Below are 57,671 nucleotides of genomic sequence, written 5' to 3' on the forward strand. Positions count from 1 at the left end.
CCGCGCGGGCGGCGCTGGATCTCACCGGCGCCACACAACTCAAACCAAGCCCCATGATGGCAATCCGATAAGCGTCCATTGCACCACCCTCTCCCCTCTGCCACAATCGCGAATAATTATCGTTAGTTAATGCATTCGTTCCGGGGGGACGCTGCTTGTCTTCTGCACAGAGCCCACACGCCGATCTGGTCGGTGCGCTGTACCGCGACCACCGCGGCTGGCTGCTCGCCTGGCTGCAACGCAGCATGGCCTGCCGCCAACGTGCTGAAGACCTGAGCCAGGACACCTTCGTGCGCCTGCTCGGTCGTGAGCAACTGGACACACCCCGCGAACCCCGCGCGTTTCTGGCCGCCGTGGCCAAAGGGCTGATGTTCGACCACTTCCGCCGCGCCGCGCTGGAACAAGCCTACCTGGCCGAGCTGGCATTGATCCCTGAAGCCGAACAGCCCTCGCCAGAAATGCAGCACCTGATCCTTGAAGACCTCAAAGCCATCGACCGCCTGCTCGGCAAGCTGTCGAGCAAGGCTCGCGCGGCGTTTCTGCACAGCCGTCTGGACGGCATGGGCCATGCCGAGATTGCCGAGCGCCTTGGCGTTTCGGTATCACGGGTGCGCCAGTACATCGCCCAAGGCATGCGCCAGTGCTACGTAGCCCTGTACGGGGAGCCGACGTGAGCAACGTCCCGGTTTCGTCTCGGGTTCTGGAAGCCGCGATTGCCTGGAAACTCAGCCTCGGCGACAGCAGCGGCACGCCTGATGAACGCAATGAATTCATGCGCTGGCATGCCGCCAGCGAAGAGCACGCGCGTGCCTGGCGCCAGCTCGGCGCCATGGAACAGCGCGTTAGCGCGGCGGCTGGCCCGGCACGCCAGGCGCTGCTGCAATCGCGCGCCAGCCTGCGGCGGCGCATTGGCAAGGTTGGCGGCGGGCTGGCCGGCACGTTTCTGCTCGGGGCGCTGCTGGCATGGGTCGGCGCGCCGTCGCTGGCACCCAGCTACTGGCTGGCCGACCAGCGCACCGCCACGGGTGAATTGCGTACCTTGCGCCTGGAAGACGGCACACTGCTCAGCCTGAACACCCACACCGCCGTGGACATCGACTATGCCGGCGCACAACGGGTGATCGTGCTGCACCAGGGCGAAATCTCGGTCGAAACCGGCCACCAGGACCCACGCCCGCTGCTGGTCCGCACTGAAGACGGTCGCTTGCGGCCACTGGGCACGCGCTTCCTGGTGCGCCGCGAAGTCGGCGGTACGCGCCTGGAAGTGCTGCAAGCCTCGGTCGCCGCCATGCCGCATGACAGCGGCGACGAACAGGTGCTGCACGAAGGCCAGCAAGTGTTGATGAACGCCAACGGCCTCGGCCAGGTTGGCACGGTGCCCGCCGGTGCCGGTGCCTGGACCCGCGGCATGCTGGTGGTCGACAACGTACGCCTGGCCGACCTGCTCGCCACATTGGGCCAGTACCGCAGCGGCTACCTCGGGGTGGATGCCAAGGTCGCCGACCTGCGCGTCACCGGTAGCTTCCCGCTGACCAACACCGACCTGGCGCTCGCCTCGCTGGTGCCGGCGTTGCCGGTGAAGATTGAGCGGCATACCCAGTGGTGGGTGAACGTCACTTCCAAATAAGCCGGGCCTGCTGGCCAATCTCCACCAGCCGTTCACCGCTGCCGCCGCCACCGTATTCGCGGGTAAACCCGCTCCTGCGCGGTGGTGGACACACATCGGGGTGGTCGTAGGAGCGGGTTCACCCGCGAAGTGGGCGGTGCTGGCAAAAGCTCTTTTAAATAATTCTCAATATTTTTCAGATTCACCCTGTCACTTTTCAGATCTCGCTCGGCAAGGAAGCAGCAAGCACTTACCCGTCGAGGAACCGCCGCATGTCCCGTGCCGTTGATCATATCCTGCGCCCCAGCCTGGTGGCCCTGGCCATCGGCCTGGCTGCCCCGCTGACCAGCCCTGCCTTGTTCGCCGCCGAGCAATCCACGTCGCGCGCCTACAATCTGCCAAGCGCGCCACTGGCCACCACTCTCAACCAGATCGCCAGCCAGGCCAGCATTGCCTTGGCCATCGACCCGGCACTGGTCAGCGGCCGTACCTCGGCCCCGGTCAGCGGCCAATACGACGGCCTGGGCGCCCTGCAAGCCGCCCTGAGCGGTACCGGCCTGCAGTTGCAGCAAAGCAGTGCGGGCAGCTACAGCCTGGTGGCCGTGCCGGATGGCACCCTGGCCTTGCCGGAAACCACAGTCAATGCCACCAGCGCCAGCGAAAGCGCCTGGGGCCCGGTTGAAGGCTACGTGGCTTCACGCACCGCTGCTGGCACCAAGACTGACACGGCACTTGTGGAAGTCCCCCGCTCCATCTCTGTCGCCACCCGCGAGCAAATGAAAGACCGCGGTGTACACAGCCTGGATGATGCAGTGCGTTACATGCCAGGTATCGTCTCCGCCAGCTTCGGCAGCGATACGCGCTATGACTGGATGCGCGTGCGCGGCTTCGAGCCAACGCAGTTCCTGGATGGGCTGCCGCTGCCACGCGGCGTGTATGCCAACCCGAAAGCCGAAACCTGGAACCTCGACCGCCTCGCCCTGCTGCGCGGCCCGGCCTCTTCGATCTACGGCCAGACCCCACCTGGTGGCCTGCTGGACATGGTCAGCCGCCGTCCGCAAGCCGAAAGCGCTCACGAAATCGAGCTTCAATACGGCAGCGACAACCATCGCCAGATAAACTTCGCCAGCACCGGCAAGATCGACGATGAAGGTCGCTTTCTCTATGGCGTCAGCGGCGTTATCCGTGACAGTGGCACCCAGATTGACCACATCGACAACAAGCGCTACAACATCGCCCCAAGCCTGACCTGGAACATTGACGAAGACACGACGCTGACCTTCCTCACCCAGTTCACCCGTGACGATACCGGTGCCACCAGCCAGTTCCGGCCCATCCAGGGCACCAAGATCGACATGCCATTCGGCAAGATCTCACACCACAAGAACCTGGGTGACCCGGATTACGAGTTCTACGACCGCACGTACTACGCGCTGGGTTACGCCTTCGAACACCGCATCAATGACGTCTGGCAGTTCCGCCAGAACCTGCGCTACACCAAGTCGGACCTGTCGTTCCAGACCATCACCCCTGGCAGTTACAACAAGAGCTCGCCGCCGGTGCAGGACGATGGCACTGTCAGCCGCATGTCCACCAACACTGATGAAGACATCAGCCAGTTTGCGGTGGACAACAACTTCCAGGCGGACTTCGCTACCGGGGACATCGACCACACGCTGTTGATCGGCCTGGACCACCAGCGCATCAACACCAACTACCTGTCGATCTTCGACTTCAACGTGCCGGACAGCAACGTCAACAACCCGGTCTACGGACTGCCGATCACTCGCCCGGATCGCTCGACCGCGTTTTATGACTACAACCAGAAAACCCGTCAGACCGGCCTGTACGTGCAGGACCAGATGGCGCTTGGTAACTGGCGCCTGACCCTGGGCGGTCGTGAAGACTGGGTGCATACCGGCACCAAGTTCTTCAACCAGGGCGATGCCACCAATACCCAGCGGGACAAAAAGTTCAGCGGCAACGCAGCCATCAGCTACGTGTTCGACTCGGGCTTCGTGCCGTACCTGTCCTATGCCGAGTCTTTCCAGCCGTCCAGCAATGCCAGTGTGTCAGCCTCGGACTCGTTCAAGCCCACCGAAGGCAAACAGTGGGAGCTGGGCGTGAAGTATCAGCCGCCGGGGTCCAACACCCTGTTGTCGGCAGCCGTGTACAACCTGACTCAGAAAAACGTCTCGGTCACCAACACGGTCGGTGGTGTGACCATCACCAGCCAGACCGGTGAAGTGAAAGTTCGCGGCCTTGAGCTGGAAGCGGTTTCCGATGTGACCGACAACCTGAAGGTGATTGCCGCCTACACCCTGGCCAAGTCCGAGGTGCAGGATGGCGATTTCAAAGGTAACCGCCTGCAACTGATGCCTAACCAGCAAGCGTCCATCTGGGGCGACTATACCTGGCACTCGGGCGTGCTCGACGGCTTCGGCATCGGCCTGGGCGCGCGTTATACCGGCAATACCTACGGCGACCAAGGCAATACCTACCTGGGCAAGGCCAAGGCCTACACCGTCTTCGACGGGTCGGTGCATTACGACCTCGGTCGCCTGAACGGCAACCTGAAGGGCGCGTCGGTAGCGGTCACCGCCACCAACCTGCTGAACAAGGATTACCTCTCTACTTGTGACGCGTACTACTGCTACTACGGCGATGAGCGCAGCGTTGTCGCCAGCGCCACTTACAAGTTCTGAGTGAGCTGGGGCCGCCTTGCGGCCCCGGGTTCCAACCGACAACAATCGGTACCGTGATGAAAAGCCCCACCATCCGCCGCTGGTCCTTGATCCACACCTGGAGCAGCCTGGTCTGTACCCTGTTCCTGCTGTTGCTGGCAGTCACCGGCCTGCCGCTGATCTTCCACCACGAACTCGAACACCTGCTAGGTGACGCCCCCGAACTGCGTGAAATGCCGGCAGGCACCCCGCACCTCGACCTGCAGCAACTGGTGCTCAAGGCCGAACAACATCGCCCCGGCGAGGTCATGCAGTACGTCGGCTACGATGAAGACGAGCCCAACGGCGTGGTCGCCATTACCGCCGCCACCGCCGGCACCGACCCCAACCTGTCGCACACCTTCATGCTCGATGCTCGCACCGGCGAGGCGGTGGCCATGCCGGCCGCCAACGGCGGTTTCATGATGATGATGCTGCGCCTGCATGTGGACATGTTCGCAGGACTGCCGGGCAAGCTGCTGCTGGCCTTAATGGGCGTATTGTTCATTGTCGCCATCGTTTCCGGCACCGTGCTCTATGCGCCATTCATGCGCCGCCTGGAGTTCGGCACCGTACGCCACAAAAAATCCCGCCGCCTGCGCTGGCTCGACCTGCACAACCTGATCGGCGTGGTCACCCTGGCCTGGGCATTGACGGTGAGCGTGACCGGGGTAATCAGCGCCCTGTCCGACCTGGTCATCGCGGCCTGGCGCAACGACAGCCTGGCTGCGATGGTTGCCCCCTACCGCGACGCCCCGCCGCTCGTCGAGCGCGCCCCAGCCACTCGCCTGCTGGACATTTCCGAACAGGCCGCGCCGGGCATGCGCCCGGACTTCATCGCGTTTCCTGGCACGCGTTTCTCCAGCGAGCACCACTATGCGGTGTTCATGAACGGTGCCACCCACCTGAGTTCGCACCTGTTCACGCCGGTACTGATCGATGCTCGCACCCTTGCAGTGACTGCGGTAGGCGACCGTCCCTGGTACATGGATGCCATGGGCCTGTCGCAGCCACTGCATTTCGGCGATTACGGCGGGCGACCGATGCAGATCCTCTGGGCGTTACTGGACGTGCTGACAATCATCGTGCTCGGTAGCGGCCTCTACCTGTGGTGGGGCAAGCTGCGCAAACCCAGGGAGGCGCGCGCATGAGCCACAGGTCGCAAGCCACTGCACGCCTCTTCGCCTGGCCAGGGTTGATTGCCCTGCTTGGCTTCCTGGGCCTGTTCGCTGCGCTGCTCGGCGACGGAGGCTGGGACGTTCTGGCATGGGCCGGCCTGGGCCTGCCGGCCCTGCTGAGCCTGCGCGGGCTGCTCTGGCGTCGGGGGCGCTAGCCCGCTACCACCACGCAACCGCAGCTATTGCCAAGCATGGGGTTTCCTCAACCAAGGATCCGCCCCATGCGCCCCCTCGAACAACTGGAACAGATCGACCGACAGATCGGTGACCTGCTCGACGGCCTCCCGACCCTCGACCTTCAACACCCCATCAACCCCGACACGCGCACCTGGCTGCACGGCGAACTGGCCAGCTTCTGGACCACGGCCGATGAGCAAGGCGAAACCCCCAGACAAAAACTGCTGGCACTGCGCAAGGCGCTGATGCTGGCCGAGGTTGAGTTGCGCCTGGGCGACCAGACCTTGGCCAACGGGTCGGCCGAGCTACTGCGGGCCTGCCTGGAACAACCGCTACCCTCGCAGCGCAGGCATCTTCCACTGGCCAGCAGGCCACAGGTGTATCGCGTGCTGCTGGAAGGCATAAGGCCCAACTGGCGCAGCTACCTGCCAGGCACACTGATCATCGTTGCCGGTACCACCGAAGGCCCTATGCTCACGCCTCAGGATGCCGCAGGCGCTGCCTTGCTGTGCAGCCTGTCACAAGGCATCGAGGCCTTCGACTCCCTTGCCGCACTGCACCTGGAGCTTTGCGAGCGTCTGGAAGACCCACTCCAGAGCAGACCGCTGCTGCATCTGTACACTGACACGCAGGCGGTCCGCGCTCGCCGGTCGCAGCGCCTGCGCTATGACTGGTACGCCGACAGCCTGCTGGAGGCCCAGATCGACAGCGTGATAGAAGCCCAACGCCAACGCCTGAGTGACACCGGCTTGTGGAGCAACGACTCACCCGACCAGCACACCCGAATACATAAAGCCCTGGCGCTATGGCACGAAGTCGGCGCCAAACCCACCCTGCAAACACGCTACTCCCAATTGCTTGAGAAGAACCTGCCCAACTGGCTGCGCAATACACCTGCGCAAGGCCTGAGCCATATGATGCAGGCAATGCAAACGCTGGTAGCAATCGCCGAGCAGGCTGCTGCCCCGGGAGTGCTGAGCCTTAACGACTTCAAACAACGCAATAGCCTGCTGGCCTGGGCCAACGCACGCCTTCGCGAGCGCCTGAGCCATGACCTGGGGTACGACACAGATCCTCGCGAGATCAAAATCATCATCGTGCGCGCCCGCCGCACGGGCGCCATCATGCATCCCTTCGCCCTCTCGTCCTATGTCACCTATGTAGGCATGCGACGCGTGGGCCACGAGATGGTGGAAATGGTCGAGGAAATCAACACCCTCGAAGAGATCGCCCTCAAGAACTTGCCGTGGTTCGACACCGACTACTGGCTGACTGCCCGGGTGATCCACGCCCACGGTAAAGCCATGCCCGCCGGGCTCACGCCGCAGTATGTCAAGCACATGGTCCGGGAACTGAACGTGGGTGACAGCTACGCAAAATACCTGCACACCCAACTGATCAGTTCCAGAGCGGGCAAATGGCGCCTGACTGCGCACAGCAAGGTCAACCGTGCACGCATGCACGCTGAAGCAGTCAAGGCGCGCTACGCCGGACACTTTGGCGAAGACCCTTTCGAACATGGTTACAACTGGGTGCGCGCAGTGCTGGACCAACCACACAATGCCTTGCGTGCGCCGGTAGCAGGCTACCCGGTCACTGTTCGGCAGTTGAACATCATGGGTCATACCTTGCAGGGCGTGCTGCTGCTCAACAGCCTCCCCTACAAGTCTCCGGCATGCGTGCTGTACACCCCGGATGCCCCGGACCGCAGGGCCTGGCGCCGGTTTCGCACGACCCGCGAACTGCTTCGCACATTGCGCCAGCAGCCCAAGTTGAAAGCATACGTGGCCCAACGCCTGCCATTGCTGCCTGCTGCTACGGTGCAGCGGCTACTGGACAAGGGACGCATGAGCACACATCTGAAAACGCCCGAGGTCAAAGACGACCTTTTCTTCGTCTACTACATGGCCGAGGTTCGGGCGCTGATCGCCCAGGCCGATGCCGACAGCATGACAACCAAGGAGGTGAACGCGGAATCGGTGATGGCGTTGAGCTGGCGCTTGCTGGACTTCATCAGCCTGCTGCTGCCCAACCGCGCGCTGCTGGTGCTGTCGATCAGCCGCATGGCAATCGATATCTGGGACGGCGCCGAGGCCTTCAAGCAAGAGGATGTCGAAGGGGTGATGCGGCATGCCTATCAGGCGCTTAGCCACCTCAACGATGCGGGTACCAGTTTTCTGGGTTCCAGAGTGCTACGCCGATCCCTGCGCGGGATCCCCAAACCACCGCCACTGCCGCTGCCCGCACGCCTCCAGGTACAACCGGGCAGCAGCAGCCTGCGCTATCGCATTGACGGTATCTACGGTGAAGGTGTCTACGAGCAAAGCTCGGCATTTGGTGGGCAATCGCTGTACTTCGTCAAGGACAACGACAACCGCTATTACCGGGTCAGCTTCGACGGCTACCGCTGGCGGGCCATCGACCCTGACCAGCCAGATGCCTATCTGCAGCAACCGCTCAGGCGCAAAGCCGACGGGCAGTGGGTGATCGACTCACCGGTGCTCTGGTACGACGGGTTGCCCGACCTGAAGCAATTACTGCAGGACTGCTATCTACAACCGCCTGCAGCCGGCCTACCGGTAAACATTGAACAAGGGCTTTTTCAGGCTGACGATGAGCTGTACCTGGCGCTCAAGGACGGGCAGTTGCCTGTGCGCCGCCACTTGCTGCCGGATCATTACCACTTGCAGATTGCCGTTGCCAGCAACGCCGGCGTGGTGCCGTGGGCGGTGCTGCGCCACGAAAACGGCCAGTGGCTGATACGCGTTCGCCAGGCAGGGCGCAGCAGTGACTGGCTGACATTGCCAGATCAACCACCGCCGGCCCACTGACAGCGGAGCCGGCGGCCTCAGTCGACCAGTTTTGGCAACAGCCGGTCCAGCCGCTGATGCAAGGCACTGCCATTGGGCCAGTTGCGCAGCAGCCGTGCCCGGTCACGGGCATAGGCCGGGGCGAAGCTAAGCTGGGTGGCGTGCTGGCACATGGCATCAAGGTCAATCAGCGACCACTGGCCGTTGTGCCAGAACAGGTTATGGCCTTTGAAGTCGCCGTGGCTGATGCGCTCGCGAATCAGCTGCTGCATCACGTGCACCAAAGCATCCACCTGCTCCTCGGGCGCATCGCCGCTTTCGACGTAGGGCGCGAAGCATGCCGTCAGGTCCGGGCCGTCGACATACTCGGTGACCAGGTAGGCACGGCTGCGCAGGCCCAGCACCCGCTGTTCCAGCACCGCGAGGGGGCGTGGCGTGGCGATGTCGAGGAACTCCAGGCGGTGGCCTTCAATCCAGGAATGCCAGGCCCGGCTCGGGCGCCAGAAGCGCTTGAACCAATGCGCGGTGTTCTTGATGTTGTAGCGCTTGATCACCAGCTGGCGACCATTGACCCCGATGCGCGCCACGCTGGCAGCGCCACCGGTCTTGTACAAATGGCCCTTGTCGATCAGCGCATCGGCCTGCTCCAGTACAGGCTGCATGGCCTGGACCTCACTGCGGCGGATCGCCTGCAAGCCCGAGAGGGTGCGCTGGACGCTGAACAGGCTGCACTCGCGGCCAGCCTTGTCCAGATAGTCCTTCTGCCGCCAGTTGCGCACCTTGTCCACCTGTTTCTGCAGCGCTTCCAGCGGCAACGCATGCTCGGCATTGGCCAACAGGTAATGCACCAGCAGCTCTTCGATGAACGGCTCCAGGCGCTTGGGCAACTGGGCGAAGAATACCCCGAGGTTTTCCAGCACGCGTGGACGCGACAACTGCTGACCGGGTGTTTCCGCCCTTATGCCCGCACCATCGATCAGATACAGCTTGCCGGCATGGCGCAGCAGGTTGTCCAGGTGCAGGTCTTCCTGCCAAAGGCCTTGGGCGTGCATGTGCGCCACAGCCGTGAGCGCTTCGCCCAGTACCAGGTGCTGCTCGTCCGCCAACACTGGCAGGTTTTCCACTGCGGCCCAGGCATCGGCCAGGCTTTGGGCACCGTCAAGGAACTCGAACAGCAGCCAGCCGCCCTCGCCTTCCTTGAGGCCGTCGGCCAGTAGCTTCGGCGTGGTCAGGCCTTGTTCGGCCAGCAATTTCACACCCTGCAGTTCGCGCTGGAAATGCCGTGCGGCGTTACCACCGACCAGCAACTTCGCCAGCACCGGTGTACCACGCCAGACACCAGCGCCCACATAACGCTGGCCCGGCAACACGCGCAGCAGGCTGAGCAATTGCAAGTCGGCGCTGCCGGCGGCATCAACCAACGTGATGCTCAGGGGCAGCGATGGGCTGCGCCCGGCATCCTTCAATTCAGACAAACGCATCAGCGGGCCTCTTTTTCACGACGGCGTTGCGTCAACCGTTGCAGCCAGGTATCGACCAGCGCGCCGTCGGCGGGCTGCCCCAGGTAGGTAGCCAGCAAAGTACGTACATCCTGCACGCTCCACGCCTGGGCGCGGCGCAGCAGTGGCTCCAGGTCCTTGAGACGGTCACGCATGCCGAGCAACAGGGGACGGGTCTTTTCCAGGTCGATCAGTTGCGCATCCCAGCCGTCGCGCCGTTGGCGCAAGAAAATGTGCTTGGGGTAGAAGCAGCCATGCACCTGCCCGGCACTGTGCAGGGTACGCGCCAGCTGGCCGCAGGCCTGCAGGATGCCGGTGCGCTCGGCCTCACCCAACCGCGACCATTGCGCCAGCAGGCTTTCGAGGTCGGCCCATTCGTCCAGAGCGCGGGTCATCAGGATGGCCCGGTGCTTGCCACCCTGCTTGCGCTCGCCGTAGAACACCGCCTGCAATGCCGGAATGCGCAGCTTCTGGTAGCGACTGATGTTGCGGAATTCGCGGGCGAAGGTGGGCTCGCCGAACGGCCGGTGCAAGGTCCGGGTCAGGTAGTCGCTCTGGCGCTTGAGGTAGTAGCCCTTGCCTTCGAGTTCCAGACGGAAGACGCTGCTCCAGCCACCGCGACCGGTGTTGGGTTCGTCCACTGCATCAAGTTGCAGCGCCCACAGCGCCTCGAAATCGTCCAGGCCATGGCGCTTGAGCAGCGCGAGGTCCGCGCTGGCCAGGTAATCGGTCATTCCCTTCCCTCGAAAAAGCCCAGTACCCGACGAATGCGCTTCTTGTCACGCACATTCAGCCGGTCACGGCCACGGTATTGCAGGTAGAAGCGCAGGCGCTGGGTAGCTGACAGGTGGTATTTGGCCACTTTGTCCAGGCATGCCAGGTCTTTGATCATCCGGTGGCGCCACATGAATCCGCGCCAGAAGTCACCGGTGGGGCAGTCGATGAAGAATAGCGTGCCCTGGTCATCGACCAGCAGGTTGCGCCACTTCAAATCGTTATGGGCGAAGCGGTGCTCGTGCATGACCCGGGTATGGCGCGCCAGTTGACGGCTGATATGGTCGACCCAGGTGCGGTCGGCCAAGCGCGGATCGTTTTGTTCGGCCAGGGCCGACAGGTCTTCGGTGCGCGGCAGTTCACGGGTGATCATCGCGCCACGGCCAAAGGCCAGGCCGTTGCGCTCCAGGCCCCAGGCCACGACTTCGGCGGTGGGGATACCCCATTTGGCGAACTGCTTGAGGTTTTGCCATTCGGCCTTGATGCGTGGCCGCCCCAGATACCGTCGCATGTGCTTGCCGGCCCCGGTGTAGCGCTTGACGTAGTAGTTGATCCCGTCACGTTCGATGCGTACCACCTCACTGAGCGGGTCGCGGGTCAGGCGTTCGCCCTGGAGGGCAAATACCGCATCAAGGCTGCCGAAGTCCGCCGCCAGGTGTTCGTACCCCGGCGCCAGTGTCCAACTCGCCATCAGAGTGCATCCCCATAGCGTTGCTTGCGATCGTAGAGTTTCTGTGCCTTGCGCTCCAGCCAGGCGAGCAGCGCGGCTTCGTCCTTCAGTACCTGCCGCAGCGGACGCTGGAAGTAACCGCGCAGGAAGCGCAGCTTGTCGCGCTGAGTCAGGCCGATGTCCAGGGCCGAAAAGTACAGCGCAGCCAGGTCCTTGTCGCGCCAGCGGCGGCTGATTCTGGCACGGGTTTGCGCGCGGTGCAGGTCGATCACCGACAGCTTGAAGTCATCCGCCGTCACCGGTCGGTCGGTGTGCAGCAGGAAATGGCAGATGTAGCAATCGCGGTGGTTGACCCCGGCGCGGTGCATGCCGCCGGTCATCTTCGCCACCTCGGCGATAAGTGCACGCTTAAGACGCGGCTCGGGCGGCTGCTTGACCCAGTCGATACTGAAGTCTTCCAGGCTGATGGTCGGCGCCAGTTCTTCAGTGATGATGAATGAGTGCTGCGTGGCCGGGTTGCTGCCACGCTCGCCGTAGGCGACTGCGGTCATGGTCGGCACACCCACCTCGTGCAGGCGCTGGATCGCCCGCCATTCCTGGCCGGCACCGAGCACCGGCAGCTTGGCGGTGAGCAGGTTCTTGAAGATCTCGCCCCAGCCGATGCCACGGTGGATCTTGACGAAAAAGCCCTCGCCAGCCACTTCGGTGCGCAGTGTGCGGCGCCCTTCCAGCTCGCGATAGACCTCGCCTTGCAACGCCTCCACGGCGTCGAAGGCATCACGCCCGGCCCACAGGCGTTTGAAGGGTTCGGCCAATATCAGCTTCATGCGGTTCTTTGCCCCAGGATCACGTCGGCAGCATGCTGCGGCATGCTGTACAGATCGGCGCTATCGGCAAATGCCAGGCCATTGCGCGACCAGCTGGCGCGGGCCTGCGGGTCTTCGAGCATGCGCTGCAGGTAGCCGTTGAGCTGCTCTTGCTCGAACGGCTCGTCCAGCACCAGGCCGCTGTCGGCCTCGGCAATGTAGTGGGCATAACCGCACACCTTGGACACCAGCACCGGCAAGCCGGCGACCAACGCTTCGAGCAGCACCGTACCGGTATTCTCGTTGTAAGCCGGGTGAATCAGCAGGTCGGCGCCCAACAGGAAGCGCGGGATATCGCTGCGGCCCTTGAGGAACTGCACCTGGTCGCCCAGGCCGAGGGTAGCGCTTTGCAGCTGGAATACCTTGGGGTCGTCCTGGCCGATCACCATCAGCCTGGTGCGTTTGCGCAAGGCTGACGGCAGCGCGGCCAGTGCCTTGAGGCTGCGGTCCACGCCTTTGGTCTTGAAGCCTGAGCCAATCTGCACCAGCAGCAGGTCGTCATCCCCCAGGTTGAATTCCTTGCGGAACTCGGCGCGGATCTCGGCGGCATTGGCCGGCGCACGGCGATCCTGGGAAATGCCTGGCGGCAGCAGGTGGAAGCGTTCTACCGGGGTGCCGTAATGCTTGATGAACAGCGGCTGCTGCACTTCGGAAATCATCAGCACTTCGGTATGGGCGTCCTTGGCGAACACCGCACGCTCGTACTCGGCAAAGTGCCGGTAGCGGCCCCAGCGACGGTACAAGCCACCGCGCAGGGTCTGCGCCTTGTCTTCGAAGCAGCCGTCGGCGGCGTAGTACACGTCCAGCCCCGGCATCTTGTTGAAGCCGATCAGGCGGTCGACCGGGCGCTTGGCCAGGTCGGCGGCCATCCAGGCGCTGAGCTTCTCGTTGCGGCGGTGATTGAAGATCGCCTTCACCGGCGCCACCAGCACTTCGAAACCCGGTGGAATATCACCCTCCCAGATCAGCGTGTACACGCGGATCTGGTGGCCCCGCTTCTGGCATTCCAGGGCAATGCGCATGAAATCGCGCTGCAGCCCGCCGAAGGGGAAATATTTGTAAAGCACGAAAGCCAGTTGCATCAACGGACATCCTCAGCCAGCAGCAACGCGCTCAAGCGGCTCGCCACATGCTCGGGATTCAAGCGAGTGAAGCACAGCGGCCACTCGCGTTTCAGATCGAACCGGGCCAGGTCATCGGCGCTCGGTTTGTAGGTGCACTTCTTCTGCAGGCAGGGAGCGCAAGGCCAGTCACTGGCCTGGTGAATCTGGGTCCGTCCGTAGGCGCCGGTCAGGCCCGGGTTGGTAGGGCCAAACAGCGAAAGAGTAGGCACATCGAGTGCCGCCGCCAGGTGGCCAAGGCCGGTGTCGACCGCAACGCAGGCCTTTGCCGCCGCCAGTACACGAGCGACGCCGGCAAGGTTCAATTTGGGGAGCACCTGGCAGTTGTTCAAGCCTTGGGCAATTCGCTCGGCCCGCGCCTTCTCGGCCGGATTACCCCAGGGCAGGCGCACTTCCAGCTTGCGCCGGCCCATGCGCTCGGCCAGTTCGCGCCAGTAGGCTTCGGGCCAATGCTTGGTCGCCCAGGTGGTGCCATGCAGGAACACCACATAGGGCGCAGCCGGCGGCAGTTGCAGGCGGTCGAGGTCCAGGCCGTAGTTGCCGATGCCTTCTGGCAGGTCATAGGCCAAGGCCATGGCAAACAGCTGGCGTACCCGCTCCACCGCGTGCTGGCCGGTAGCGACCGACAGAGGCCGGTCGTAGAAGCGGCTGGCCCAGCCTTCGCGCGCCGAGTAGCGGTCCAGGCCGGCTACGGGTGCCTTCACGTAACGGGTCAACCAGGCCGACTTGACCAGGCCCTGGGCGTCGATCACAAGGTCGTACTTGCGCTCGCGCACGCGCTGCTTGAACGCCTTCCACTCGCCACTCTTGATGGTTTTCCAGAGGTTCTTGCGCCAGCGACGGATCGCCACCGGGATGACCTGGTCGACCGCGGGGTGCCAACCGGGGATTTCGGCGAAGCCTTCTTCCACCACCCAATCGAAACGGATGCCGGGAATGGCATGGGCGGCATCGGTAAGCGCCGGCAGGGTGTGGATTACATCCCCCAGCGACGAGGTCTTGATGATCAGTACCCGCACTTAGTCGACCTCGGCCACGGTATCGATCAGGTCCGGTCCGCTGAGGCTGTGCAGGGCGGCGATCACTTTGCCCGGTTCCAGCAGACGCAGGCAATTGTAATGGCCGAAGCGACAGGTGCGGTCAAAGCACGGGCTGCACTCGATACCGGTGCGCACCACTTCCACCTGTTCGGCCAGCGGCGGGGTGAAGCCGGGTGAAGTCGAGCCGTACACCGCCACCAATGGACGGTTCAGCGCAGCGGCCACGTGCATCAGGCCGGAGTCGTTGGACACCACGGCATGGGCGCAGGACATCAGGTCGATGGCCTCGGCCAGCGAGGTCTCACCGGCCAGGTTGGACGACTCTTCACGGAGCCCCGGAATCAGCCGGTCGCGGATCTGCTCACCGACCGGATGATCGTTCTTCGAGCCAAACAGCCACACTTGCCAGCCTTGGCGAATCATCGCATCGGCCACAGCGGCATAGTGCTCTGCCGGCCAGCGCTTGGCTTCGCCAAACTCGGCGCCAGGGCACAGCGCCAGTACCGGACGGTCCAGTTCCAGGCCGAACTTGGCCAGGGCGGCGTCACGGCTTTGCGCTTCGATCTGCAGGTTGGGGCGCGGGTATGGCTGCGGCAGCTCGGTGTCGGGCGCGTAAGCCAGGGCCATGAAGCGCTCGATCATCAGCGGGTAGCGGGCCTTGTCCAGCTTGCGCACATCGTTCAGCAGGCCGAAGCGCATTTCACCACGCCAGCCGGTGCGTTTTGGAATGCCGGCAAAAAAGGGCACCAGCGCCGACTTGAGCGAGTTGGGCAGCAGGATGGCCTGGTCGTACTGGCCGGCCAGGGACTTGCCGATGCGCCGCCGCGTGGCCAGCTCCAGCGCGCCGTGGCCGAGCGGGAAGCTCAAGGCCTGGCGCACTTCAGGCATGCGCTCGAGGATCGGCCGGCTCCATTCAGGGGCCAGCACGTCGATCACGCAGTCGGGGTGCTGCTGTGTCAGGCACTGGAACAGGGTCTGCGCCATCACCATGTCGCCGACCCAGCTGGGGCCAATGATCAGTATTCTCATGCTTAGTCCAGAAACGCTCGGGGAGGCTACAGGCTGCGGTACAGCCTGGCCTCCCCTCTTTATATTCAGGCTATGTGGCGGACAGTGTACCACTCACATGGCCTATTCGCGGGCAAGCCCGCTGCCACAGGGATTGCACACTGCTCAGGGCCTGTGCAGTACCTGTGGGAGCGGGCTTGCCCGCGAATAAGCCAACACGGTATCAGCTTAAACCCAACTCACCCCAGATCCGCCGCACTTCACGGCGTTCATCGGCAAACTGCGCCGCATCGATCACCCCGGCCTCCTTCTGCAGGGCCTGGCGGTGGGAGGCCGAGCGGAACGCCTTGTACACTTCACGCAACAGCACCGCGTCACTGGCCGGCATCAAGTTCGCCTGCTCCAGCTCTTCCAGAATGCGGATGTTATCGGTCCATCGCAGTAGGGCCGGATGGTCATGGGACCAGGCCAAAGCGGCGTATTGCACCATAAATTCGATATCGACGATACCGCCGGCATCCTGCTTGATATCGAAGGGTACACCGGCGTCGAAGGCGTTCGCCGCAGTACCGGCAGCCGTAGCCTTGGTACCGAGGTTGTCACGCATCTTGGCGCGCATTTCACTCACCTCGTCGCGCAGTTTTTCCAGGTCGCGCGCCTGGCCCAGAACCTTGGCGCGCACACCTTCGAACGCCGCACCCACCTGCTTGCAACCCACCAGCACGCGGGCCCGCACCAGCGCCTGGTGTTCCCAGGTCCAGGCTTCGTTCTGCTGGTAGCGCTCGAAGGCGCCCAGCGAGCTGACCAGCAGGCCCGAGGCGCCGGACGGGCGCAGGCGCATATCCACGTCGTACAGTTGGCCCGAGTTGGTCTGGGTGGTCAGCAAGTGGATGATGCGCTGCCCCAGACGCGTGAAGAACTGCGCGCTGTCGATAGGCTTCGCACCGTCGGTTTCCGCCTGCGGATCGCCATCATGGATGAAGACCAGGTCCAGGTCCGAACCGTGGCCTAGCTCCAGGCCGCCCATCTTGCCGTAACCGATGATGATGAAACCTGGGTCGCACAGGCTGCCGTCGCTGCGCTTGGGTTGGCCGTGGCGGGCCACGGTCTGGCGCCAGGCCAGGGCCAGCACCTGGTCGAGGATGGCTTCAGCCAGCCAGGTCAGGTAATCGCTGACTTTCATCAACGGCAGATTGCCGCTGATTTCCGAGGCAGCCACGCGCAGGCTGTGGGCCAGCTTGAAATGGCGCAGCGCCTCCATCTGCTGCTCCAGGTCGTCCTCGGGGATGCGCGTCAGGCGCTCGCGCAGCTCGCTGGCCAGTTCTGGCGCCAAGGGCGGGCTGAACAAGCGGCCCTCATTGAGCAGTTCGTCGAGCAGCAACGGGTAAAGGGCAATCTGCTCGGCAATCCACGGGCTGGCGGCGCACAGCGTCAGCAAACGGCGCAAGGCACCGGGGTTTTCGGTCAGCAGTACCAGGTAGGCAGAACGCCTTGCCACAGCCTCGACCAATGGCAACACCCGCTCAAGCACCAGGTCGGGGTTGTCATGCTCCACCGCCTGGGCCAGCAGCCTCGGGATGAACGCGTCAAGTCGCTCACGGCCGATGCGCTGCATCGAGCGCAACTGCGGGCTGGAACGCAGCCCGGCCAGGCGCCTCAAGGCTTCGGCGGGTTGCTTGAAGCCAGCCTCTTGCAATTGCCGGCCAGCGGCTTCTTCATCTTGCGCCTGCTCCCACAACGGCGACCACTCGCCACCCACCACCAGTTCGCCTTCACCGTCTTCATCATCCGGGTCGGCAATGACCTGACGGAAATGCCAGTCGATGCGGCCACGCCAGTACATCAACTGGTCATGGAAGCTCTGCCAGTCGGCAAAGCCGAGCATGTAGGCCACTCGTGCCTGATCGGTTTCACCTTCCGGCAACATTTGCGTCTGGCGGTCAGCGATGGCCTGGATGGCGTGCTCGGTATAGCGCAGGAACTCATAGCCCTCGCGTAACTCGGCCACCACTGCTGGCGGCAGGTAGCCTTGGCCTTCCAGGGTGGCCAGCACCTTGAGCAACGGCCGCTGCTGCAGGCTGAGGTCACGCCCGCCGTGGATCAGCTGGAAGGCCTGGGCGATGAACTCCACTTCGCGAATACCACCGGCACCCAGCTTGATGTTCTCGGCCATGCCCTTGCGCCGCACTTCCTGTTGGATCAGCTGCTTCATGGTGCGCAACGCTTCGATTGCGGAAAAGTCCAGGTAGCGGCGGTACACGAACGGGCGCAGCATTTCCTGCAACTGCGCGCCGGCCGCCTGATCGCCGGCCACCACCCGCGCCTTGATCATCGCGTAACGTTCCCAGTCACGGCCCTGGTCCTGGTAGTACTGCTCCAGTGCATTGAAGCTGAGCACCAGGGCACCCGCCGAACCATAGGGACGCAGACGCATGTCAACGCGGAACACAAAGCCGTCGACAGTAACCGGGTCCAGCGCCTTGATCAGCCTTTGGCCCAGGCGCGTGAAGAACTCCTGGTTGTCCAGCGAGCGCTTCACCCCTTCGGTTTCACCGCCCTCGGGGAAACCGAAGATCAGGTCGATGTCCGACGACAGGTTAAGCTCTACCGCTCCCAGCTTGCCCATGCCCAGCACCACCATGTGCTGCGGCTGGCCGCTGCGGTTGCCGATGGGCGTGCCGAATTGCTGGCAATGGCGCGGGTACAGCCATTGGTAGGCTTCGTCGATGGCCGCATCGGCAAGGTCCGACAGGTCCCGGCAAGTTTCGCCAAGTTCCGCCTGGCGGGTAATGTCGCGCCAGATAATGCGCAGCTGCTGGCGGTTGCGCGCGCGGCGCAGGTTGCGCGCCAGTTCGTCCTCGCTCTGTGCTGCCTGGGCCGTTGCGGCGATTTGCCCGCGCAGCTCACCCGGGGCGTAACGCCGCTCCAGCTCGCCACTGGCCAGCAGGGCAAACAGCATGGCGGGCTCGCGCTGGGCCAGGCTGAGCACGAATTCACTGGCAGCAGCCACTTGGTCGAACTGCTGCCGGTGCAGGGGGCTCCAGGCCTGCAGGTCGAGTTCGGGGTGGCCGGCCACGGCATCGCTGATGAACTGCTGGTTGCGAGTGACCAGCGGCTGCAAGGTGGCAGGCAGATCGGAGGGCAAAGGTAGGCGCATGGTCTATCCTTGATCGGCGTGAAATAGAGGGGAGAAAGCGGCCAAGGGGAAGCCGGACCACGGTTGGACTGTCGTACAAAAGTTGGAAATAGCTGAAAAAAACGAAATTTTGGCAACAAACATCAAGAACCACCCGTTCGCGACACAATGCCAACCAACATGAACGTTTTTCCTCACAAGCCAAGGTGCGACCAAACGTCGCACAAATGTAGTTTTACTACTACTCGTGTCGTGTAAAAGCATGAAATGCGAAAGCAAATGTAGTAAAACTACAACGCGCCGGAAGACACCCCGGTAATCCAAGAATTCACGACGTCTGCCCATAAGGCCAGTCGCAATCTCAGGCAATCGATTCTGGTTGCCTTTCCGCCCTGGAGCAAGCCATGCAAGACCTCGATCCAATCGAAACCCAGGAATGGCTGGATGCCCTGGAGTCGGTCCTCGACAAAGAAGGCGAAGACCGCGCTCATTACCTGATGACCCGTATGGGCGAGCTGGCCACCCGTAGTGGCTCCCAGCTGCCGTATGCGATCACCACGCCATACCGCAACACCATCCCTGTCACCCACGAAGCACGCATGCCTGGCGACCTGTTCATGGAACGCCGCATTCGCTCGATGGTGCGTTGGAACGCGCTGGCCATGGTCATGCGTACCAACCTGAAAGACTCGGACCTGGGCGGACACATCTCTAGCTTCGCCTCCAGTGCCACTCTGTACGACATCGGCTTCAACTACTTCTTCCAGGCCCCTACCGAAGAACACGGCGGCGACCTGGTCTTCTTCCAGGGCCACGCTTCGCCAGGCGTCTACGCCCGTGCCTTCATGGAAGGCCGTATCAGCGAAGACCAGATGAACAACTTCCGTCAGGAAGTGGACGGCAACGGCCTGTCTTCGTACCCACACCCATGGTTGATGCCTGACTTCTGGCAGTTCCCGACCGTTTCGATGGGTCTGGGCCCGATCCAGGCGATCTACCAGGCACGCTTCATGAAGTACCTGGAAGCCCGTGGCTTCATCCCGGCCGGCAAGCAGAAGGTCTGGTGCTTCATGGGCGACGGTGAGTGCGACGAGCCGGAATCCCTGGGTGCGATCGCCCTGGCCGGCCGCGAGAAGCTGGACAACCTGATCTTCGTCATCAACTGCAACCTGCAGCGCCTTGACGGCCCGGTTCGCGGCAACGGCAAGATCATCCAGGAACTCGAAGGCGTGTTCCGTGGCGGTGGCTGGAACGTCAACAAAGTCGTCTGGGGCCGTTTCTGGGACCCACTGCTGGCCAAGGACACCAACGGTGCCCTGCAGCGCCGCATGGACGAAGTCATCGACGGCGAGTACCAGAACTACAAAGCCAAAGACGGCGCGTACGTTCGCGAGCACTTCTTCAACACCCCGGAACTCAAGGCCATGGTCGAAGACCTGTCCGACGAAGAGATCTGGAAGCTCAACCGTGGCGGTCACGACCCGTACAAGGTCTACGCGGCGTATCACCAGGCTGTGAACCACAAAGAGCAGCCGACCGTCATCCTGGCCAAGACCATCAAGGGTTACGGCACCGGTGCTGGCGAAGCCAAGAACACCGCGCACAACACCAAGAAGGTCGACGTCGACAGCCTGCGTCACTTCCGTGACCGCTTCGACATCCCGGTCAAGGATGCCGACCTGGAGAACCTGCCGTTCTTCAAGCCGGAAGAAGGTTCTGCCGAAGCCAAGTACCTGGCCGAGCGCCGCGCAGCCCTGGGTGGCTTCGTACCGCAGCGCCGCGCCAAGAGCTTCAGCGTGCCGACCCCGCCACTGGAAACGCTGAAAGCGATCCTGGACGGCTCGGGCGACCGCGAAATCTCCACCACCATGGCCTTCGTGCGTATTCTGGCGCAGCTGGTCAAGGACAAGGACATTGGCCAGCGCATCGTTCCGATCATCCCGGACGAAGCCCGTACCTTCGGTATGGAAGGCATGTTCCGCCAGTTGGGCATCTACTCGTCGGTCGGCCAGCTCTACGAGCCAGTCGATAAAGACCAGGTGATGTTCTACCGCGAAGACAAGAAGGGCCAGATCCTCGAGGAAGGCATCAACGAAGCCGGCGCCATGTCGTCGTTCATCGCTGCCGGTACCTCGTACAGCTGCCACAACCAGCCGATGCTGCCGTTCTACATCTTCTACTCGATGTTCGGTTTCCAGCGTATTGGCGACCTGGCCTGGGCCGCTGGCGACAGCCGCACCCGTGGTTTCCTGATCGGCGGTACCGCCGGCCGTACCACCCTCAACGGTGAAGGCCTGCAGCACGAAGACGGTCACAGCCACATGATGGCGGGCACCATCCCGAACTGCCGCACCTACGATCCGACCTACGGCTACGAGCTGGCGGTGATCATCCAGGACGGCATGAAGAAGATGACCGAAGAGCAACAGGACATCTTCTACTACATCACCGTGATGAACGAATCCTACCAGCAGCCTGCCATGCCGGCCGGTGTCGAGGAAGGCATCATCAAGGGCATGTACCTGCTGGAAGAGGACACCCGCGAAGCCGCACACCACGTACAGCTGATGGGCTCCGGCACCATCCTGCGCGAAGTCCGCGAAGCCGCGAAGATCCTGCGTGAAGAGTTCAACGTCGGTGCCGACGTGTGGAGCGTCACCAGCTTCAACGAACTGCGTCGCGACGGCCTGGCCGTGGAACGTGCCAACCGCCTGAAGCCTGGCCAGAAGCCACAGCAGACCTACGTCGAGCAGTGCCTGAACGGTCGCAAAGGCCCGGTCATCGCCTCTACCGACTACATGAAGCTGTTCGCCGAGCAGATTCGTCAGTGGGTACCAAGCAAAGAGTTCAAAGTTCTGGGTACCGACGGTTACGGTCGCAGCGACAGCCGCAAGAAGCTGCGTCACTTCTTCGAAGTCGACCGCCACTTCGTGGTGCTGGCTGCCCTGGAAGCCCTGGCTGACCGTGGCGAGATCGAACCCAAGGTTGTCGCAGACGCTATCGTCAAGTTCGGTATCAACCCGGACAAGCGCAACCCACTGGACTGCTGAGGAGTATTTTTAAGTGAGCGAACTCATTCGCGTACCTGACATCGGCAGCGGTGAAGGTGAAATCATCGAGCTGTTCGTCAAGGTCGGTGACCGTATCGAGGCTGACCAGAGCCTGCTGACCCTGGAGTCCGACAAGGCCTCCATGGAAATCCCGGCGCCCAAGGCCGGCGTCATCAAGGAGCTGAAGGTCAAGCTGGGCGACCGCCTGAAAGAAGGCGACGAGCTGCTGGTCCTGGAAGCCGAGGGCGCCGCTGCTGCGGCCCCTGAGGCACCGGCCGCTGCCGCTGCTCCGGCTGCGGCGCCAGCGCCAGCCGCTGAAGCCGCTCCTGCTGCTCCGGCCGCAGCCCCGGCTGCTGCCAGCGTGCAGGACATCCACGTGCCGGACATCGGTTCGTCGGGCAAGGCCAAGATCATCGAAGTGCTGGTCAAAGTCGGCGACACCGTCGAAGCCGACCAGTCGCTGATTACCCTGGAGTCCGACAAGGCTTCCATGGAAATCCCGTCGCCGGCCGCCGGCGTGGTCGAAGAAGTGCTGTGCAAGCTGGAAGACGAAGTCGGCACTGGCGACCTGATCTTCAAGCTCAAGGTAGCTGGCGCTGCGCCTGCTGCAGCGGCTCCAGCTGCTGCTGCCCCGGCCAAGGCTGAGGCTGCTCCGGCTGCCGCACCTGCTCCTGCTGCTGCCCCGGCCGCTGCCGCTGCACCGGTTGCTACCGCACCGGCCGCTGGCAGCAATGCCAAGGTTCACGCTGGCCCGGCGGTTCGCCAGCTGGCCCGTGAATTTGGTGTCGACCTGGGCGCTGTTGCCGCCACCGGTCCGCATGGCCGCATCCTGAAAGAAGACGTGCAGGTGTACGTCAAGGCGATGATGCAGAAGGCCAAGGAAGCCCCGGCCGCCGCTGGCGCAACCGGCGGCGCCGGCATCCCGCCGATCCCTGCCGTGGACTTCAGCAAGTTCGGTGAAGTGGAAGAAGTGGCCCTGACCCGCCTGATGCAGGTCGGTGCTGCCAACCTGCACCGCAGCTGGTTGAACGTGCCGCATGTCACCCAGTTCGACTCCGCCGACATCACCGAGCTGGAAGCCTTCCGCGTTGCGCAGAAAGCCGTGGCCGAGAAGGCTGGGGTGAAGCTGACCGTGCTGCCACTGCTGCTCAAGGCCTGCGCCTTCCTGCTCAAGGAACTGCCGGACTTCAACAGCTCGCTGGCGCCAAGCGGCAAGGCCATCATCCGCAAGAAGTACGTGCACATCGGCTTCGCCGTGGACACCCCGGACGGCCTGCTGGTCCCTGTGATCAAGAACGTCGACCAGAAGAGCCTGCTGCAACTGGCTGCCGAAGCCGCTGCACTGGCTGAGAAGGCGCGCACCAAGAAGCTGTCGGCCGACGAGATGCAAGGCGCTTGCTTCACCATCTCCAGCCTCGGCCACATTGGCGGCACCGGCTTCACGCCGATCGTCAATGCGCCGGAGGTGGCTATCCTGGGCGTCTCCAAGGCGACCATGCAGCCAGTCTGGGATGGCAAGGCTTTCCAGCCAAAGCTGATGCTGCCGCTGTCGCTGTCCTACGATCACCGTGTGATCAACGGCGCTGCCGCCGCGCGCTTCACCAAGCGCCTGGGCGACGTGCTGGGCGATATCCGCACCATGCTGCTGTAAGGCAGCACACTGCCCCTTCTTGCGAGGGGCAGTTCCCTTTTCGAGCTGCCACGCTCGTACCTCAACCCCGTCGATTGGCGGGGCTTTTTTTGTCTGCCGATAGGGTTTTGCCGCCTGGGAGATCGAGCGCCGCCCGCGCGGCGCATCGCGAGCTACGCTCGCTCCTACGTTTGTTTCGGGCCAATTTTCCTGTGGGACTTGCGCGCGATCGCCTTGATACATGGCGCGATATAGCGTCGTACTAACACGGCGGTCGCGTGCGCCTGCCACAGGCTGTACTGGCCCGAAACAAACGTAGGAGCGAGCGTAGCTCGCGATGCGCCGCGCGGGCGGCGCTCGATCTCCCAGGCGGCAAAAACCCCAAGGCGATCTAAGTTTTCCGCCCCACCCGCCGATAACCTGTCCACAGCATCAAGCATGGCCGCTTGCCAGCCCTCGGGACATGATGCAACCTTGCCAAATCCGCCGCAGCCACAAGGCAGCGTTCCCTCTTCAAGCGAGTCTTCGATGAAAAGCCAACCCGATGCCGCCAGCCGTGTGGCGGCCGAGGTCGTGACGCAATTACCCGTGCCCTCGCGGCTCGGCATGTTGCGTTTCGAACGGCTCAACGAAGCCACCTGGGCCATGCTCTACCTTGACCCGGCCTGTGAGCGCCAGTTCGGCATGCAACCCGGCGAGCTGTGCGCCCTGATTGACGCGCCCTACGCCAGCCTGATGGAACCCGAAGCACGCTACCGGCTGCACGACGAAATCCAGCTGCAACTGGCCCAGCGCGGCTACTACCGCGTGCGCTACACCCTGCACACGCCGAACACCTCGCTGCGCCTGCTGGAGGCGGGTGAAGCCTACAAGCAACACAACCGCCAACTGTTGCGCGGCTACCTGAGCGTGCTTGACGATCAGCAGGAAGATAGCGGCGAACTTGGCGCCAGCGACCTGGAGTCACGCAACAACCGCCTGCAGCTGGCCCTGCAACAGAACCAGCGCACGCAGCAAGAACAGCTGGAGCACCTGGAGCGCGTACGCGGCCAGCAGGACCTTATTCTGCGCCTTGCCCGCCAGCGTTACAGCGCGGGCAACTCGCTGTTCGAAGCGGCCCAGCTGATTACCCAGAGCGCCTGCGAAATCTACAAGGTCGACAGCGCCAGCATCTGGCACCTGGAAGACCAACGCCTGGAACCGATCATCGCCTGGTACCGCGACGCGCAAGAGCACCGCCAGCCCGAAGCTATCGATGCCAGCCGCTTCCCGGACTACCTGGATGCACTGCACGCAAGCCGCGCCATCGATGCTCACAACGCCGGCCACGACCCGCGCACCCGCGCCCTGGCGCAAAGCATGCGCCCGGAAAACAAGGCCATGCTCGACGCCAGCATCCGCGTCGATGGCCAGGTGATCGGCGTGTTGTGCCTGGAGCAAACCGGCCAGCCACGGGCCTGGCAGTCGGACGAGATTGCCTTTGCCGGCGAGCTGGCCGACCAGTTTGCCCAAGTGATCACAAACCACAAACGGCGTGCCGCGGCCAGCGCCCTGCACCTGTTCCAGCGTGCGGTCGAGCAGAGCGCCAGCGCCTTCCTGCTGGTGAATCGCGACGGCCGGGTGGAGTACGTCAACCCCAGCTTCACCGCCATCACCCAGTACAGTACCGACGAAGTGCAGGGCCGTCAGCTGGGTGAGCTACCGGCACTGGAGAACCTCAGCGAACTGCTGTTCGACTCGCCGTCGAGCCTGGCCATGGGCAACAGTTGGCAGGGCGAGTTCAAGAGCCGGCGCAAGAACCTGGAGCCGTACTGGGGCCAGTTGTCGATCTCCAAGGTATACGGTGACAACCGTGAGCTGACCCACTACATCGGCATCTACGAAGACGTCACCCAGACCAAGCTGGCCCAGCAACGCATCGAACGCCTGGCTTACACCGACAACCTCACCAACCTGGGCAACCGCCCGGCGTTCATCCGCAGCCTGGACGAGCGCTTCGCCCGCGATGGCGAAAGCTCGATGTGCCTGCTGCTGGTGGACATCGACAACTTCAAGCGCATCAACGACAGCCTTGGCCACCAGACCGGCGATAAGCTGCTGATCAGCCTGGCCAGGCGTCTACGCAACAGCCTGCACAGCGGTGGCATCCTGGCGCGCTTTGCCAGTAACGAGTTCGCCGTGCTGCTCGACGACACCAGCCTTGAAGATGGCCAAGGCGTTGCCCAGCAGTTGCTGTGCACCCTCGACAAGCCGATGTTCGTCGACAACCAGCTGATCAACGTCACCGCCTCGGTAGGCCTGGCCTGTGCACCGTTGCACGGCGTCGACCCGGCCAGCCTGATGAAGAATGCCGGCCTTGCATTGCACAAGGCCAAGGCCAACGGTAAACACCAGGTACAGGTGTTTACCGAAGTGCTCAACGCCGAAGCCAGCTACAAGCTGTTCGTCGAGAACAACCTGCGCCGTGCCCTGACCCAGAACGAACTGGAAGTGTTCTACCAGCCCAAGCTGTGCCTGCGCAGCGGTCGCCTGCTGGGCCTGGAAGCGCTGCTGCGCTGGAACCACCCCGAACGCGGCATGATCCGCCCGGACCAGTTCATCAGCGTGGCCGAGGAAACCGGCCTGATCATCCCCATCGGCAAATGGGTGGTGCGCCAGGCGTGCTGCATGAGCCAGCAACTGCGCAAGGCCGGCCTGGGCAACCTGCATGTAGCCATCAACCTGTCGCCCAAACAGTTCTCCGACCCGGACCTGGTGGCGTCGATCAGCACCATCCTCAAGGAAGAAGCCCTGCCCCCGCACCTGCTGGAGCTGGAGCTGACCGAAGGCCTGCTGCTGGAAGCCAGCGAAGACACCCACCGCCAGCTGGACGAGCTGAAGGCCCTGGGCCTGACCTTGGCCATGGACGACTTCGGCACCGGTTATTCGTCGCTGAGCTACCTGAAGAAGTTTCCGATCGACATCCTCAAGATCGATCGCAGCTTCATCAACGAGATCCCCGACAACCAGGACGACATGGAAATCACCTCGGCGGTGGTGGCCATGGCCCACAACCTGAAGCTGAAGGTGGTGGCCGAAGGGATCGAGACGCCGGAGCAACTGGCGTTCCTGCGCCGCCACCGCTGCGACGTGGGCCAGGGCTACCTGTTCGACCGACCGATTCCCGGGCGCGAACTGGCCGAGCGGCTGAAGCGTTATCCGCGTGGCCCGGTGGCCTGACAGCGGCGTAATCCTCGGGCACTATAGAAGCCATTCGGGCCCTTTCGCGGGTAAACCCGCTCCCACAGGTACGCCACAGTATTCGGTATTTGTGGGGGCAACTGTGGGAGCGGGTTTACCCGCGAAGGCCCCAGCCCCCATCTCAATGACATACAGAGGAACGGCCATGGTCCTGCGTTCGGAAATCCTGGTGAACAAAAACGTCATGCCAACTGCGGAACAGGCCCTGCCTGGCCGCGACACGCCAATGAGCCTGCCCGAGTTCCACTACGTCTTCAAAGACACCCCGCTGCTCGGCCCATTCTTCGAAGGCGCCATCGACTTCGCCATCTTCGGCCTGGGTTGCTTCTGGGGCGCAGAGCGCCGCTTCTGGCAGCGTGAAGGTGTGGTCAGCACCGTGGTCGGCTACGCCGGCGGCTTCACCCCGCACCCTACCTACGAAGAAGTCTGCTCGGGCCTGACCGGCCACACCGAAGTGGTGCTGGTGGTGTTCGACAAGGACAAGGTCAGCTACCGCGAACTGCTGGCAATGTTCTGGGAGCTGCACAACCCCACCCAAGGCATGCGCCAGGGCAACGACATCGGCACCCAATACCGCTCGGCCATCTACTGCACCAGCCCGGAACAGCTGGAACAGGCCAAGGCCAGCCGCGACGCCTTCCAGGCCGAGCTGAGCAGGGCCGGCTTCGGTGAGATCACCACCGAAATCGACCAGGCACCGACCGTATATTTCGCCGAGGCCTACCACCAGCAGTACCTGGCCAAGAACCCGGACGGCTATTGCGGCATCGGCGGCACCGGCGTGTGCCTGCCACCCAGCCTGCAAGGTAACTGACGCATGAGCACGATGACCCTGTTCCACTCGCCGTTGTCGCCTTTCGTGCGCAAGGTCATGGTGGTGTTGCACGAGACCGGCCAGCTTGAGCGTGTGCAGCTGCAGCCGGTGAACATCAGCCCGGTGAGCGGCGACCCGCTGCTCAACCTGGACAACCCGATCGGCAAGATCCCGGCCCTGCGCCTGGAAGACGGCACCGTGCTGCATGACAGCCGGGTGATCTGCGAGTACCTCGACCTGCAGCACGTAGGCCTGCCGCTGCTGCCGCGAGAAGGCTCGGCGCGCTGGCGGCGCATGACCTTGGTATCACAGGCCGATGCGATCATGGATGCGGCGGTGTCAAGCCGTTATGAAAGCTTCCTGAGGCCAGAAGACAAGCGCTGGGATGGCTGGCTGCAGGCACAGGGTGACAAGATCCGCCGTAGCCTGGCCAACCTGGAGCAGGAGCACTTGCCGGAGCTGATGTCCGGCTTCGACCTGGCGGCGATTGGCGTGGCCTGTGCGCTGGGCTATCTGGATCTGCGTCAGCCCGGGTTTGGCTGGCGTGAGCGCCAGCCTGGGTTGGCGGCGTGGTATGCCGAAGTGGTCAAGCGGCCGTCGATGGTCGCTACAGCGCCAGTGGCCTGAAGGGGCCCCTTCGCGGGCAAGCCCGCTCCACAGGTAGTGTGCGCCGTACCTGTGGGAGCGGGCTTGCCCGCGAAAGCTTCACCTAGGTATCACAGGAAACAACAGCCCGATCCTGAGCGCCAACCAGCGCCCGATCTCTCTATCCTCCCTCATGCCGCCCTCCCCACACGCGCCCAGTCCAGCCGCCGGGTCAGCACCATGAACACCCCAAGCAAGCCGAAACACAACAGCGACCCCATCAGCAGGGCATAGTCTTCGGCACTCAGCAGCCCGAAGAGCAGCGCGTACAACGCCGCCAAACCCGCTGCAAAACCCACCCCTCGCCACAGGCTGCGTAAAACATGGCTCAGGTAGAAGCCGATCAGCAGCACACAGCCCGAAGCCGACAGCCCATACGCCAGACCAAAGCCAATGTGCTCGGACAACGACAGCAGCAGCAGATAGAAGAACGCCAGCGCCACACCCACCAGGATGTACTGCACCGGGTGCACACTCAGGTTCTTCATTACCTCGAACAGGAAGAAGCCAGCAAAGGTCAGGGCAATGAACAACAACGCGTATTTGATCGCCCGCTCGCTTTTCAGGTACTGGTCCACCGGGTCTATAAAACTCACGCCAAAGCTGCGCTCACTGAAATCCGTACACTGCCCGGCGTTAGCGCACTGGCGGATGGCATCCTCAAGGTTGGTGGCAAAGAACGAGGTTTGCCAATGGGCACTGAAGCCTTGAGCATCGATTTCGCGGCGGTTGGGCAAGTAGTTGCCGACGAAGCTCGGGTGCGGCCAGTTGGCGCGCATGTCCACGCTGCTGGTACGGCCCACGGGTACCACGTGCAACTGGCCAGTACCTTGCAGCGCCAGGTCAAAGCCATAGCTGAACGCTCGCGCCTGTAGCCCGTCCAGCCCCGGCAGGCTGGCGTGCACGCCGCCGCGCATCCAGTCGAGCTGGGTGCCGGCCTCGAACGGCACTTTTTGCTCATCCATGCTCAGCTCCAGACCACTATCGATACCACGGATATCACTGATGCCCACCACCAGGAACGGCGTGTCGAAGCGGTAGTCGTCAAAGTCCTTGTCGATCCCCCAATGCGCCGGGAGCTTGAAGCGGCCGCTGATACGGCCTTTGGCGTGGAACAGGCGCGCCTGGTAGATGCCGCGGGCGCGCAGTTCGGTGTCCACACCCAGGTCGGCGTCGAAGGTTTCCGGCAGGAAGTACAGGTGGCCGGCGATGGTGCTGGTTTCCTGGGTACGCTCACCGTCCTTTTCGATCCAGCGGCGCTGGTACTTTCGGTACGGCACCACCAATAGCGGGCCGCTGAGTTGCTGGTCGAAGCTGGTGCTCTGGGCAATATCGCGCAACACGCCGTCGCGCATGGCCTGGCGTTCGTCGATCAGGCCGTTGATCAGCAGTAGCGGGATGAGCAACAGCAACATCAACATGGCGATCATGCCAAGTTTGAAACCGAGGGTCTTGTTCATGTGGCCTCCTGTGGCAGTGGGCGCAGTGTCTGCGCCTTGCGTGGAGGCTTTGTGGAGAGCGTGTGTGATTTAAGTGTATTTGGACTGCTGCGCGCCCCGCCTATCTCAGCTAATGCGCCGCACCGGCAGCCACAACCGCACCCGCACCCCGCCATCGACGTTGTCCACCGCCAATGCCCCGCCATGCAGCTGCATCACTTCGGCCACGAAGTTCAGCCCCAGCCCGGTGCTCTTGCGCCCGCTCCCGGGCCGCGGCAGCGAGTAGAACCGCTCGCTGACCCGCCCGATGGCGTAGGCCGGTATCGCTTGCCCCTGGTTGAACAAGCTCAACGCCACCCGTTCGCCATCGCGCTCCAGGTCGAACAGCAGCGTGCCCCCTTCCGGGGTGAAGTCCAGCGCGTTGTCGAGCAGGTTGGCCAACGCCTGGCGCATTAGAAACGGATCGCAGAGCAAGCGCAAAGTGGCAGGCACCCGCTGACGTACCTGCAAACGGGCGCCTTCGATACGCGCCGCATGGGCCAGCAGCAACTCATCGACCAACGCCGCCAGCGCCACCTGCTGCTCGTCCTCCAGCGCCTGCATCTGCTCGACCCTGGCCAGGTTGAGCAGCCGCTCGATCATCTGCTGCAAACGCTCGCTCTCGCGCTCGATATTGCCGGCGAAGCGCGCCCGCTGATCAGCGGGCATGTCCTCGGCCTGCAACAGCTCCGAAGCACCACGGATGGCCGCCAGCGGGCTTTTCAGCTCGTGAGTCAGGGTGTGCACGTAGCGCTCGACATAGGCCTTGCCTTCCAGCTGGGTGCGCATGCGCTCCACTGCCTGTGCCAGGTTCGCCAGCTCGCCGCCCTTGTAATGCGGAAGCTCCGCACGTTCCCCTTCGCTGACCGCCTGCGCATAACCTGCCAACTTGCGCAGCGAGCGCGCAAGCCACCACGACAGAGCCGCGCCGATCAGCAAGCCCAGACCGATCAGCCCTAGCCCCAGGGTGAGCAGGCGCCGCTCGGAGCGGTCGATGTAGGGTTGCAATGAGCTATTGGGCTTGGCGACGGTGACAACGCCGATGATCTTGCCGTTGTCGATAATCGGCGCGCCAACGTGCATCACCGAGGTGCTTTCGTCGTTGGGGTCGCTGCGGGTGGAGCGGGCGCCATACTGGCCACGCAGGGTCAGCAGCACGTCATTCCACTGCGAGTAATCCTTGCCCAGGGCCTCGCCACTGGAGTCCAGCAACACGATGCCCTTGGCGTCAGTGACATAGATGCGGTGGCTGACCTGGTTCTTGGCCAGCCCCCAGATCTGTGCGCCCGGGCTGCGCGAGCCGTAGGCCTCGAGCACCTCGGGCAAGCGGCCCTGGTTCAGGGTGCCGGCCTTGACGTCATCCCGCAGGATTTCTGCCAGCAGGTTGGCAGTGTCTACCAATGTTTCTTCGGAGGATTGGCGCACTACCGGTCGAATCTGTTCGCGTACGGTATTGAGCAAGAAGTAACCGGCCAAACCGACGAACAGGAAGTACACCAGGAAGATGCGAATACCCAAGCGCATCAGGCGTGCTCCGGGCTATAGCTGTAACCGAGGCCACGATGGGTCTGGATCGGCTCGGCATCACCCGCTACCTGGCGCAGCTTGGCGCGCAGGCTCTTGATATGGCTGTCGATGGTGCGCTCATAGCCCACATCTGAGGCCACGCCCAAAGCGTCGAGCAGCTGTTCGCGGCTGAACACCCGTTGCGGTTGTTCGAGCAGGCATTGCAGCAAGCGGAACTCATGCCGGGTCAGCGTGAGCGGCTGGCTGCGGTAGGTGATCTGCATGCGCAAGGTGTCGAGGTGGAACAAGGTGGTTTCGCCGACAACCTCGGCCCTCGGGGCCATGCGTTTGAGGATCGCCCGAACGCGCGCTGCCACTTCACGAGGGCTGAAAGGTTTTACTACGTAGTCGTCGGCGCCGATTTCCAGGCCCACTACGCGGTCGATTTCACCGTCCCGCGCGCTGAGAAACATCACCGGCACCTCGGTGAACCGGCGCAGCTGGCGACAGGTTTCGAAGCCACTGATGTCGGGCAGGCCAATGTCGAGGATGACCAGGTCGGCCGGGCGCTGGCGCTGCTGGTCGAGGGCGGCACTGCCCAGGGTTACCCATTCGGTGCTGTGACCGTCGGCCTGCAGGGCGTAGATCAGGGTGTCGGCGATGGCGGCTTCGTCTTCGACGATGAGGATATGAGGCATGGCGTCCGGCCTTGCGGTTTTGAAGGTTGGCACATCTCAGTGTAGGAGCGGGCTTGCCCGCGAACACCGGCGAAGCCGGTGCCTGACAGCACATTATGTGTGTTCGCGGGCAAGCACGCTCCTACATTGTATGGCGCACGCTTCAGATCAACAGCCTGGCTTGCCAGCAGTGAACTTCTTCGCCGGGTTTACCGCCGCCTTGAACTCGCGCAGTGCCTTGGAACCGACCAGCAGCGGGTAGTTGAAGTTGCTGCGGTCCACCAGATTCACCTCCACGGTACGCTTCACATCCCCCAGGCACAGCTCCAGGTCGACCACCGGGCGCTTGGAGACCTCTGGCGCATCCCCTTCGTCCTCTTCATCGGCACGGCCCTTGATCTTGCTGATGCGCGAGACCTTGTGCTCGTAAACCTTGCCGTCCGAGTCCTTGGTCGCCAGGCGGAAGCGCACCCACTCGTCGCCATCGCGGGTGAACAGCTCGATATCCTTGGCCGACAGCGACGCGGTGAAGGCGCCGGTGTCCATCTTGGCTTTCAGGGTTTCGCCCAGTTCAGGCAGGGCAATGTTCTCGTAACGGCCGTATATAGTGGGTTCGGCTGCCATTACCGGCAGCGCCAACAACGACAACAGGGCAAGCAGTGGTTTCACAGGCAGGCTTCCTTGAAAGGGTCAGTGCTTAGACTGCACTGGCAAGAGAGGTTCGCTTACACAAGACTAAACAACATAACGTGAAACATTTGTTCCCGCCGCCGGGCATTGGACATTTGGCGTAGGCCACCGCCCTGCTTATCATTGCCAACCGTTTATCTCCCACAACAAGAGTCTCTTTATGCGTCGCCTGCTGACCGGCATTCTCACTACCACCCTGCTGCTGCTCAATACCGTGGTATTGATCTGCCCGCTGCTGGTCTTCGCCCTGCTCAAGCTGGTGTTGCCAGGCCGTGGCCGCGACTACGCGTCGTGGGCGGTGATGTGGGTGGCCGAAACCTGGTCGGAAATCGACAAAGCCATCTTCGCCCTGTGCATCCCTACCCAGTGGGACATCCGCGGTGTGGAAAACCTGCGCCGGGACACCTCGTACCTGGCCGTGAGCAACCACCAGACCTGGGTCGACATCCCGGCGCTGATCGAAAGCCTCAACCGCCGTACACCGTTCTTCAAGTTCTTCCTGAAAAAGGAGCTGATCTGGGTGCCGTTGCTGGGCCTGGCCTGGTGGGGGCTGGATTACCCGTTCATGAAGCGCTACAGCAAGGCGTTTCTGGAAAAGCACCCAGAGCTCAAGGGCAAGGACCTGGAAATCACCAAGGCGGCCTGCGAGCTGTTCAAGCGCCAGCCAGTGACCGTGGTCAACTACCTGGAAGGCACCCGGTTTACTGAAGCCAAGCGCCAGGAGCAGCAGTCGCCGTATCGCTACCTGCTCAAGCCTAAGGCAGGTGGTGTGGCGTTTGTGCTCGCGGCATTGGGCGAGCAGTTAGATGCCCTGCTGGATGTGACCATCGTGTACCCCGGCAACAAGGCGCCGGGGTTTTGGGAATTGCTCAATGGCAGCATCAGCCGGGTGATTATCGACATTCAGGTGCGGGAGCTGGACCCGGCGTTGTGGGCGGGGGATTACGAGAATGATCCCGAGTTTCGGCAGATGGTGCAGGCCTGGGTCAACCAGTTGTGGGTGGCCAAGGATCAGCGGATCGAGCAGCTACGGCAGGAAATGAGCTGATAATTTTCAAGTGTCTGCCCGGGCCTCTTCGCGGGCACCCTGCGAAGAGGCCCGGGCAGACTGCGCAAGAATCCTCACCCGACCTTCAGACCGAGGGCTGAGCCAATGGCGCCGGTGTGGTCCACAAACTCCCCAGATTCTGCAACAACGCCCCGGCAACCCCCTGCTGCCCCAGATACTGCAGCAGCAACGGCGCAAACTGCCCGATCATCCCGGTATCCATGCCTAGCGCCTTGAACGCATTGTCCAGGTCGCTACGGTTTTCCACGTTGTTGCCCAGTGCGTTGCTCAACGCCGACTGGCTCTCGCTGCTCTTGCCCAGCAAATCACCCAACCCACTTAACCCGCCCAGCGCATTTGCACCGGCCAGCAGGTCCAGCCCTGGCACCGCCTTGGTCAGTTGCCCATAGTCATCGCTGCTAAGGTTGTTGCGTGCCAGCCCCAGCATGGCTCCTGCTCCGCCTACCGCCTGTTCGGGGGTGATGTTCAGCTGGCTGCCCAGGGTGTTGAGCAGATTGGCCTGCGCTTCCGGTGCCTGTACCTGGCCTTGCTGTTGCTGGTTCTGCATGGCGGACACGGCGTTGGCGGCGTCGCTGAGGTTGAAGGCGAACACCGGGCTTGCGGCCAGGGTCATCAGGGTTGCCAGGGTGAAAGCTTTCATTGGAAGAAGACCTCATAGGCCGGGATGGCCCGCGAAAGTAAACTTTAGACCCGACGTTCGAGACTTGGTTCCAGCGGGCGATACCTGACAAAATTGCTAGTTGTCACTGCCTTTAGGGAAGAGCACAGTAACAGCACATTATCCAAATACCAGGATATCGCAAGTGCCCTCTCTTTTCGAATGAATACGTTACTAGAACTAAGCAGTCGTAGGCGAGACGTCGCCACTGATGTCCCACGCCAGTTAAACGTTTCCTGTAACATGCCCATAATAAACGTTCATCGCCCTTACCACCCTAGCCCACTCAGGGAACGCGAGATTTCAGATCGACGAGGCCAACTCAATGAGAAGAATTAGAGCATTTACTTATTCCCCCTACGGCCAGTCTGCGACGTTAATATCGGGGCGACCATCGATCGGCTTCAACGGCGAGTTCTTTGACGCTGTGACCACCACCTATCCGCTAGGCAATGGACATCGCTTGTACAGCCCAAAGCTTATGCGATTCCTTTCACCAGACGAGTTAAGCCCATTCTCAGAGGGTGGTATCAACACATACATGTACTGTAACGGCGACCCCATAGGGAAAATTGATCCTTCAGGGCGAATTCCTATCCTCATTATCATCAAGCCACTTAATAGCCTATACAAAGGCATTAAGAATCGATTTTTTGGCCGCACACCAAAATCTAAACGCCCCCCACAACCCCCTCGAGGAACGCCAACTAAAAGCAAAAACATACAGGACGAAAACTCCAACAACAATCCGTTCATTCGTGCATACGAACAAAAGCAAGCCAGCAGTGACAGATGGTGGCTATACAATGAGCATTTATCTGACATTGAAAAAGCCAAAAACACTGACCTAACCAAAGTTCCCCAAGATGTACTTGATCGCGCGATTAATAACTTCAATCACAGACAAGCAGAGATCGATAGGCTCACCCGAGAGTATAATCTACCACCTTTCCGACGGCACGCTCCTCATTCTTCCCCAGACCTGTCGAGCAATGCCGTCGCCCCCATTCGAAGTAGGCCGTAGCATACCGCAAGCAGTTGCTACCCATCAAAATGGAGCGGGTGAGGCTGTGGAAGATTTTGGTCGCACTCATCGAGCCACACTATCCAAAGCGATCGCCCGAACTATACATTGACCTGAAACTTATAAGCAAAATACCCCAGAATGGATAATGTATAAATGAGAGAATATTTTTACCAAAATCGACAGCTACACACCCTAAAATCAGCTCTCGATATCCGTAGCATCTTTCGTGCTGCCGGCCTGTCACTTGCGGAGCATAGTGACAAGGCCGCTAACCTGCTAGAGACGGATAAGAGCGGAACCGTGATGGGAGCTTTGAGCTTATCCGACCAAAGCGTATACGCATATATGAGCTATGGACACTGCCTCAAGATACCTTCCGACCATTCGATGGTCGGTTTCGACGGCCAGTTAATCGACCCCGTCTTACGGGCCTATCTTTTGGGTAACGGATATCGTGCATTCTCTCCCATTTTTATGCGTTTCTCTTCTCCCGACTCACATAGCCCATTTGGAACTGGCGGCATTAATAGCTACTGTTATTGTCTAGACGACCCCATTAATAGAACCGATACCTCGGGACACGCCTCAACGAAATTTGCCATGCTACCAAGATCCATAAACAAGGCATGGCGCAAGGCTAGAGAAAACGGTTGGGAAAGTATATTAACTAACCCAAACATCATTTCAAAGATTCAACCCACCCTACCCAGCAAAGATGTTGTAAGCCTCGCGCACGCATCAAAAAAAATACACACCGCCGTCAGCATAGAATCTAACAAAATAGCCAACAGCAAAATCTCGATTGATAATGTACTACAAACTAGAGATATGCAATTCGAAGGCACACTACCGAGTTCAGTATCGACGCGACGAAATGATGTTATCCTGCACGCAATCAACCAAACTGAAACCTTGCAAGACAATTTTTTGAGATTGAATGAAGCGCCCACAGACTTGGGTACCGGACGTAGGCATGCAATCGTAGTCCGCCCTGGCCGGCGCAGGCCAACTTTGTCTAGCCATAGCAGCACCGACAGCATTTTTGATGAAAACGGGGATATTCGCGGCAACCCTAGAAACTAACTTAGCTATGTGCATTACTACAAACCATTTTCTGCAGTAAGGTAGCCCCTGCGACTATACAGAATGGATAGCAGCGCACCTCTTTCACCCATCGCACGTAACCTCACCCACCGGAACAACGGAACTTGCTCGGCTCTAGGTTGGAGCTTCGTGGGCTTTGAGATCAGTTATTCAGCCTTGAAAAAGCCCCTCAAATTGAGGGGCTCTTGTCAGGCAACTGCTTTTTACGCCGCGCCCCACATCTTGTGCGGGTCGATCACAAACTTCTTAGGCACACCCGCATCAAACTCGCCATACCCTTCCGGCGCCTGATCCAGGTTGATCACCTGCACACCCACCACTTCAGCAATGTTGATGCGGTCCCACATGATCGCCTGCATCAGCTGGCGGTTGTACTTCATGGTCGGGGTCTGGCCGGTGTGGAAGCTGTGCGATTTCGCCCAGCCCAGGCCGAAGCGGATGCTCAGTGCCCCGATCTTGGCAGCGGCATCGACCGCGCCCGGGTCCTCGGTCACGTACAGGCCCGGGATACCGATGTTGCCGGCCACGCGGGTCACTTGCATCAGCGAGTTCAGCACGGTGGCCGGGGCCTCGTGCTTGGCACCTTCATGGCCGTGGCCACGGGCCTCGAAGCCTACGGCGTCGACAGCGCAGTCCACTTCCGGCTCGCCGAGGATGTCGACGATCTGCTCGTGCAGCGGGGTGTCCTTGGACAGGTCGACCACTTCGAAGCCCTGCGACTTGGCGTGGGCCAGGCGGGCCGGGTTAAGGTCACCGACGATTACGCAGGCCGCGCCCAGCAAGCGCGCCGAGGCAGCGGCGGCCAGGCCGACCGGGCCAGCACCGGCAACGTAGACAGTGCTGCCTGGGCCTACGCCAGCAGTCACGGCACCGTGGTAGCCGGTGGGCAGGATGTCGGACAGGCAAGTCAGGTCACGGATCTTTTCCATGGCCTTGTCGCGCTCAGGCAGCTTCAGCAGGTTGAAGTCGGCGTATGGCACCAGCACGTATTCGGCCTGGCCACCGGTCCAGTCGCCCATGTCGACGTAGCCGTAAGCACCGCCGGCGCGCGCCGGGTTGACGGTGAGGCAGACACCGGTGTGCATCTCTTTGCAGGAGCGGCAGCGACCGCAGGCGACGTTGAACGGGACCGATACCAGGTCGCCGATCTGCATGCGCTCGACATCGCGGCCCTTCTCGACGATTTCACCGGTGATTTCGTGGCCCAGGACCAGGCCGACCTGGGCAGTGGTGCGGCCACGGACCATGTGCTGGTCAGAACCGCAGATGTTGGTGGAGACCACCTTCAGGATGACGCCGTGTTCGATTTTCTTGCCGCGCGGGTCCTGCATTTTCGGGTAGTCGATGTGTTGCACTTCGACCTTGCCGGCGCCGAGATATACCACTCCACGATTGCCAGACATTGCTTGTACCTCGCTTGATTATTATTTATGCAGCGTTGGTTGAAGCGCCGCCATCCGTGGGCGGCATGTACTACTGGAATGCAGGGAATTGTGGGCCGGATGGGGCCGGACGCACTGACTGGAAGCGACAGGGAGATGCCTTTTCGCGGCAGGGCTGTCGTCGGAGGATATGAGGGAGATACCGAGGCGCATAACTGCACTGGCCTCTTCGTGGACAAGCCCGCTCCCACAAGGACTGTGCTGGGCCCGAAGGCGGCGCAGTACCTGTGGGAGCGGGCTTGCCCGCGAAGAGGCCAGAACAGGTGTTAGAGAACCACAGTCCGGTTGGCGTTGAGGAACACCCGTCGCTCGATGTGATAACCCACCGCTCGCGCCAATGTCAGGCATTCGATATCCCGCCCTTTGGCAATCAGGTCTTCGGGATAGTGACTGTGATCCACCACCTCGACACCCTGGGCAATGATCGGCCCTTCATCCAGGTCGTTGTTGATGTAGTGCGCCGTGGCACCGACCATTTTCACACCCTTGTTGTAGGCCTGGTGATAAGGCTTGGCGCCTTTGAAGCCCGGCAACAGCGAGTGGTGAATATTGATCGCCCAACCATCCAGACGGCGGCAAAGCTCGGGCGACAGTACCTGCATGTAGCGGGCAAGAATAACCAGCTCAGCACCGGTCTCCTCGATCACCTGCAGCACCTTGCGCTCTTGCCCGGGCTTGTCCTTGGGGTCGAGTGCGAAGTGGTAATAAGGAATCTTGTGCCAATGCGCCAAGGGTTCGAGGTCCGGATGGTTCGACACCACGGCCACCACATCCATACCCAATTGGCCAATGCGCTGGCGATACAGCAGGTCATTCAGGCAATGGTCAGCCTTGGACACCATGATCACCACCTTGGGGCGGTGGTTGGGCGCGGTCAGCTCGAAGGCCATGCCGAACGCTTCGCTGCGCTCGGCGAGGCCGGCCCGGAAGCCCGCCTCGTCAAAATCGTCCGGCTGACGGAACTCGACGCGAATGAAGAAGCGCCCCGACTGCCGGTCATCGAAGGAGTGGTGCTCCGTCACGTAGCAGCGCTGCTCGAAGAGGTAACGCGTCACCACGTCGACGGTACCGAGCATGCTCGGGCAGTCGGCGGTGAGAATCCAGGTATCCGGTGCCCGACTCATGTTCTGGTCTCCTTAAGCTTCGATGCTCAAGCCGTATTCGGCAGAAGCGTCCTGCAGCCACAGCCACCAGTAGTCGGCAAAGCTGCGGCGAATCACCAGCTCCCAGGTGTCTTCTGCAGTGCGGCGGATCACCAGTTGCGACTTGGCGAACACGGTGCCCACAGCCTTGCCCACCGGGAAGTTGTTCGGGTGAACATCATAGCTGGTGGACTTCATCAGCACGTCGCGCACGTTCGGGCCACGCAGTTCCAGCAGGCTTTGCCCGCCACTGACATTGACGACCTGAATGTGCTGGCCTTCAAGGGCCGCGCGCAGCTTTTGCTCGACTGCCAGCTCCTGACCGCCGGGTACGATCAGCAACCACTCGTCGGGGCCGACCCATTGCAGCGACATATCCTTGTTGGCGACCACGGTCAGCGCCACTGGCAGCTCCAGGCCAAGGGCCTTGTGCACGCCGGCGGCGAATTCCGGGTTGTGGCCATCACCGCGCAGGGTGAGGTGGCCGAGGAACTTGCGTTCACGCAGGGTCACGCCTGCGTTCTTGCGGCCTTTGCCTACCAGGCTGGCCAGGTCGGCATGGTGCAGTGGCGACTGGGCTTTGGCCTCGGCGCCGGGGTTTTGCTGGAAGACGTTGATAGCGCTCATTTCTTACCTGCCTTGAATTCTGGATTCGACCACGATGCCTGCGGGAGACGGCCATCCTGTGGGAGCGGGCATGCCCGCGAATGCGATGTTGAATTCACCGCCCTCTTCGCGGGTACGCCCGCTCCCACAGAGACCTCATTCCACGCCTGACACCGGTTGGACCGGGGGCCTTAGACGTTCTGCCGCTCACCCTTCGGATCGAAGAACACCGAAGACACGATTTCCGCCTCGATCACGCTGCCATCCGCCTGCGGCGAGTAGACACGCTCGCCCATGCGCTTGAGGCCGCCTTTGACCACACCCATGGCGAACGAGTAGCCCAGGGAGTTGGACGCGTAGCTGGAGGTGACGTGGCCGACCATGTCCATCGGGATTGGCTGTTTCGGGTCGAACACCAGTTGGGCGCCTTCCGGCAGCCACTTGGTCGGGTCGACCGGCTTCAGGCCCACCAGCTGCTTGCGGTTCTCACGTACGCAGTCTTCGCGGTTCATGCCACGCAGGCCGATCCACGAGAACGGCTTGTTGCGGCCAACGCACCAGCTCATGTTCAGGTCGTCCGGGTTCATCGAACCATCGGTGTCCTGGCCAACGATGATGAAGCCCTTCTCTGCACGCAGTACGTGCATGGTCTCAGTGCCGTACGGGGTCAGGTTGTACTTCTTGCCGGCCTCGATGATCTGTTCCAGCACGCCCATCGCGTAGTTGGCCTGCACGTTCACTTCGTACGACAGCTCGCCGGTGAACGAGATACGGAACACACGGGCCGGCACGCCACCGACGTTGCCTTCCTTCCAGGTCATGAACGGGAAGGCTTCCTTGTCCATGTCGATGTCGGTCAGCTCGCTCAGCAGCTTGCGGCTGTTAGGGCCGGACAGGGTCATGGTGGCCCAGTGGTCAGTGACCGAAGTGAAATACACCTTCAGCTCTGGCCATTCGGTCTGGTGATACAGCTCCATCCACTGCAGCACGCGGGCAGCGCCGCCGGTGGTGGTGGTCATGATGAAGTGGTTGTCGCCGACGCAGGCGGTTACGCCGTCGTCGAAGACCATGCCGTCTTCCTTGCACATCAGGCCGTAGCGGGCCTTGCCCACGTCGAGCTTGGTCCAGGCGTTGGTGTAGATGCGGTTGAGGAACTCGCGCGCGTCCGGGCCCTGGATGTCGATCTTGCCCAGGGTCGAGGCGTCCAGCAGGCCCACGCTGTCGCGCACGGCCTTGCATTCGCGAGTCACGGCAGCATGGATGTCTTCACCGGCTTTCGGGAAGTACCACGGGCGCTTCCACTGGCCGACGTCTTCGAACTCGGCGCCGTTCTTCACGTGCCAGGCATGCAGGGCAGTGAAGCGCACGGGCTCGAACAGGTGACCACAGTGACGGCCCGCTACCGCGCCGAAAGTGACCGGCGTGTAGTTGGGGCGGAACATGGTGGTACCCATTTCCGGGATGGTGATGCCGATCGAACGGGCGGCGATGGCCAGGCCGTTGATGTTGCCCAGTTTGCCCTGGTCGGTACCGAAGCCCAGCGCGGTGTAGCGCTTGACGTGCTCGACCGACTCGAAGCCTTCACGGGTGGCCAGTTCGATACCGGCTGCGGTCACGTCGTTCTGCTGGTCGACGAACTGCTTCGGCCCCTTGGTGCCTTTGTCGTGCGGCACCAGGAACAGTGCCACAGTGGCCTCTTCCTTGCGCGCCACGGTTTTTGGCAGGGTGCCGACAGTGGCCTTGAAACCGGCCTCGGTGGCTGCGCGGACGCCGCCTTCGAAGCCATCGGCAATCACATCGCCCAAGGCATACACGCCGTTGATACCACCGACGCACTCACGCTTCTGCGGCGCATCGCCCGGCACGAAGCCAAGGATATCGTCACGCCATACCGGGCGACCGCCCAGGTGCGAAGCCAGGTGCACGATCGGGCTGTAACCGCCCGAGGACGCGATCAGGTCGCACTCGAGGACTTCGCCTGGGCTGGTGACTTTGTGCGCCTGCACATCGATCGCCGCCACACGGGCACCAGTGACGTGCTTGCTGCCTTTGGCCTCGACCACGGCGCTGGAGGTGAGGATGCGAATGCCTTTGGCACGCGCTTCTTCAACCAGCGAACCACGTGGGTTATGGCGGGCGTCGGCAATGGCGACCACTTGCAGGCCTGCGTCGTGCCAGTCCAGCGCGGCGCGATAGGCGTGGTCGTTGTTGGTCGACAGTACCAGCTTGCGACCCGGGGCCACGCCATAGCGGCGAACATAGGTGGAAACAGCACCGGCCAGCATGTTGCCCGGCACGTCGTTGTTGCCGTACACCAGCGGGCGCTCGTGGGCGCCGGCAGCCAGTACCACACGCTTGGCGCGAACGCGGTGCACGCGGTGGCGAACCTGGCCGATCGGGGCGCGATCGCCGAGGTGGTCGGTGAGGCGCTCGTGAATGGTCAGGAAGTTATGATCGTGGTAACCATTGACCGTGGCACGTGGCAGCAGGGTCACTTCCGGCAGGCTTTCCAGCTCTTTGACCACTGCGTTGACCCAGTCGGCGGCAGGCTTGCCGTCGAGGGTTTCGCGGGTGTCGAGCAGGCTGCCGCCGAACTCTTCCTGCTCGTCAGCCAGGATCACGCGGGCACCGCTGCGCGCAGCGGCCAATGCCGCAGCCAGGCCAGCAGGGCCGGCGCCGACGATCAGCACGTCGCAGTGCCGGTTCATGTAGTCGTAGCTGTCAGGATCGTTCTGCAGCGGTGCACGGCCCAGGCCGGCGGCTTTACGGATGTACTTCTCGTAAGTCATCCAGAACGATTTGGGGTACATGAAGGTTTTGTAGTAGAAGCCCGGCGGCATCATGCTGCCGCCAACCTTGCCGAGGATGCCCATGACGTCGTTGTTGACGTTCGGCCAGCCGTTGGTGCTGGTGGCGACAAGACCTGCGTACAGCGCCTGCTGGGTGGCACGCACGTTGGGGATCTGGGTAGCTTCGCTGGAGCCGATCTGCAGGATGGCGTTCGGCTCTTCGGTACCGGCGGCGATGATGCCGCGCGGGCGCGAGTACTTGAAGCTACGGCCGACGATGTCGACGCCGTTGGCCAGCAACGCGGCGGCCAGGCTGTCACCGGCATAACCCTGGTAGGTCTTGCCGTTGAAGGTGAAGTTCAGGACCTTGCTGCGGTCGATACGGCCGCCGCTGGCGAGGCGATAGGTCTGGCTCATACTTTTTCCCCTTGGCCTTTGACGGTCGACGCTGCGCCGGTGGCTTTGCCGTTGGCGGTCACTTGCGGCTTCTCGCCAATCTTGTAGGTTTCCAGAATTTCGTAGGTCACGGTGTCACGGGTGACGTTGAAGTACTGGCGGCAGCCGGCAACGTGGTCCCACAGTTCATGGTGAATACCGCGTGGGTTGTCACGGTAGAACATGTAGGTACCCCACTCCTCGTCGGAGCAGGCGTTAGGGTCCAGCGGGCGGGCGATGTGCGCCTGGCCAGAGGCGTGGAACTCTTCTTCGGAGCGCAGCTCGCCGCAGTGGGGACAGAAAATATGCAACATGACGGTGTCTCCGGTTAGTGGGCGACGGCGGCAGCGCCGTGTTCGTCGATCAGTGCGCCGTTATAGAAACGGTCCATGGAGAACGGCGCGGCCAGTGGGTGCATTTCGCCCTTGGCCAGGCTCGCGGCGAAGACGTTGCCCGAACCGGGGGTCGCCTTGAAGCCGCCAGTACCCCAACCGCAGTTGAAGAACATGTTCTTGACCGGGGTTTTGGTGATGATCGGGCAAGCGTCCGGCGAGGTGTCTACGATGCCGCCCCACTGGCGGTTCATGCGAACACGCGAAAGGTTGGGGAACATCTCGACGATGGCCTGCAGGGTGTGCTCGATCACCGGGTACGAACCGCGTTGGCCGTAGCCGACCCAGCCGTCAATACCGGCACCGATCACCAGGTCGCCTTTGTCGGACTGGCTGATGTAGCCGTGTACGGCGTTGGACATGATTACGCTGTCGATGATCGGCTTGATCGGCTCGGATACCAGCGCTTGCAGCGGGTGCGATTCCAGCGGCAGGCGGAAGCCGGCCAGCTTGGCCATGTGCCCGGAGTTACCGGCGGTGACCACGCCGACGCGCTTGGCGCCGATGAAGCCTTTGTTGGTTTCCACACCGATGACCGCGCCGTTTTCCTTGCGGAAGCCGATCACTTCGGTTTGCTGGATCAGGTCGACACCCAAGGCGTCGGCAGCGCGGGCGAAGCCCCAGGCCACGGCATCGTGACGGGCAACGCCGCCACGGCGCTGTACGGTGGCGCCGAGGATCGGGTAGCGGGTGTTCTTGGAGCAGTCCAGGTACGGGATTTCGGCCGCAACCTGGGCAGTATTCAGCAGCTCGCCATCCACGCCGTTGAGGCGGTTGGCGCTGACCCGACGCTCGGAGTCACGCATGTCCTGCAGGGTGTGACACAGGTTGTAAACACCGCGCTGGGAGAACATCACGTTGTAGTTGAGGTCCTGGGACAGGCCCTCCCACAGCTTCATGGCGTGCTCGTACAGGTGCGCCGACTCGTCCCACAGGTAGTTGGAACGCACGATGGTGGTGTTACGGGCGGTGTTGCCGCCGCCCAGGTAGCCCTTCTCGATCACGGCAACGTTGGTGATGCCGTGCTCTTTGGCCAGGTAGTAGGCCGTGGCCAGGCCATGGCCGCCACCACCGACAATAACCACGTCGTAAACCTTTTTAGGGGTTGGCGTGCGCCACATCCGCTGCCAGTTTTCGTGGTGGCTGAGGGAGTGCTTGAAAAGGCCGAAGCCCGAGTAACGTTGCATGGTGTGTGACTCCACTCAGCGGTAGACAGGGAAATCTGCGCACAGGGCCGCGACGTTCTTCGCCACATCGGCTTCGACGTCTGCGTCACCGAGGTTGTCGAGGATGTCGCAAATCCAGCCAGCCAATGCCACACACTGAGCGACCTTGAAGCCGCGGGTGGTGACGGCCGGGGTGCCGATACGCAGACCCGAAGTGACGAACGGCGACTGCGGGTCGTTCGGCACGGCGTTCTTGTTGACGGTGATATGCGCACGACCCAGGGCGGCGTCGGCGTCTTTGCCAGTCAGGCCCTGACGGATCAGGCTGACCAGGAACAGGTGGTTGTCGGTACCACCGGAAACCACATCGTAGCCACGGTCGATGAACACCTTGGCCATGGCCTGGGCGTTTTCGATCACTTGCTGCTGGTAGGCCTTGAATTCAGGCTCCAGCGCTTCCTTGAAGCACACCGCCTTGGCAGCGATCACGTGCATCAGCGGGCCACCCTGGGCGCCCGGGAATACAGCGGCGTTCAGCTTTTTCTCGATCTCTTCGTTCGACTTGGCCAGGATCAGGCCGCCACGTGGACCGCGCAGGGTCTTGTGGGTAGTGGTGGTGACCACGTCGGCGAACGGGATCGGGTTCGGGTACAGGCCAGCGGCGACCAGGCCGGCAACGTGGGCCATGTCGACGAACAGCAGTGCGCCCACTTTGTCGGCGATGGCGCGGAAGCGTGGGAAGTCGAGGGTCTTGGAGTAGGCCGAGAAACCGGCAACGATCATTTTCGGCTTGTGCTCGACCGCCAGGCGCTCGACTTCATCATAGTCGATCAGGCCGGTGTTGGTGTCGATGCCGTACTGGACAGCGTTGTACAGTTTGCCCGAGGAGGACACTTTGGCGCCGTGGGTCAGGTGACCACCGTGGGCCAGGCTCATGCCCAGGATGGTGTCACCGGCTTGCAGCAGGGCCAGGTAGACCGCGCCGTTGGCCGACGAGCCGGAGTGCGGCTGGACGTTTGCGTAGTCGGCACCGAACAGCTGCTTGGCGCGCTCGATAGCCAGGGCTTCTACCTTGTCTACGTGCTCGCAGCCACCGTAGTAACGCTTGCCCGGGTAGCCTTCGGCGTACTTGTTGGTCAGGCCGCTGCCTTGGGCCTGCATGACGCGCTTGCTGGTGTAGTTCTCCGAGGCGATCAGCTCGATGTGATCTTCCTGGCGCTGTTCTTCGGCATTCATCGCCGCCAGCAGTGCATCGTCGTAACCCTGGATCTGGTCTTGCTTGCTGAACATTGTGTATCTCCCGGCAGCGATCATTTTTTGTCGTGGGGCACTGTGGCCCTTTGTGGCGATGTTATGACTGGCGGGGTCGGGTCAGATGCCTGCGCACGCCTTGCAATGGCGCGTTTACGACATTCGCTGTTGTGCTGTTTGTGCTGGCCCTTTCGCGGGTGAACCCGCTCCCACAGGTACGGTCGCGCTCTGAAGGCTTGCGGCGCCCTGTGGGAGCGGGTTCACCCGCGAAAGGGCCAGCCCGGACAACACAGAAATCAGCCGATGCACGGGTTGTATAGGCAAGTGCTGAATCGATGGTTTAGAGTGCTGTTCTGCGTCGTTCACAGGACCGTGCCATGACAGACAAGAGCCAACAATTCGCCAGCGACAACTATTCCGGTATTTGCCCCGAAGCCTGGGCGGCGATGGAAAAAGCCAACCGCGGCCACGACCGCGCCTACGGTGACGACCAGTGGACCGAGCGCGCATCGGAGTACTTCCGCAAACTGTTCGAAACCGACTGCGAAGTGTTCTTCGCCTTCAACGGCACCGCCGCCAATTCCCTGGCCCTGGCGTCGCTGTGCCAGAGCTATCACAGCGTGATCTGCTCCGAAACCGCCCACGTCGAAACCGACGAATGCGGTGCGCCGGAGTTTTTCTCCAACGGCTCCAAGCTGCTGACAGCGGCCAGCGTCAACGGCAAGCTAACGCCACAGTCTATTCGTGAAGTGGCGCTCAAACGCCAGGATATCCATTACCCCAAGCCGCGCGTGGTGACCATTACCCAGGCCACGGAAGTGGGCACGGTGTACCGCCCCGACGAGCTGAAGGCGATCAGCGCCACCTGCAAGGAGCTGGGCCTGAACCTGCACATGGACGGCGCACGCTTTACCAACGCCTGTGCTTTCCTGGGCTGCAGCCCGGCCGAACTGACCTGGAAGGCCGGTGTGGATGTGCTGTGCTTTGGCGGCACCAAGAACGGCATGGCGGTGGGCGAGGCGATTCTGTTCTTCAACCGCCAGTTGGCCGAAGACTTCGATTATCGCTGCAAGCAAGCCGGGCAACTGGCGTCGAAAATGCGCTTCTTGTCGGCGCCATGGGTCGGGCTGCTGGAAGATGGCGCCTGGTTACGCCATGGCAACCACGCCAATCATTGCGCGCAACTGCTGGCATCGTTGGTCAGTGACCTGCCGGGGGTAGAGCTGATGTTCCCGGTGGAGGCGAACGGGGTGTTCCTGCAGATGCCGGAGCACGCCATCGAGGCGCTGCGGGGCAAGGGCTGGCGCTTCTATACCTTTATCGGCAGCGGTGGCGCGCGCTTCATGTGCTCGTGGGATACTGAAGAAGCGCGAGTGCGTGAGCTGGCGGCGGATATTCGCGCGATCATTGGTGGCTGAGCGAGAGCCGGGGCCGCCTTGCGGCCCCCGCGATCTAAAGCCTGAACCCACCCATCTGCCGCGCCAGGTCATCAGCCAACCCACGCAACGCCTGGCACTCCTCGCGGCACCCTTGCACCTCCGCCGCCGTTTCACGCGCCAAATCGGAGATCCCCTGCACAGTACGGTTGATTTCTTCGGTCACCGCCGACTGCTCCTCGGTAGCCGTGGCCACCTGGTGGTTCATGTCACTGATGTGCTCTACCTGGTCGGTAATCGCGCTCAGCGATGCCCCGGTGCGCTGGCTCGATTCCACGCCGCTGCCGGTAGCCTGCTGCCCTGCCTGCATTGAACTCACCGCCGAACCTGCCCCCTGCTTCAGGCGCTGGATCATCTGCTGCACTTCATCGGTGGACAGCTGTGTGCGCCGGGCCAGCGTACGTACTTCATCGGCCACAACTGCGAACCCGCGCCCCATCTCCCCTGCCCGCGCGGCCTCGATGGCAGCGTTCAGCGCGAGCAGGTTGGTCTGTTCGGAAATGCTGCGGATTACCGCGAGCACTTCATCGACCGAGGCGACTTCGTCAGCCAGTTGGCTGACCGCATCGGCCGCCTTGCCGATGTCACCCGACATGCCCTCGATGCCACGAATGGATCGTTGCACCACCTCGCGCGCCTGCAACGCCTCGTCTCGTGCCGACTGCGACGCCTGGGCCGCATCGCCGGCATTACGGGCGATGTCCTGCACGGTCAGGCCCATCTCGTGTACAGCAGTGGCGACCATTTCGGTCATCTCTTGCTGGCGCCCGGAGCGCTCGGCAGTGTTGTCCACCACCTGGGTTACCTGCTCCACGGCCCGCCGCAGCCGCTCGGAGGTACTCAACACCTCGCCGATCAGGCTGCGCTGGCTGTCCAGAAAGCGGTTGAAACCACGGGCCAGGTCACCCAGCTCATCCTGGCGCGAATCGTCCAGACGGTGGCTGAGATCCCCCGCTCCACCGCCAATCTGAACCAATGCAGCGGTAACGCGGCGGATCGGCCGCACCAGGCCTCGCGCCAGCAGTACCACCAACAGCAGTGACACCAACGCTACGGCGCCACCGATCAGGCTGGTCAGCCAGACGGCCTGATGCATTTGCGCGTAAATTTCCGACTCTGGCACTTCGGCCACAAGGGTCCAGTTGAGGTCGCGCAAGGGCAAGCCCAGCGCCAGGTAGCGCTCACCGTCACGGCTGAAGCGGCTGCTACGCAGGCTCGCGCCTCCGGTCATGACACCTTTGGCTGCGTCCGCGCCTAGCTGCTCGGCAAGCTGGCGCTTGCCACTGAAGGCACCATCGGGATGCACCTGGATCAAACCATCGTTGCGCACCAGAAACACTTTGCCGTGCTCGCCAAAGCTGAAATCGTGGATCAGCTTCGACAACTCGGTCATGCGCAGGCCCATGCCGGCCACACCCACCAGCTTGCCTTCCTTTTCCACACGATAATCGATGAACAGTGCCAGCTCGCCGGTGGCACCATCGATGTCGATGTTGATGAACCGCTCGGCGCCGCTGTCGATGTAACCGTAAAACCAATTGTCCTTGGGGTTGCTGCGGCTGAGGGTACGGTCCAGACCCTTCTCGCTGTAGTAGTGGCCGGTTTCGGTCGAGGCGAACAGCGCAGTAAAAGCGTGGTTGCGCTGTTTGGCGGCGGCCAGGTATTCGATGAATTGGGGTGCCTGCGCGGGATCTTCACCGGCAGCAAGCCAGTCGCGCAGCAGAGTGTTACCGGCAATGTCCGCGGCAGCGACCAACGGTTGCCCCAGCATGCGCTCGATGTCGTTGCGGATGGCCTCGACGCTGGCGGGCAGGGCTGTGTCGACCAGGTAGCGGTCGGTGAGACGGTTGAGCGCCACGGTGAAGATAATGACCACCACCAGGATGCTCGCCAGCAAGGCAGCGCCCATGCTGGTGATCAATTGCAACTGGATGCTCTTACGCCAGATACGCATGCCCCTACTCCCCGCAGATTATTGTTCTGCGGAAAGTGTATACACTTGCGTATCCAGTTAATCCAGTGATCTGAAGCAATCAGATGCACCCCGCAGGAGCGGATTTACCCGCGAACGCGATGTTGAAGCCACTGACGCATTCGCGGGTAAACCCGCTCCTAGAGGGGAAAGTGTGCGGTCTTATTGCTCTGCAATGGTCCGCACGATGGCATCCACCGTGGCGTCGATTTGCGCTTGAGTACGCGCAAGGGTCTGCTGATGCTCTTTCTGCAGTTCAACCTGTTTGGAGCACAGGTTAAGGGCAGCCAGCACCAGCAGTTTGTCACCGATCAAGGTCGGGTACTGACGCTTGGTCTCGTTAAGGGCTTTGTTGAGCATCCGTACCGCCTGGGCCAGGGTTTCTTCCTGGCCTTCGGGCGCCTTGATCGAATAGTCGATGCCGAGAATCGACACGACATTGATCGGCTGCTCCTGCAGTCTCATGCGCCAACAACGCCCGCGCTGGCACGCTCGACCAGGGCCTGAATGCGTGCTGCGGTAGCGCCGTTCTTCTCTTCCTGCTCCATCAGCGACAGTTGCAGGGTTTCGTTCTCTTCCTTGGCCTGGGCCAGTTCCTGGCCAAGGGCGGTGTTCTGCTCGATGAGTTGAGCGTTTTTCTGCATCAGGTCGCTGACCAGTTGCTCGATTTGATTCAGGGAAGCTTCCAGCATGGGTCTATCTCAGGTTGTTGCGAGGGGCACACACGATAAAGAAAAGTGCGCCCTATCGCCATTAAATATCGGATTCATAAGGTGTCGAACCCGCAGATTGACAGGATAACCGGCACCTTGTTCCGACTTGAGTCAACCGCCGGTCAGGAAAAAGATAGCTGCCTCACAAACTTCGCCCGAGGTACGGGCATGGGGCGGGGGGGCATTGCTGAGGAACTGAAGCCGCTTTGCAGCCCCACCGGTCCGACCGACTTACTGGCTTGCGAGTCAATTTGAGGATTACCGGCAAATGGGCCAACAAACGGCGAAAATTCGGCACCAGCCAGATCCATCACATAAGGTCCTGAGGCAGGGATCAAATGATCAACATGCTTCTTCAGAGCCTTACCGACCGAAACGACTTTAACGCTGAACCTCACGACGCTGCCAACAGCAGCCAACTCTTTGGCACCGGGTACTCCGTAAGAGGCCATGGCGCCGCCGATGCCGGCCAACCATGTAGCGCCCTCGCCCAACGTCTTCAACCGATCGCGGCCAGAAAAAAATGCTTTGATTCGCGATCCAAACCATACAACTCGTTTAGCCAGCACCCAGAGGCTGGACGTTCCACTTGGATCATGCCTGTTGAGCGGGTCTCCCAGGCAGTAGGCATAAGCGTTGATGCCACCTTTGGAAAACGGGCTTAGTTGGTCTGCAGACAAAAATCGCCTCAAGGTTGGGCTATATGCTCTTCTGCCATTGCCAAGCAGATAATTGCCAGTGGGGGCGTCGCGCAGCTCTCCATTGAATGCGAGTAGAGAAGCATGATTGCCAAATTGCGCGCCGTAGGGATCGTATGGCGCTGAGCGGCACATACTCACGGCAAGCGAATTGCTTTGGTTCATACAATCATCCAGAGTGGTTTCAGGCAACCTTACTCGGCCACCAGGCACTCTGAAACTGGCAAAAGTGCCAGTCCTGCAATAGAACAGGGCTGCGCAAGCAGCCCCGATATCTCGAATCAGTAATCGATCCGCACATCCCCTTTCGGCACGCTGCAGCACGACAGGATGTAGCCCTCGGCTTCGTCCTCTTCGGTAATCCCGCCGTTGTGCTCCATCTCCACTTCACCACCCAGCTTGAGCACCTTGCAGGTGCCGCAGATGCCCATGCCGCAGGCTTTCGGGATCATCAGGCCAACCTTGGCTGCCGCCGCGTGCACGGTCTCGCCCGGGGCGATGCGGATGCTCTTCTCGCTGCCGATGAACTCCACCAGATTGAGGTCGGACGCATCCAGCTCCGGTGCATCGGCCGCCTGCTCGGCGTGCTCCACGGCATCGGCCTTGGCTTCCGCCGGCGTCGCGCCGAACGATTCCTCATGGTAATTCGCCATGTCGAAACCGACCGCTTCGAGCAGGCGCTTGACCGCTGTCATGTACGGCGTCGGGCCGCAGCAGAACACCACGCGCTCCATGTAGTCCGGCGCGATCAGCTCCATCAGCCGCTGGTTCAGGTAACCGCGGTACCCCGCCCACGGCTCGCCCAGGCCATGCTTTTCGCAAATGATGTGCAGGCTGAAGTTGGGGATGCGCGAAGCCATCTGCTCCAGCTCGCGGTGGTAGATGATGTCCTTCGGCGAACGGGCGCTGTGCACGAACACCATGTCGACATTGGCGTTGGTGTCGTAGAACCAGCGCGCCATGGACATCACCGGAGTAATGCCCACACCGCCCGACAGGTACAGCACCTTGCCCGACGGGAAGTCGATGGCATTGAACAGGCCCACAGGGCCGTGCACCGGCAGTTCGAGGCCTTCGTGCATGGTGTCGTGCAGGAAGTTGGAGACCAGGCCGCCCGGCACGCGCTTGACGGTGATCGAGAAGCTGTAGGGCACCGACGGCGAACTGGAGATGGTGTAGGACCGCATCACGGGCTTGCCTTCGATCTCCAGCTCCAGGGTGACGAACTGCCCCGGCTTGAAGAAGAACATGATCGGCTGGTCGGCCATGAAGCAGAAGGTGCGCACGTCCCAGGTCTCCTGGATGACCTTGACGCAGCGCACAATGTGGCGGCCGTTGGCCCAGGTCTGGGTAGTGACCGGATTGAGGAAGGTATCGGACATGTTCTTCTCCAGCGGCCGACTATGGCCCTTTTCATGGCTGCGATAATGCGCAAGCTGAAGACGACGTACATTCCTGCCTGCGACATCGACGTGCTTATCGCGACCAGCCCCGTGGCACAAGGGCTGGCGCGTCGTTATTCAAATCGGCCATGTCGCCCATGGATACGGTTCGCGGCGTCTTCGGACGCACACTCCACGGCAAAAGAACTCGCTGTTTTGTCTGAAACAGCCTTGCGGCACCACAACAACGATTAGCCACCTTTTGCCGGCCGCATACGGCCCCGAGGAATACACGATGGACGTCACCGCAACCCTGAGCCTGGGCGATCCACTTGAACCTGCACGCAAGGCCACCGCCGAGATGTTGCAGACCCGCGAGCGCACCTACTCGCTACCCCAGCCTTTCTACACCGACGAGCGTCTGTTCCAGATCGACATGCAGGAAATCTTCCATAAAGAATGGTTGATCGCCGGCATGACCTGCGAGATCCCGGCCAAGGGCAACTACATCACCCTGCAGATCGGCAAGAACCCGATCATTGTGGTGCGCGGTGCCGAAGGCAAGGTACATGCGTTCCACAACGTCTGCCGCCACCGCGGTTCGCGCCTGTGCGTCAGCGAGAAAGGCAAGGTGGCCAAACTGGTGTGCCCATATCACCAGTGGACTTACGAGCTGGACGGCCGCCTGCTGTTCGCCGGCACCGAGATGGGTGCTGACTTCGATATGAACCAGTATGGCCTCAAGCCGGTGAACGTGAAGGTTGCCGGGGGCTACATCTTCATCAGCCTGGCGGAAAACCCGCCTGCCATCGACGAGTTCCTGGCCACCCTGGACCATTACATGGAACCGTACGACATGGAGAACACCAAGGTGGCGGTGCAAACCACCTTGATGGAAAAGGCCAACTGGAAGCTGGTGCTGGAAAACAACCGCGAGTGCTACCACTGCAACGGTTCGCACCCGGAACTGCTGCAAACCCTGCTGGAGTGGGACGACACCAACGACCCGCGCGCCAGCCAGGAATTCAAGGACCACGTGGCCGCCTCCGCTGCAGCCTGGGAAGCCGAGAAGATCCCTTACCTGCACAAGAGCCACGGCCTGCGTAACCGTATCGTGCGCATGCCGCTGCTCAAGGGCACCGTGTCGATGACCATGGACGGCAAGCAGGCCTGCCAGAAGCTGATGGGTCGCATCAAGAACCCGGACCTTGGCTCGATGCGCATCCTGCACCTGCCGCACTCGTGGAACCACTGCATGGGCGACCACATGATCGTGTTCACCGTGTGGCCGATCAGCGCCCAGGAAACCATGGTCACCACCAAGTGGCTGGTGCACAAGGATGCCGTGGAAGGCGTGGACTACAACCCCGAGAACATGCGCAAGGTGTGGGACGCCACCAACGACCAGGACCGTCGTCTGGCCGAAGAGAACCAGCGTGGAATCAACTCCACCGCGTACCAGCCTGGCCCGTATTCGAAGACTTACGAGTTTGGTGTGGTGAACTTCATTGACTGGTACAGCGGGCGGATGCTGAACAACCTGGGAGCAGAGCCGGCGCCGTATCTGAAGGAAGTGCAGGCGCAGTAAATACGCAACTAGGCTTACAGCGCTCCGACTGATTTCAGGTCGGAGCGCATCAAGCCACCTACAGCCACTGAGGGCCAGTGCTAGACCTGAACCTCATAGGAAGGCGTTCTCCAGGAACTTATCCTGTTCGCAACTGCTGTCAACCCTCTACCCACGTTAGCGGCCATCTCGTCCATCATTGTGACGTCCATTAACGTCTCCAGTGCCACGCCAGGGATTTCACGCGGATATCTCCAAAGGTACCTGCCTACCTCACGGGCTGCTGCAAGGTTGCCAGTCAATCCACCGCTAAGGTTAGTCACTGAGTTCACCAGGCCCAATACATCCGTAGCCGTTTGCAAGGCTGGCGTCACACCAGAGGTCGCAGCGATCACTTGCCCAGCAAGACCTGCGCTCCCCGTTATGAAGAACTGCTGGTTGGATACCCTAGATAAGTGGGGTAACTCATTATGAACAACCGGGGTTTCCCTTCCTGAGTTAGTAATCCTGGCCTTGAAAGCAATCCGGCGCCCCACTACATTCTTGACGGTACGCACCACAGAACCGACCAAAGTGGCAGCACTGGACACCACACTGACGGACCTGAGCAAGATGCTCCAGGCCGCTCCGCTCGGGTCATGGCGATTCACGGGATCAGCGCCGCAATAGACGTAACTGTTGATCCCCCCCCTGGAAAATGGGCTTAGCCTGTCGTGCGTAATGAATCGCATCAGGTTTGGGCTATAGAAGCGATGGCCATTTCCCAATGGGTAATTGCCAGTCAAGGGGTCCTGATACTGCCCACAGAATGCAAGCCCTGGTACAGGCGCTGCGTTCATGATGCCGTAAGGCGAATAAACCCGCGGGCTGAAGGCTAACCCATGCAGAACTGATAGTTGCCGATCGGCGCTCAACAAGAATGTCGCCATGAGTGATCCACAAAACAGGGAGTTGTGAATACGGTAATGGCTGATTGAAATTTTGAGTACTAGCAAAAATGTCAGGCAGAACGCTGATCATTATTTGATCATATTGGCGGAGCCCTCATTCTCACTGGGCTGCAGCGGAGTTCATACACCTTGTCCACAGAGAGACCAACAGACTTTGTGAGCAAACGATGAAATGTGTGCAATAGGGTTGTGGATAAGCGATTCAATACCCTGTTTTTCAAGGAACAAGCAGGATTCAGACGAAATGATCATTTTTTGAACAAATCTATCAAAACCTTGAACGACGCAGCCTGCAGCCGTAACCGAACAGATTATCCACAGACCGGCTAACAGCGATTGTGGGCAAAATCAGGAAGATGCTGGCTTGCGCGCTTACGACGACTGGCACAGTCCCTGAACGGTTTTTGATCAAAACCCTGAAGAACCCGCCGCACAAGGCCTGTGGAAATGCACCAACACTTTATCCACACCTTGACGAACAGATTTGGTGAGCAACAGCGCTCGCTCGATGCTGAGTATTGAATGAGGGGAGCGCCCTTGCCGGGGCGCTCCCAAAAAGAGACCTCTAGCCCTCCTGCCTCAGCGCAGGACGCCCTCTTCCACCAGCAGCTTGAGGATGGCCTCAGCGCCTTCCTGCGGCGAAACGTCCTTCAGCACCTTGCCACCACCGCCGCTGGCCTTGGCGGTTGCCGCCTTCATGCGGTCGGCGCCACTCTTGGCCTTGATCACCTTCAAGCGCTTGGGCCGCGGACGGGCCGGTTGCAGCTCGGCTTCGGCCAACAGTTCATCTTCGACGATGGCCACATTACGCGCCGCCAATACCCCCCGGCGCGCAGGCCCAAAAGCGCTCTGGCGCGGTTTGGGCGCAGCGTTATCCACAGTCGCCAGCAACGGCAGGCGCACCTTCAGCCGACGCCGCTGACCACGGGGCAACGCCTGCAGGACCTGGGCGGTGCCGTTGTCGATCGATTCCACTTCGGCCAACCCGACAATCAGTGGCCAGCCGAGCTTTTCGGCCAGCAGGAACGGCAACATGCCCGAACCCTCGCCAGTCTCGGCCTGGCTGCCGGTCAACACCAGCTGGGCCCCGGCGTCGCGCAGATAATCGCCCAGCACGCCCAGCACATCGGCACCGGCCGGTTGCTCCAGCACGTCGAGGTGGTCCAGGCCCATGCCCAGGTAAGCGCGCAAGGCCTCTTCCTGTGGATCGCCCGCATGCACCACCTGCAAGTTATCCCCAGCCAGCTGCAGACCCAACTCCACGGCGCGGGCATCCTGCTCGGCGCGGCGGGCGCGGCCGGAGCTGGGGTGGGCACCAATGGAAACCAGGCTGATCACTTTCGTACTCATGCTCGTGCCCTTATGCCGCGTCGCGCTGGCCGCCGCTGCGGAAGTTTTCCACAGCCTCGATCAACGCCTTGAGAATCGCCGAGCTGTCGCCAATCACCGACAGGTCAGCCCGTTTGATCATGTCGCAGCCCGGATCCATGTTGATCGCCACCACCTTGTCGCAGGCACCGATACCCTGCAGGTGCTGGATCGCGCCCGAGATACCCACAGCCACGTAGACACGCGCGGTAACCCAGGTGCCGGTAGCCCCCACCTGGCGGTTGCGCGGCATGAAGCCATCGTCCACTGCCACCCGCGAGGCACCTTCGGTAGCGCCGAGGGCTGCGGTGGCCTTGTGGTACAGGTCCCAGTCCTTGACACCGTTGCCGCCCGAGACGATGAACTCGGCTTCGGCCATGGCAATGGTGGCCGGGTCGACGGCCACCGAGCCAAGGTCTTCGATGCGCGGCAGGCTGCGCACCACACTTGTGGACAACTCCACCGGCAGCGCTTCGTGACGAGTCTCGCTGACCGGCTCGGCGCACTCGGCTGCCGCCAGGATCAGGCGCGGCACGGCGCGTTGCAGGTCTTGCTGGCCGGCACCGGCGCGGCCGATGCACTGGCCGTCCTTGACCTGCCATACCCGCGTTGCCGGGCGCTCGCCCAGCGCTGCGCCCAGGCGCCGACCCAGTTCACCGCCACCGGTGCGGCTGTCGGGCAGCAACCAGTGGCGCGGCGTGAACTGGTTATCCACAGTCCGCAGGCCTTGCACCAGTTGCTCCGGTGCATAACCTTCAAAGGCCTCGCCTTCGATAACCAGCAGGCGATCGACACCGGCTGTGGAAAAGTTGCTTTCCTTGTGCTCGTTGAACACCACTGCCAGCACCGCCCCGTCGCTGCCGGCCAGGCTGTGGGCCAGGCCGAGCAGGTCGCGGTCGTGGCTGCTCAGGCGGCCACCAACCATGTCCGGCACGACGGCAATGTAGAACGCCGGCTCCGGCACCTGGTGCAGTGGCAACTTGACCTCGACCGCCGCCGTGCGTCGCCCGCCCGCACCGGTGCCCTGCTGGGCGCCGCTGCGGTCGATACGCTTGATGCCGGCCGGGCCGACAAAGCCCGCGGCAATCGCATGTGGGTTCTTGCGGATGATGCCGTTAGGCCCCATCCAGCTGGTCTGCTGCGTCTGCATCGCGGCATGCAGCGGGTGCAGACGGTTACGGGCGATCCACTCGGCGCGTGGATCGCGGCGGATAATGTCGCTCATCAGTGCACCTCCGCAGGTTCACGTTTAGCCGTTTGCGGCTTTGGGACAGTGGAGCCGTCCTCCTCGATCAGCACGTCGGCTACCAGTTCAGCCAAGTCCTTGATCTGCGGGCGCGGTTCGACCACGCCTTCAAGCATGGCAGTGCACTGCGGGCAACCCACAGCTACCAGCTCGGCCTCGGTTTCACGGATGTCGTCCATGCGCATATCGGGAATACGCTGCTTGCCAGGGATGTCAGTGATCGGCGCACCGCCACCACCACCGCAGCAACGGGAACGGAAGCCCGAGCGCTGCATCTCGCGCACTTCGATACCCAGCGCCTTGAGCACTTCGCGCGGGGCTTCGTACTCGCCGTTGTAGCGGCCCAGGTAGCACGGATCGTGGTAGGTGACGCTACCACCCTTGTGCTGGCCGAGATTGAGCTTCTTGGCCGCGATCAGTTCGGCGATGTAGGTACTGTGGTGCTGCACCTGGTAGTCACCGCCCAAGGCGCCGTATTCGTTCTTCAGCACATGGAAGCTGTGCGGATCGCAGGTGACGATGCGCTGGAACTTGTACTTGGCCAGGGTCTGGATGTTGCGCTTGGCCAGTTGCTGGAAGGTAGCCTCATCGCCCAGACGGCGCGCCACGTCGCCGCTGTCGCGCTCTTCCAGGCCGAGTACGGCGAAGTCCACGCCCGAGGCTTTCAACACTTTGACAAACGAACGCAAAGTGCGCTGGTTACGCATGTCGAAGGCACCATCGCCAACCCAGAACAACACTTCGGTCGCTTTGACTTCAGACAGCAGTTGCAGGTTAAGGTCGGCAGCCCAGTTCATGCGCCCGCCGGGGGCGAAGCCGCCAGGGTTGTCGGTAGCGATCAGGTTGTCCAGCACCTCGGCGCCCTTGTTCGGGGTGGCGCCCTTTTCCAGGGTGAGGTGGCGGCGCATGTCGACGATGGC

45 protein-coding genes (1 of these 45 running past the window's edge) are annotated in these 57,671 nt (G+C 61.9%); 16 read left to right on the forward strand and 29 right to left on the reverse strand.

Annotated elements, in window-relative coordinates; translation table 11 throughout:
* The first annotated feature begins 155 nt into the window (after nt 1-155).
* The 6 genes from ACF8EA_RS06345 to ACF8EA_RS06370 all read left to right on the forward strand — a co-directional run bounded on the left by ACF8EA_RS06345 (nt 156) and on the right by ACF8EA_RS06370 (nt 8,515).
* The gene (locus tag ACF8EA_RS06345; protein ID WP_010951704.1) at nt 156-674 is read left to right on the forward strand and encodes an RNA polymerase sigma factor; all 519 of its coding nucleotides are present in this window, start codon (nt 156-158) and stop codon (nt 672-674) included.
* Nucleotides 671-1,627 (forward strand): FecR domain-containing protein, encoded by a 957-nt coding sequence (locus tag ACF8EA_RS06350; RefSeq protein WP_021782675.1) that lies wholly within the window; start codon nt 671-673, stop codon nt 1,625-1,627. The genes ACF8EA_RS06345 and ACF8EA_RS06350 overlap by 4 nt, the downstream gene beginning before the upstream one ends.
* Before the next feature lie 251 nt (nt 1,628-1,878).
* Complete coding sequence (locus ACF8EA_RS06355) at nt 1,879-4,311, forward strand: TonB-dependent siderophore receptor (protein WP_392521313.1); 2,433 nt, start codon at nt 1,879-1,881, stop codon at nt 4,309-4,311.
* Nucleotides 4,312-4,367: 56 nt separating this feature from the next.
* Nucleotides 4,368-5,480 (forward strand): PepSY-associated TM helix domain-containing protein, encoded by a 1,113-nt coding sequence (locus ACF8EA_RS06360; protein WP_392521314.1) that lies wholly within the window; start codon nt 4,368-4,370, stop codon nt 5,478-5,480.
* Nucleotides 5,477-5,662, forward strand: coding sequence for a hypothetical protein (locus ACF8EA_RS06365; RefSeq protein ID WP_392521315.1), 186 nt, complete (start codon nt 5,477-5,479; stop codon nt 5,660-5,662). The genes ACF8EA_RS06360 and ACF8EA_RS06365 overlap by 4 nt, the downstream gene beginning before the upstream one ends.
* Before the next feature lie 66 nt (nt 5,663-5,728).
* Entirely contained in the window at nt 5,729-8,515 is a 2,787-nt protein-coding gene (locus tag ACF8EA_RS06370; protein ID WP_392521316.1) for a dermonecrotic toxin domain-containing protein, read from the forward strand.
* Between the two features lie 17 nt (nt 8,516-8,532).
* Here the strand turns inward: ACF8EA_RS06370 and ACF8EA_RS06375 are convergent, their stop codons facing one another.
* From ACF8EA_RS06375 to glnE, 8 genes are all read right to left on the reverse strand, one after another.
* Nucleotides 8,533-9,975: a lipopolysaccharide kinase InaA family protein gene (locus ACF8EA_RS06375; protein WP_084850411.1), complete on the reverse strand. Its 1,443-nt coding sequence runs from the start codon at nt 9,973-9,975 to the stop codon at nt 8,533-8,535.
* A complete protein-coding gene (locus tag ACF8EA_RS06380) occupies nt 9,975-10,727 on the reverse strand; it encodes a lipopolysaccharide kinase InaA family protein (RefSeq protein ID WP_028697305.1) in 753 nt (250 codons plus the stop codon). The genes ACF8EA_RS06375 and ACF8EA_RS06380 overlap by 1 nt, the downstream gene beginning before the upstream one ends.
* Nucleotides 10,724-11,458 carry a lipopolysaccharide kinase InaA family protein gene (locus ACF8EA_RS06385; RefSeq protein WP_021782669.1) on the reverse strand — a complete coding sequence of 245 codons (735 nt, stop codon included), beginning with the start codon at nt 11,456-11,458 and terminating at the stop codon, nt 10,724-10,726. The genes ACF8EA_RS06380 and ACF8EA_RS06385 overlap by 4 nt, the downstream gene beginning before the upstream one ends.
* Entirely contained in the window at nt 11,458-12,264 is an 807-nt protein-coding gene (rfaP, locus tag ACF8EA_RS06390) for a lipopolysaccharide core heptose(I) kinase RfaP (protein WP_135192447.1), read from the reverse strand. The genes ACF8EA_RS06385 and rfaP overlap by 1 nt, the downstream gene beginning before the upstream one ends.
* Entirely contained in the window at nt 12,261-13,385 is a 1,125-nt protein-coding gene (locus tag ACF8EA_RS06395; RefSeq protein WP_135192446.1) for a glycosyltransferase family 4 protein, read from the reverse strand. The genes rfaP and ACF8EA_RS06395 overlap by 4 nt, the downstream gene beginning before the upstream one ends.
* A complete protein-coding gene (waaC, locus tag ACF8EA_RS06400; protein WP_392521317.1) occupies nt 13,385-14,443 on the reverse strand; it encodes a lipopolysaccharide heptosyltransferase I in 1,059 nt (352 codons plus the stop codon). Before waaC ends, ACF8EA_RS06395 begins: the two co-directional genes overlap by 1 nt.
* Nucleotides 14,444-15,493 (reverse strand): lipopolysaccharide heptosyltransferase II, encoded by a 1,050-nt coding sequence (gene waaF, locus ACF8EA_RS06405; protein ID WP_392521318.1) that lies wholly within the window; start codon nt 15,491-15,493, stop codon nt 14,444-14,446.
* A gap of 202 nt (nt 15,494-15,695) precedes the next feature.
* Nucleotides 15,696-18,629 (reverse strand): bifunctional [glutamate--ammonia ligase]-adenylyl-L-tyrosine phosphorylase/[glutamate--ammonia-ligase] adenylyltransferase, encoded by a 2,934-nt coding sequence (gene glnE / locus ACF8EA_RS06410; protein WP_392521319.1) that lies wholly within the window; start codon nt 18,627-18,629, stop codon nt 15,696-15,698.
* A gap of 383 nt (nt 18,630-19,012) precedes the next feature.
* Between glnE and aceE the strand changes: the two genes are divergently transcribed.
* The 5 genes from aceE to ACF8EA_RS06435 all read left to right on the forward strand — a co-directional run bounded on the left by aceE (nt 19,013) and on the right by ACF8EA_RS06435 (nt 27,969).
* A complete protein-coding gene (gene aceE / locus ACF8EA_RS06415) occupies nt 19,013-21,658 on the forward strand; it encodes a pyruvate dehydrogenase (acetyl-transferring), homodimeric type (RefSeq protein WP_392521320.1) in 2,646 nt (881 codons plus the stop codon).
* Nucleotides 21,659-21,671: 13 nt separating this feature from the next.
* On the forward strand, nt 21,672-23,309 hold the full coding sequence (aceF, locus tag ACF8EA_RS06420; protein ID WP_392521321.1) for a dihydrolipoyllysine-residue acetyltransferase: 1,638 nt from the start codon (nt 21,672-21,674) through the stop codon (nt 23,307-23,309).
* Between the two features lie 507 nt (nt 23,310-23,816).
* Nucleotides 23,817-26,507, forward strand: a complete 2,691-nt coding sequence (locus ACF8EA_RS06425; protein ID WP_021782664.1) for a bifunctional diguanylate cyclase/phosphodiesterase — start codon at nt 23,817-23,819, stop codon at nt 26,505-26,507.
* Between the two features lie 166 nt (nt 26,508-26,673).
* Entirely contained in the window at nt 26,674-27,342 is a 669-nt protein-coding gene (gene msrA, locus ACF8EA_RS06430; protein ID WP_392521322.1) for a peptide-methionine (S)-S-oxide reductase MsrA, read from the forward strand.
* 3 nt (nt 27,343-27,345) lie between these two features.
* Nucleotides 27,346-27,969: a glutathione S-transferase gene (locus tag ACF8EA_RS06435; RefSeq protein ID WP_392521323.1), complete on the forward strand. Its 624-nt coding sequence runs from the start codon at nt 27,346-27,348 to the stop codon at nt 27,967-27,969.
* A gap of 149 nt (nt 27,970-28,118) precedes the next feature.
* Here ACF8EA_RS06435 and creD read toward each other — a convergent pair whose 3' ends face one another.
* The 4 genes from creD to ACF8EA_RS06455 form a co-directional block, all read right to left on the reverse strand.
* The gene (gene creD / locus ACF8EA_RS06440; RefSeq protein WP_021782662.1) at nt 28,119-29,447 is read right to left on the reverse strand and encodes a cell envelope integrity protein CreD; all 1,329 of its coding nucleotides are present in this window, start codon (nt 29,445-29,447) and stop codon (nt 28,119-28,121) included.
* Nucleotides 29,448-29,552: 105 nt separating this feature from the next.
* A complete protein-coding gene (gene creC / locus ACF8EA_RS06445) occupies nt 29,553-30,989 on the reverse strand; it encodes a two-component system sensor histidine kinase CreC (RefSeq protein ID WP_392521324.1) in 1,437 nt (478 codons plus the stop codon).
* Nucleotides 30,989-31,669, reverse strand: coding sequence for a two-component system response regulator CreB (gene creB / locus ACF8EA_RS06450; RefSeq protein ID WP_103443360.1), 681 nt, complete (start codon nt 31,667-31,669; stop codon nt 30,989-30,991). The genes creC and creB overlap by 1 nt, the downstream gene beginning before the upstream one ends.
* A gap of 147 nt (nt 31,670-31,816) precedes the next feature.
* Nucleotides 31,817-32,317 carry an ATP-dependent zinc protease gene (locus ACF8EA_RS06455; RefSeq protein WP_021782660.1) on the reverse strand — a complete coding sequence of 167 codons (501 nt, stop codon included), beginning with the start codon at nt 32,315-32,317 and terminating at the stop codon, nt 31,817-31,819.
* Nucleotides 32,318-32,498: 181 nt separating this feature from the next.
* On the opposite strand from ACF8EA_RS06455, the gene ACF8EA_RS06460 reads away from it, so the two are divergent.
* A complete protein-coding gene (locus ACF8EA_RS06460; RefSeq protein WP_021782659.1) occupies nt 32,499-33,386 on the forward strand; it encodes an acyltransferase in 888 nt (295 codons plus the stop codon).
* Between the two features lie 85 nt (nt 33,387-33,471).
* Here the strand turns inward: ACF8EA_RS06460 and ACF8EA_RS06465 are convergent, their stop codons facing one another.
* A complete protein-coding gene (locus ACF8EA_RS06465; protein WP_021782658.1) occupies nt 33,472-34,047 on the reverse strand; it encodes a DUF2780 domain-containing protein in 576 nt (191 codons plus the stop codon).
* 343 nt (nt 34,048-34,390) lie between these two features.
* On the opposite strand from ACF8EA_RS06465, the gene ACF8EA_RS06470 reads away from it, so the two are divergent.
* Both ACF8EA_RS06470 and ACF8EA_RS06475 read left to right on the forward strand, forming a co-directional pair.
* Nucleotides 34,391-35,089, forward strand: coding sequence for an RHS repeat-associated core domain-containing protein (locus ACF8EA_RS06470; protein WP_080671096.1), 699 nt, complete (start codon nt 34,391-34,393; stop codon nt 35,087-35,089).
* A gap of 156 nt (nt 35,090-35,245) precedes the next feature.
* Nucleotides 35,246-36,175, forward strand: coding sequence for an RHS repeat-associated core domain-containing protein (locus ACF8EA_RS06475; RefSeq protein WP_080671095.1), 930 nt, complete (start codon nt 35,246-35,248; stop codon nt 36,173-36,175).
* A 224-nt stretch (nt 36,176-36,399) separates the two neighbouring features.
* On the opposite strand, the gene fdhA is transcribed toward ACF8EA_RS06475, so the two are convergent.
* The 7 genes from fdhA to ACF8EA_RS06510 form a co-directional block, all read right to left on the reverse strand.
* Nucleotides 36,400-37,599, reverse strand: coding sequence for a formaldehyde dehydrogenase, glutathione-independent (gene fdhA, locus ACF8EA_RS06480; protein ID WP_011953256.1), 1,200 nt, complete (start codon nt 37,597-37,599; stop codon nt 36,400-36,402).
* Nucleotides 37,600-37,904: 305 nt separating this feature from the next.
* Nucleotides 37,905-38,762 carry a formyltetrahydrofolate deformylase gene (purU, locus tag ACF8EA_RS06485; RefSeq protein ID WP_003255675.1) on the reverse strand — a complete coding sequence of 286 codons (858 nt, stop codon included), beginning with the start codon at nt 38,760-38,762 and terminating at the stop codon, nt 37,905-37,907.
* A 12-nt stretch (nt 38,763-38,774) separates the two neighbouring features.
* On the reverse strand, nt 38,775-39,407 hold the full coding sequence (locus ACF8EA_RS06490; RefSeq protein ID WP_014589391.1) for a sarcosine oxidase subunit gamma: 633 nt from the start codon (nt 39,405-39,407) through the stop codon (nt 38,775-38,777).
* A 170-nt stretch (nt 39,408-39,577) separates the two neighbouring features.
* Nucleotides 39,578-42,592 carry a sarcosine oxidase subunit alpha gene (locus ACF8EA_RS06495; protein WP_021782656.1) on the reverse strand — a complete coding sequence of 1,005 codons (3,015 nt, stop codon included), beginning with the start codon at nt 42,590-42,592 and terminating at the stop codon, nt 39,578-39,580.
* Nucleotides 42,589-42,924, reverse strand: coding sequence for a sarcosine oxidase subunit delta (locus ACF8EA_RS06500; protein WP_103443359.1), 336 nt, complete (start codon nt 42,922-42,924; stop codon nt 42,589-42,591). The genes ACF8EA_RS06495 and ACF8EA_RS06500 overlap by 4 nt, the downstream gene beginning before the upstream one ends.
* A gap of 14 nt (nt 42,925-42,938) precedes the next feature.
* Nucleotides 42,939-44,189 (reverse strand): sarcosine oxidase subunit beta family protein, encoded by a 1,251-nt coding sequence (locus ACF8EA_RS06505; protein WP_003255680.1) that lies wholly within the window; start codon nt 44,187-44,189, stop codon nt 42,939-42,941.
* Nucleotides 44,190-44,204: 15 nt separating this feature from the next.
* Entirely contained in the window at nt 44,205-45,458 is a 1,254-nt protein-coding gene (locus ACF8EA_RS06510) for a serine hydroxymethyltransferase (RefSeq protein ID WP_021782655.1), read from the reverse strand.
* Nucleotides 45,459-45,796: 338 nt separating this feature from the next.
* Here ACF8EA_RS06510 and ACF8EA_RS06515 point away from each other — a divergent pair, with 338 nt between their 5' ends.
* Nucleotides 45,797-46,837 carry a low specificity L-threonine aldolase gene (locus tag ACF8EA_RS06515; protein WP_014860938.1) on the forward strand — a complete coding sequence of 347 codons (1,041 nt, stop codon included), beginning with the start codon at nt 45,797-45,799 and terminating at the stop codon, nt 46,835-46,837.
* Nucleotides 46,838-46,871: 34 nt separating this feature from the next.
* Here the strand turns inward: ACF8EA_RS06515 and mcpH are convergent, their stop codons facing one another.
* The 5 genes from mcpH to gbcB all read right to left on the reverse strand — a co-directional run bounded on the left by mcpH (nt 46,872) and on the right by gbcB (nt 51,620).
* Nucleotides 46,872-48,809 (reverse strand): methyl-accepting chemotaxis protein McpH, encoded by a 1,938-nt coding sequence (mcpH, locus tag ACF8EA_RS06520; RefSeq protein WP_392521325.1) that lies wholly within the window; start codon nt 48,807-48,809, stop codon nt 46,872-46,874.
* A 180-nt stretch (nt 48,810-48,989) separates the two neighbouring features.
* Nucleotides 48,990-49,292, reverse strand: a complete 303-nt coding sequence (locus ACF8EA_RS06525) for a cell division protein ZapA (RefSeq protein ID WP_003255684.1) — start codon at nt 49,290-49,292, stop codon at nt 48,990-48,992.
* Nucleotides 49,289-49,519, reverse strand: a complete 231-nt coding sequence (locus ACF8EA_RS06530; RefSeq protein ID WP_003255686.1) for a hypothetical protein — start codon at nt 49,517-49,519, stop codon at nt 49,289-49,291. The genes ACF8EA_RS06525 and ACF8EA_RS06530 overlap by 4 nt, the downstream gene beginning before the upstream one ends.
* Before the next feature lie 143 nt (nt 49,520-49,662).
* Nucleotides 49,663-50,403: an RHS repeat-associated core domain-containing protein gene (locus ACF8EA_RS06535; RefSeq protein ID WP_080671094.1), complete on the reverse strand. Its 741-nt coding sequence runs from the start codon at nt 50,401-50,403 to the stop codon at nt 49,663-49,665.
* Between the two features lie 116 nt (nt 50,404-50,519).
* Nucleotides 50,520-51,620, reverse strand: coding sequence for a glycine-betaine demethylase subunit GbcB (gene gbcB / locus ACF8EA_RS06540; RefSeq protein WP_021782652.1), 1,101 nt, complete (start codon nt 51,618-51,620; stop codon nt 50,520-50,522).
* Nucleotides 51,621-51,915: 295 nt separating this feature from the next.
* Between gbcB and gbcA the strand changes: the two genes are divergently transcribed.
* Nucleotides 51,916-53,208, forward strand: a complete 1,293-nt coding sequence (gene gbcA, locus ACF8EA_RS06545; protein ID WP_392521326.1) for a glycine-betaine demethylase subunit GbcA — start codon at nt 51,916-51,918, stop codon at nt 53,206-53,208.
* A gap of 80 nt (nt 53,209-53,288) precedes the next feature.
* On the opposite strand, the gene ACF8EA_RS06550 is transcribed toward gbcA, so the two are convergent.
* From ACF8EA_RS06550 to dgcB, 4 genes are all read right to left on the reverse strand, one after another.
* The gene (locus tag ACF8EA_RS06550; protein WP_392521327.1) at nt 53,289-54,116 is read right to left on the reverse strand and encodes an RHS repeat-associated core domain-containing protein; all 828 of its coding nucleotides are present in this window, start codon (nt 54,114-54,116) and stop codon (nt 53,289-53,291) included.
* Between the two features lie 600 nt (nt 54,117-54,716).
* A complete protein-coding gene (locus ACF8EA_RS06555; protein WP_003255694.1) occupies nt 54,717-55,487 on the reverse strand; it encodes an electron transfer flavoprotein subunit beta in 771 nt (256 codons plus the stop codon).
* Between the two features lie 10 nt (nt 55,488-55,497).
* Nucleotides 55,498-56,730, reverse strand: coding sequence for an electron transfer flavoprotein subunit alpha/FixB family protein (locus ACF8EA_RS06560; protein WP_021782650.1), 1,233 nt, complete (start codon nt 56,728-56,730; stop codon nt 55,498-55,500).
* On the reverse strand, nt 56,730-57,671 hold the 3' portion of the coding sequence (gene dgcB, locus ACF8EA_RS06565; protein ID WP_021782649.1) for a dimethylglycine demethylation protein DgcB. 1,011 nt of this gene lie beyond the right edge of the window; only the last 942 of its 1,953 coding nucleotides appear in the window; its start codon lies beyond the right edge, outside the window; its stop codon occupies nt 56,730-56,732. The genes ACF8EA_RS06560 and dgcB overlap by 1 nt, the downstream gene beginning before the upstream one ends.

Source organism: Pseudomonas sp. YQ_5 (assembly GCF_043103305.1).
Classification (GTDB): Bacteria; Pseudomonadota; Gammaproteobacteria; order Pseudomonadales; family Pseudomonadaceae; genus Aquipseudomonas; species Aquipseudomonas putida_Y.

Excerpts from the sequence above, each read along its gene's own strand:
- ACF8EA_RS06355 (WP_392521313.1), top strand. The coding sequence starts at position 1,879 with ATGTCCCGTGCCGTTGATCATATCCTGCGCCCCAGCCTGGTGGCCCTG.
- ACF8EA_RS06360 (WP_392521314.1), top strand. The coding sequence starts at position 4,368 with ATGAAAAGCCCCACCATCCGCCGCTGGTCCTTGATCCACACCTGGAGC.
- ACF8EA_RS06365 (WP_392521315.1), top strand. The coding sequence starts at position 5,477 with ATGAGCCACAGGTCGCAAGCCACTGCACGCCTCTTCGCCTGGCCAGGG.
- ACF8EA_RS06370 (WP_392521316.1), top strand. The coding sequence starts at position 5,729 with ATGCGCCCCCTCGAACAACTGGAACAGATCGACCGACAGATCGGTGAC.
- ACF8EA_RS06375 (WP_084850411.1), bottom strand. The coding sequence starts at position 9,975 with ATGCGTTTGTCTGAATTGAAGGATGCCGGGCGCAGCCCATCGCTGCCC.
- ACF8EA_RS06380 (WP_028697305.1), bottom strand. The coding sequence starts at position 10,727 with ATGACCGATTACCTGGCCAGCGCGGACCTCGCGCTGCTCAAGCGCCAT.
- ACF8EA_RS06385 (WP_021782669.1), bottom strand. The coding sequence starts at position 11,458 with ATGGCGAGTTGGACACTGGCGCCGGGGTACGAACACCTGGCGGCGGAC.
- rfaP (WP_135192447.1), bottom strand. The coding sequence starts at position 12,264 with ATGAAGCTGATATTGGCCGAACCCTTCAAACGCCTGTGGGCCGGGCGT.
- ACF8EA_RS06395 (WP_135192446.1), bottom strand. The coding sequence starts at position 13,385 with ATGCAACTGGCTTTCGTGCTTTACAAATATTTCCCCTTCGGCGGGCTG.
- waaF (WP_392521318.1), bottom strand. The coding sequence starts at position 15,493 with ATGAGAATACTGATCATTGGCCCCAGCTGGGTCGGCGACATGGTGATG.
- glnE (WP_392521319.1), bottom strand. The coding sequence starts at position 18,629 with ATGCGCCTACCTTTGCCCTCCGATCTGCCTGCCACCTTGCAGCCGCTG.
- aceE (WP_392521320.1), top strand. The coding sequence starts at position 19,013 with ATGCAAGACCTCGATCCAATCGAAACCCAGGAATGGCTGGATGCCCTG.
- ACF8EA_RS06425 (WP_021782664.1), top strand. The coding sequence starts at position 23,817 with ATGAAAAGCCAACCCGATGCCGCCAGCCGTGTGGCGGCCGAGGTCGTG.
- msrA (WP_392521322.1), top strand. The coding sequence starts at position 26,674 with ATGGTCCTGCGTTCGGAAATCCTGGTGAACAAAAACGTCATGCCAACT.
- ACF8EA_RS06435 (WP_392521323.1), top strand. The coding sequence starts at position 27,346 with ATGAGCACGATGACCCTGTTCCACTCGCCGTTGTCGCCTTTCGTGCGC.
- creD (WP_021782662.1), bottom strand. The coding sequence starts at position 29,447 with ATGAACAAGACCCTCGGTTTCAAACTTGGCATGATCGCCATGTTGATG.
- creC (WP_392521324.1), bottom strand. The coding sequence starts at position 30,989 with ATGCGCTTGGGTATTCGCATCTTCCTGGTGTACTTCCTGTTCGTCGGT.
- creB (WP_103443360.1), bottom strand. The coding sequence starts at position 31,669 with ATGCCTCATATCCTCATCGTCGAAGACGAAGCCGCCATCGCCGACACC.
- ACF8EA_RS06460 (WP_021782659.1), top strand. The coding sequence starts at position 32,499 with ATGCGTCGCCTGCTGACCGGCATTCTCACTACCACCCTGCTGCTGCTC.
- ACF8EA_RS06465 (WP_021782658.1), bottom strand. The coding sequence starts at position 34,047 with ATGAAAGCTTTCACCCTGGCAACCCTGATGACCCTGGCCGCAAGCCCG.
- ACF8EA_RS06470 (WP_080671096.1), top strand. The coding sequence starts at position 34,391 with ATGAGAAGAATTAGAGCATTTACTTATTCCCCCTACGGCCAGTCTGCG.
- ACF8EA_RS06475 (WP_080671095.1), top strand. The coding sequence starts at position 35,246 with ATGAGAGAATATTTTTACCAAAATCGACAGCTACACACCCTAAAATCA.
- fdhA (WP_011953256.1), bottom strand. The coding sequence starts at position 37,599 with ATGTCTGGCAATCGTGGAGTGGTATATCTCGGCGCCGGCAAGGTCGAA.
- purU (WP_003255675.1), bottom strand. The coding sequence starts at position 38,762 with ATGAGTCGGGCACCGGATACCTGGATTCTCACCGCCGACTGCCCGAGC.
- ACF8EA_RS06490 (WP_014589391.1), bottom strand. The coding sequence starts at position 39,407 with ATGAGCGCTATCAACGTCTTCCAGCAAAACCCCGGCGCCGAGGCCAAA.
- ACF8EA_RS06495 (WP_021782656.1), bottom strand. The coding sequence starts at position 42,592 with ATGAGCCAGACCTATCGCCTCGCCAGCGGCGGCCGTATCGACCGCAGC.
- ACF8EA_RS06500 (WP_103443359.1), bottom strand. The coding sequence starts at position 42,924 with ATGTTGCATATTTTCTGTCCCCACTGCGGCGAGCTGCGCTCCGAAGAA.
- ACF8EA_RS06505 (WP_003255680.1), bottom strand. The coding sequence starts at position 44,189 with ATGCAACGTTACTCGGGCTTCGGCCTTTTCAAGCACTCCCTCAGCCAC.
- ACF8EA_RS06510 (WP_021782655.1), bottom strand. The coding sequence starts at position 45,458 with ATGTTCAGCAAGCAAGACCAGATCCAGGGTTACGACGATGCACTGCTG.
- ACF8EA_RS06515 (WP_014860938.1), top strand. The coding sequence starts at position 45,797 with ATGACAGACAAGAGCCAACAATTCGCCAGCGACAACTATTCCGGTATT.
- mcpH (WP_392521325.1), bottom strand. The coding sequence starts at position 48,809 with ATGCGTATCTGGCGTAAGAGCATCCAGTTGCAATTGATCACCAGCATG.
- ACF8EA_RS06525 (WP_003255684.1), bottom strand. The coding sequence starts at position 49,292 with ATGAGACTGCAGGAGCAGCCGATCAATGTCGTGTCGATTCTCGGCATC.
- ACF8EA_RS06530 (WP_003255686.1), bottom strand. The coding sequence starts at position 49,519 with ATGCTGGAAGCTTCCCTGAATCAAATCGAGCAACTGGTCAGCGACCTG.
- ACF8EA_RS06535 (WP_080671094.1), bottom strand. The coding sequence starts at position 50,403 with ATGAACCAAAGCAATTCGCTTGCCGTGAGTATGTGCCGCTCAGCGCCA.
- gbcB (WP_021782652.1), bottom strand. The coding sequence starts at position 51,620 with ATGTCCGATACCTTCCTCAATCCGGTCACTACCCAGACCTGGGCCAAC.
- gbcA (WP_392521326.1), top strand. The coding sequence starts at position 51,916 with ATGGACGTCACCGCAACCCTGAGCCTGGGCGATCCACTTGAACCTGCA.
- ACF8EA_RS06550 (WP_392521327.1), bottom strand. The coding sequence starts at position 54,116 with ATGGCGACATTCTTGTTGAGCGCCGATCGGCAACTATCAGTTCTGCAT.
- ACF8EA_RS06555 (WP_003255694.1), bottom strand. The coding sequence starts at position 55,487 with ATGAGTACGAAAGTGATCAGCCTGGTTTCCATTGGTGCCCACCCCAGC.
- ACF8EA_RS06560 (WP_021782650.1), bottom strand. The coding sequence starts at position 56,730 with ATGAGCGACATTATCCGCCGCGATCCACGCGCCGAGTGGATCGCCCGT.